This window comes from Blautia sp. MSK.18.38, assembly GCF_024460535.1.
GTDB lineage: Bacteria > Bacillota > Clostridia > Lachnospirales > Lachnospiraceae > Blautia_A > Blautia_A fusiformis.
In genome coordinates this window covers 1-57,671 of the sequence record NZ_JANFYP010000013.1, presented here as the reverse complement: position 1 = coordinate 57,671, position 57,671 = coordinate 1, and the positions used below count along the sequence as shown (strand labels likewise).

At 44.8% G+C, this 57,671-nt stretch carries 55 protein-coding genes and 1 tRNA gene (1 of these 56 running past the window's edge); 42 read left to right on the top strand and 14 right to left on the bottom strand.

Annotated features, from left to right (window positions below; genetic code table 11):
* Positions 1–904: the final stretch of a 1,4-alpha-glucan branching protein GlgB gene (gene glgB / locus NE638_RS09720; RefSeq protein ID WP_110104071.1), read on the top strand. Its footprint begins 983 nt before the window's first position; 904 of the gene's 1,887 nt are visible here — the last part of the coding sequence; its start codon lies off the left edge, out of view; the stop codon is at positions 902–904.
* 149 nt (positions 905–1,053) lie between these two features.
* Here the strand turns inward: glgB and NE638_RS09715 are convergent, their stop codons facing one another.
* Positions 1,054–2,748: a CapA family protein gene (locus NE638_RS09715; RefSeq protein WP_244094825.1), complete on the bottom strand. Its 1,695-nt coding sequence runs from the start codon at positions 2,746–2,748 to the stop codon at positions 1,054–1,056.
* An 815-nt stretch (positions 2,749–3,563) separates the two neighbouring features.
* On the opposite strand from NE638_RS09715, the gene NE638_RS09710 reads away from it, so the two are divergent.
* The 3 genes from NE638_RS09710 (at position 3,564) to NE638_RS09700 (ending at position 4,579) form a co-directional block, all read left to right on the top strand.
* Positions 3,564–3,812 carry a hypothetical protein gene (locus NE638_RS09710; protein WP_118368547.1) on the top strand — a complete coding sequence of 83 codons (249 nt, stop codon included), beginning with the start codon at positions 3,564–3,566 and terminating at the stop codon, positions 3,810–3,812.
* 66 nt (positions 3,813–3,878) lie between these two features.
* Positions 3,879–4,292, top strand: coding sequence for an acyl-CoA thioesterase (locus NE638_RS09705; RefSeq protein WP_244094824.1), 414 nt, complete (start codon positions 3,879–3,881; stop codon positions 4,290–4,292).
* Positions 4,293–4,297: 5 nt separating this feature from the next.
* Entirely contained in the window at positions 4,298–4,579 is a 282-nt protein-coding gene (locus tag NE638_RS09700) for a hypothetical protein (RefSeq protein WP_021651190.1), read from the top strand.
* 10 nt (positions 4,580–4,589) lie between these two features.
* Here NE638_RS09700 and NE638_RS09695 read toward each other — a convergent pair whose 3' ends face one another.
* On the bottom strand, positions 4,590–6,362 hold the full coding sequence (locus tag NE638_RS09695; protein ID WP_244094823.1) for a DUF885 domain-containing protein: 1,773 nt from the start codon (positions 6,360–6,362) through the stop codon (positions 4,590–4,592).
* Between the two features lie 168 nt (positions 6,363–6,530).
* Here NE638_RS09695 and trxB point away from each other — a divergent pair, with 168 nt between their 5' ends.
* From trxB to NE638_RS09630, 13 genes are all read left to right on the top strand, one after another.
* On the top strand, positions 6,531–7,469 hold the full coding sequence (gene trxB, locus NE638_RS09690; RefSeq protein ID WP_021651187.1) for a thioredoxin-disulfide reductase: 939 nt from the start codon (positions 6,531–6,533) through the stop codon (positions 7,467–7,469).
* A complete protein-coding gene (locus NE638_RS09685) occupies positions 7,456–8,493 on the top strand; it encodes a LacI family DNA-binding transcriptional regulator (protein ID WP_244094822.1) in 1,038 nt (345 codons plus the stop codon). Before trxB ends, NE638_RS09685 begins: the two co-directional genes overlap by 14 nt.
* Positions 8,494–8,913: 420 nt before the next feature.
* On the top strand, positions 8,914–9,945 hold the full coding sequence (locus tag NE638_RS09680; RefSeq protein ID WP_118368543.1) for a PTS mannose/fructose/sorbose transporter subunit IIAB: 1,032 nt from the start codon (positions 8,914–8,916) through the stop codon (positions 9,943–9,945).
* Between the two features lie 50 nt (positions 9,946–9,995).
* Positions 9,996–10,811: a PTS mannose/fructose/sorbose/N-acetylgalactosamine transporter subunit IIC gene (locus NE638_RS09675; protein ID WP_173746106.1), complete on the top strand. Its 816-nt coding sequence runs from the start codon at positions 9,996–9,998 to the stop codon at positions 10,809–10,811.
* Complete coding sequence (locus tag NE638_RS09670) at positions 10,808–11,638, top strand: PTS system mannose/fructose/sorbose family transporter subunit IID (RefSeq protein WP_173746105.1); 831 nt, start codon at positions 10,808–10,810, stop codon at positions 11,636–11,638. Before NE638_RS09675 ends, NE638_RS09670 begins: the two co-directional genes overlap by 4 nt.
* 199 nt (positions 11,639–11,837) lie before the next feature.
* Positions 11,838–13,517 (top strand): glycoside hydrolase family 13 protein, encoded by a 1,680-nt coding sequence (locus NE638_RS09665; protein WP_173746104.1) that lies wholly within the window; start codon positions 11,838–11,840, stop codon positions 13,515–13,517.
* Between the two features lie 160 nt (positions 13,518–13,677).
* The gene (locus tag NE638_RS09660; RefSeq protein ID WP_173746103.1) at positions 13,678–14,520 is read left to right on the top strand and encodes a Cof-type HAD-IIB family hydrolase; all 843 of its coding nucleotides are present in this window, start codon (positions 13,678–13,680) and stop codon (positions 14,518–14,520) included.
* 177 nt (positions 14,521–14,697) lie between these two features.
* Positions 14,698–15,555 (top strand): YitT family protein, encoded by an 858-nt coding sequence (locus tag NE638_RS09655; RefSeq protein ID WP_173746102.1) that lies wholly within the window; start codon positions 14,698–14,700, stop codon positions 15,553–15,555.
* A gap of 534 nt (positions 15,556–16,089) precedes the next feature.
* Positions 16,090–16,779, top strand: coding sequence for a C40 family peptidase (locus NE638_RS09650; RefSeq protein WP_173746101.1), 690 nt, complete (start codon positions 16,090–16,092; stop codon positions 16,777–16,779).
* Positions 16,780–16,985: 206 nt separating this feature from the next.
* Positions 16,986–18,299, top strand: a complete 1,314-nt coding sequence (locus NE638_RS09645) for a M28 family metallopeptidase (RefSeq protein ID WP_173746100.1) — start codon at positions 16,986–16,988, stop codon at positions 18,297–18,299.
* Positions 18,300–18,719: 420 nt separating this feature from the next.
* The gene (locus tag NE638_RS09640; protein ID WP_015525379.1) at positions 18,720–19,481 is read left to right on the top strand and encodes a DeoR/GlpR family DNA-binding transcription regulator; all 762 of its coding nucleotides are present in this window, start codon (positions 18,720–18,722) and stop codon (positions 19,479–19,481) included.
* A 28-nt stretch (positions 19,482–19,509) separates the two neighbouring features.
* On the top strand, positions 19,510–20,256 hold the full coding sequence (locus NE638_RS09635; RefSeq protein WP_173746099.1) for a copper homeostasis protein CutC: 747 nt from the start codon (positions 19,510–19,512) through the stop codon (positions 20,254–20,256).
* Entirely contained in the window at positions 20,256–22,739 is a 2,484-nt protein-coding gene (locus tag NE638_RS09630) for a transglutaminase domain-containing protein (RefSeq protein ID WP_173746098.1), read from the top strand. The genes NE638_RS09635 and NE638_RS09630 overlap by 1 nt, the downstream gene beginning before the upstream one ends.
* 183 nt (positions 22,740–22,922) lie before the next feature.
* On the opposite strand, the gene NE638_RS09625 is transcribed toward NE638_RS09630, so the two are convergent.
* On the bottom strand, positions 22,923–23,939 hold the full coding sequence (locus tag NE638_RS09625) for a LacI family DNA-binding transcriptional regulator (RefSeq protein ID WP_173746097.1): 1,017 nt from the start codon (positions 23,937–23,939) through the stop codon (positions 22,923–22,925).
* A 3-nt stretch (positions 23,940–23,942) separates the two neighbouring features.
* Positions 23,943–25,007 (bottom strand): LacI family DNA-binding transcriptional regulator, encoded by a 1,065-nt coding sequence (locus tag NE638_RS09620; RefSeq protein ID WP_173746096.1) that lies wholly within the window; start codon positions 25,005–25,007, stop codon positions 23,943–23,945.
* A gap of 243 nt (positions 25,008–25,250) precedes the next feature.
* Here NE638_RS09620 and NE638_RS09615 point away from each other — a divergent pair, with 243 nt between their 5' ends.
* The 6 genes from NE638_RS09615 (at position 25,251) to nagB (ending at position 32,099) form a co-directional block, all read left to right on the top strand.
* A complete protein-coding gene (locus tag NE638_RS09615) occupies positions 25,251–26,615 on the top strand; it encodes an alpha-L-fucosidase (protein ID WP_227945571.1) in 1,365 nt (454 codons plus the stop codon).
* Positions 26,616–26,679: 64 nt separating this feature from the next.
* Positions 26,680–28,035, top strand: coding sequence for an ABC transporter substrate-binding protein (locus NE638_RS09610; protein WP_059086268.1), 1,356 nt, complete (start codon positions 26,680–26,682; stop codon positions 28,033–28,035).
* A gap of 90 nt (positions 28,036–28,125) precedes the next feature.
* Positions 28,126–29,046, top strand: coding sequence for a carbohydrate ABC transporter permease (locus NE638_RS09605; protein WP_173746095.1), 921 nt, complete (start codon positions 28,126–28,128; stop codon positions 29,044–29,046).
* A 20-nt stretch (positions 29,047–29,066) separates the two neighbouring features.
* Positions 29,067–29,912 (top strand): carbohydrate ABC transporter permease, encoded by an 846-nt coding sequence (locus NE638_RS09600; protein ID WP_021653145.1) that lies wholly within the window; start codon positions 29,067–29,069, stop codon positions 29,910–29,912.
* Between the two features lie 30 nt (positions 29,913–29,942).
* Complete coding sequence (locus NE638_RS09595) at positions 29,943–31,253, top strand: alpha-L-fucosidase (protein WP_021653144.1); 1,311 nt, start codon at positions 29,943–29,945, stop codon at positions 31,251–31,253.
* Positions 31,254–31,355: 102 nt separating this feature from the next.
* Positions 31,356–32,099, top strand: coding sequence for a glucosamine-6-phosphate deaminase (nagB, locus tag NE638_RS09590; protein ID WP_015525385.1), 744 nt, complete (start codon positions 31,356–31,358; stop codon positions 32,097–32,099).
* 237 nt (positions 32,100–32,336) lie between these two features.
* On the opposite strand, the gene NE638_RS09585 is transcribed toward nagB, so the two are convergent.
* The 10 genes from NE638_RS09585 to NE638_RS09540 all read right to left on the bottom strand — a co-directional run bounded on the left by NE638_RS09585 (position 32,337) and on the right by NE638_RS09540 (position 43,046).
* Positions 32,337–33,668: an MATE family efflux transporter gene (locus NE638_RS09585; protein WP_173746094.1), complete on the bottom strand. Its 1,332-nt coding sequence runs from the start codon at positions 33,666–33,668 to the stop codon at positions 32,337–32,339.
* Positions 33,669–34,498: 830 nt separating this feature from the next.
* Positions 34,499–35,122: a V-type ATP synthase subunit D gene (locus NE638_RS09580; protein ID WP_059086266.1), complete on the bottom strand. Its 624-nt coding sequence runs from the start codon at positions 35,120–35,122 to the stop codon at positions 34,499–34,501.
* Positions 35,123–35,134: 12 nt separating this feature from the next.
* Positions 35,135–36,517 (bottom strand): V-type ATP synthase subunit B, encoded by a 1,383-nt coding sequence (locus NE638_RS09575; RefSeq protein ID WP_015525388.1) that lies wholly within the window; start codon positions 36,515–36,517, stop codon positions 35,135–35,137.
* Positions 36,518–36,532: 15 nt separating this feature from the next.
* Complete coding sequence (locus NE638_RS09570) at positions 36,533–38,302, bottom strand: V-type ATP synthase subunit A (protein ID WP_015525389.1); 1,770 nt, start codon at positions 38,300–38,302, stop codon at positions 36,533–36,535.
* Positions 38,295–38,882, bottom strand: coding sequence for a V-type ATP synthase subunit E (locus NE638_RS09565; RefSeq protein WP_173746093.1), 588 nt, complete (start codon positions 38,880–38,882; stop codon positions 38,295–38,297). The genes NE638_RS09570 and NE638_RS09565 overlap by 8 nt, the downstream gene beginning before the upstream one ends.
* 12 nt (positions 38,883–38,894) lie before the next feature.
* Positions 38,895–39,203, bottom strand: a complete 309-nt coding sequence (locus NE638_RS09560) for a V-type ATP synthase subunit F (RefSeq protein ID WP_021653137.1) — start codon at positions 39,201–39,203, stop codon at positions 38,895–38,897.
* A 1-nt stretch (position 39,204) separates the two neighbouring features.
* Positions 39,205–39,636 (bottom strand): ATP synthase subunit C, encoded by a 432-nt coding sequence (locus tag NE638_RS09555; RefSeq protein ID WP_015525392.1) that lies wholly within the window; start codon positions 39,634–39,636, stop codon positions 39,205–39,207.
* Positions 39,637–39,703: 67 nt separating this feature from the next.
* Entirely contained in the window at positions 39,704–41,644 is a 1,941-nt protein-coding gene (locus NE638_RS09550) for a V-type ATP synthase subunit I (RefSeq protein WP_044962505.1), read from the bottom strand.
* An 18-nt stretch (positions 41,645–41,662) separates the two neighbouring features.
* Positions 41,663–42,706: a V0D/AC39 family V-type ATPase subunit gene (locus tag NE638_RS09545; protein WP_021653135.1), complete on the bottom strand. Its 1,044-nt coding sequence runs from the start codon at positions 42,704–42,706 to the stop codon at positions 41,663–41,665.
* Positions 42,707–42,725: 19 nt separating this feature from the next.
* The gene (locus NE638_RS09540; protein ID WP_021653134.1) at positions 42,726–43,046 is read right to left on the bottom strand and encodes a hypothetical protein; all 321 of its coding nucleotides are present in this window, start codon (positions 43,044–43,046) and stop codon (positions 42,726–42,728) included.
* A 695-nt stretch (positions 43,047–43,741) separates the two neighbouring features.
* On the opposite strand from NE638_RS09540, the gene trmB reads away from it, so the two are divergent.
* The 19 genes from trmB to NE638_RS09445 all read left to right on the top strand — a co-directional run bounded on the left by trmB (position 43,742) and on the right by NE638_RS09445 (position 57,555).
* A complete protein-coding gene (trmB, locus tag NE638_RS09535; protein WP_173746092.1) occupies positions 43,742–44,398 on the top strand; it encodes a tRNA (guanosine(46)-N7)-methyltransferase TrmB in 657 nt (218 codons plus the stop codon).
* Positions 44,399–44,620: 222 nt separating this feature from the next.
* A complete protein-coding gene (locus NE638_RS09530) occupies positions 44,621–44,794 on the top strand; it encodes a hypothetical protein (RefSeq protein ID WP_173746091.1) in 174 nt (57 codons plus the stop codon).
* A gap of 94 nt (positions 44,795–44,888) precedes the next feature.
* Positions 44,889–44,961, top strand: a tRNA-Lys gene (locus NE638_RS09525).
* Positions 44,962–45,771: 810 nt separating this feature from the next.
* Positions 45,772–47,313 carry an alanine/glycine:cation symporter family protein gene (locus NE638_RS09520; RefSeq protein ID WP_173746090.1) on the top strand — a complete coding sequence of 514 codons (1,542 nt, stop codon included), beginning with the start codon at positions 45,772–45,774 and terminating at the stop codon, positions 47,311–47,313.
* A 120-nt stretch (positions 47,314–47,433) separates the two neighbouring features.
* On the top strand, positions 47,434–49,011 hold the full coding sequence (gene guaA / locus NE638_RS09515) for a glutamine-hydrolyzing GMP synthase (RefSeq protein WP_021652384.1): 1,578 nt from the start codon (positions 47,434–47,436) through the stop codon (positions 49,009–49,011).
* 390 nt (positions 49,012–49,401) lie between these two features.
* Positions 49,402–49,629: a DNA-binding protein gene (locus NE638_RS09510; RefSeq protein ID WP_118064625.1), complete on the top strand. Its 228-nt coding sequence runs from the start codon at positions 49,402–49,404 to the stop codon at positions 49,627–49,629.
* Entirely contained in the window at positions 49,622–49,840 is a 219-nt protein-coding gene (locus NE638_RS09505) for a hypothetical protein (protein ID WP_055227196.1), read from the top strand. The genes NE638_RS09510 and NE638_RS09505 overlap by 8 nt, the downstream gene beginning before the upstream one ends.
* Positions 49,837–50,034, top strand: coding sequence for a helix-turn-helix domain-containing protein (locus NE638_RS09500; RefSeq protein ID WP_009244013.1), 198 nt, complete (start codon positions 49,837–49,839; stop codon positions 50,032–50,034). The genes NE638_RS09505 and NE638_RS09500 overlap by 4 nt, the downstream gene beginning before the upstream one ends.
* Before the next feature lie 2 nt (positions 50,035–50,036).
* Positions 50,037–51,116, top strand: coding sequence for a site-specific integrase (locus tag NE638_RS09495; RefSeq protein WP_173746089.1), 1,080 nt, complete (start codon positions 50,037–50,039; stop codon positions 51,114–51,116).
* 3 nt (positions 51,117–51,119) lie between these two features.
* Positions 51,120–51,512 carry a plasmid mobilization protein gene (locus NE638_RS09490; protein ID WP_173746088.1) on the top strand — a complete coding sequence of 131 codons (393 nt, stop codon included), beginning with the start codon at positions 51,120–51,122 and terminating at the stop codon, positions 51,510–51,512.
* A complete protein-coding gene (locus tag NE638_RS09485) occupies positions 51,484–52,290 on the top strand; it encodes a ParA family protein (protein WP_173746087.1) in 807 nt (268 codons plus the stop codon). The genes NE638_RS09490 and NE638_RS09485 overlap by 29 nt, the downstream gene beginning before the upstream one ends.
* Entirely contained in the window at positions 52,280–53,146 is an 867-nt protein-coding gene (locus NE638_RS09480; protein WP_173746086.1) for a ParB/RepB/Spo0J family partition protein, read from the top strand. The genes NE638_RS09485 and NE638_RS09480 overlap by 11 nt, the downstream gene beginning before the upstream one ends.
* 24 nt (positions 53,147–53,170) lie before the next feature.
* A complete protein-coding gene (locus NE638_RS09475; protein WP_173746085.1) occupies positions 53,171–54,265 on the top strand; it encodes a DUF6017 domain-containing protein in 1,095 nt (364 codons plus the stop codon).
* Positions 54,266–54,371: 106 nt separating this feature from the next.
* On the top strand, positions 54,372–54,677 hold the full coding sequence (locus tag NE638_RS09470; protein ID WP_173746084.1) for a hypothetical protein: 306 nt from the start codon (positions 54,372–54,374) through the stop codon (positions 54,675–54,677).
* A 46-nt stretch (positions 54,678–54,723) separates the two neighbouring features.
* Complete coding sequence (locus NE638_RS09465) at positions 54,724–55,284, top strand: hypothetical protein (RefSeq protein WP_244094821.1); 561 nt, start codon at positions 54,724–54,726, stop codon at positions 55,282–55,284.
* A 25-nt stretch (positions 55,285–55,309) separates the two neighbouring features.
* Complete coding sequence (locus tag NE638_RS09460; protein WP_256137153.1) at positions 55,310–55,606, top strand: hypothetical protein; 297 nt, start codon at positions 55,310–55,312, stop codon at positions 55,604–55,606.
* A gap of 54 nt (positions 55,607–55,660) precedes the next feature.
* Positions 55,661–55,849, top strand: coding sequence for a hypothetical protein (locus NE638_RS09455; protein ID WP_005342828.1), 189 nt, complete (start codon positions 55,661–55,663; stop codon positions 55,847–55,849).
* 149 nt (positions 55,850–55,998) lie between these two features.
* A complete protein-coding gene (locus NE638_RS09450; protein WP_173746083.1) occupies positions 55,999–57,009 on the top strand; it encodes a helix-turn-helix domain-containing protein in 1,011 nt (336 codons plus the stop codon).
* 162 nt (positions 57,010–57,171) lie between these two features.
* A complete protein-coding gene (locus tag NE638_RS09445) occupies positions 57,172–57,555 on the top strand; it encodes a hypothetical protein (protein WP_173746082.1) in 384 nt (127 codons plus the stop codon).
* Positions 57,556–57,671 lie beyond the last annotated feature (116 nt).

The following is a 57,671-nucleotide window of genomic DNA, read 5'->3' as shown; positions in this document are numbered from 1 at the left end:
AGACGGTGAGTGGATCGCCAATAAATACGGCGGAAACAAGAATCTGGAGGCTATTGAATTTTTTAAGCATCTGAATACCGTTGTTCTCGGAAGAAATCATGGAACTGTCATGATCGCAGAGGAATCTACCGCATGGCCGATGGTAACAGGTAAGGCAGAAGACGACGGGCTTGGATTCTCTCTGAAGTGGAATATGGGCTGGATGAACGACTTCCTGGAATACATGAAGCTGGATCCATATTTCCGTAAATTTAATCATAATAAGATGACATTTTCTATGACTTATGCATACAGTGAGAAATATGTTCTGGTTCTGTCTCATGATGAGGTAGTACATCTGAAGTGTTCTATGCTGGAGAAGATGCCAGGAGAGCTGGATGATAAATTCAAGAACCTGAAGGCCGGATATACTTTTATGTTCGGGCATCCGGGTAAGAAGCTTCTGTTTATGGGACAGGATTTCGGACAGCTGCGTGAGTGGAGTGAGGCCAGAGAGCTTGACTGGTATCTTCTTGGCGAAGAAAATCATCAGAAGCTGCAGCAGTATGTCAGTGATCTTCTGCATATCTACCGCAAATATCCGGCACTTTACGGTGCAGATAATGATCCATCTGCATTTGAGTGGATCAATGCCAACGATGGCGACAGAAGTATCTTCAGCTTTGTGAGAAAATCTCCTACAAGACGTAATAATATCCTGATAGTATGCAACTTTACACCGGTAGCACGTCCGGATTACCGTGTAGGCGTTCCGAAGAAAAAACAGTACAAGCTGATCATGGATGAGCAGGGGCTTCTTCCGAAGGGCAAGGTATTTAAAGCCGAAAAGAAAAATTGTGACAACCGGGAATTTTCTTTTGCATATCCGTTGGAAGCTTATGGAGTTGGTATATTTACATACTGATATTCTGTATAGCGAAATCTTTGAAAGAAAATATAAAAGATAAAATAAAAATACCGGAGATCTGTGTACCTTTGAAGTGTTGGCTTCAGAGGTGCCGGATCTCCGGTATTTTATGGATCTGGGTATAAACTGGTTACGAAAAGTTATCGCTATTCTTCGCTATCATCGTAGGAACCATCATCGTAGGAACCATCATCGTAGGAACCATCATCGTAGGAACCGTCGTCGTAGGAACCGTCGTCGTAGGAACCATCATCGTAGGAACCGTCGTCGTAGGAACCATCGTCAGAGTAACTGTCGTCGTAGGAACCGTCATCCGAGGAGTCGTCTGTGCTGCCTGAGTTATTATCAGCAGAGTTAAAGTCTTCGGAAGTGATGTCAATGCCTTTATCTGCGTAATATTTTTCTGCTGTGATGGAGTCGGTATCTTCTACGACATTTCCGGATGCATCGATCATGTTCAGGTCTGTGTCAATGGTCACATCCAGGAGGTTGGTTCCTGTGGATGGAGTGACATTCATGGACATGATCTCGTTGAACTTCTTTTTCAGGTTGTCAAGAGTGAATACACCGGAGCCAATGTATGACTGTACACCGTTCTGAGATGCAAGTTCTTCTGTGTAATCGGAAAGCATATATGGTCCGAATTCACCGGCATCGCTGTTGTAATGCATGACCAGAGGTTCCACTGTAGGGGTCAGGATCTCAATTGAGGTCTTGCCGTCCTGTACGGTTTTCTGAATGGTGAATTTTGCCATTCCGCCGAGAAGTTCTTCCAGCTTCTGCTGGGTGGATACGAAATTTCCCAGAGAGTAGAAGACTACAGTTTCATTGCCTTTGTCATCAGTAAGGCGGCCATATGGCTGGAGTACATGTGGATGTCCGCCGATGATGACATTTACGCCCTGCTCCATAAGGTAGGCTGCCCACTGTTTTTCGTATTCGTTTGGCATGGTTTCGTCTTCGGTACCCCAGTGTGCTACAAAGATGATGCAGTCGGCCTGCTGTTTTGCTTTCTGGATCATGGCTGTGATCTTGTCTTTGCGGATCATGTCGATCATGTAGTCTTTTCCTTCAATGCCGCCTACGTTTGTGCCGTAGGTGTAATCCAGAAATGCGATCTTGATACCGTTTACTTCACGGATCTTGACGGTGTCGGCATCTTCCTGGGAGTCGTGGATCCCCAGAAGTGTGACATCCGGATATTTGGTTTTCCAGAAGTTCAGTGTGTCTGTGAGGAAGCCTTCTCCGAAGTCATCGATGTGGTTGTTGGCGGATTCTACTACGTTGAATCCTGCTTTTATAATGGCGTCTCCTACTTCTGTGGGTGTTGCAAAGGATGGGTAGGAGCTTACGCTGTCATGGTCGGTTGTGAAGACGGTTTCCTGATCGATCATTTTGATGTCTGCGTCCTTGATGGCGTCCTGGATGTGGGTGTAGATCTTGTCGTAGTTCCAGTTGCTGTCAGAGGATGCGCCTGCGTCGATGAGACTCTGGTGATAGAGGTTGTCGCCTACTGCGATGACGGAGGCAGTGGTAGTTTCGGCAGTGGTGTCGGCTGCTTCCTGCTCGGCCTTGGCTTTGACTGCCGCGGCTTTTTTCTGGGCGTCTATGGCTGGTTTGCGGATGAGGCGGTAGTCCAGCTGATTGAAGAAGAGGACCAGGATCGCAAGGACGATGACGGATGCCATAAGACTTACGCGGGCATTGCTGCGTTCGCGGAAGTTCAGGGGGATGTTGTCCTTGGGATTGCGCCGGGGTTCTCTGAGGGGATCCGGGGCGGAGCTTTTTTTGAAGACTCCTTTGAGGGAGTCGGGGATTTTGATGTTGGGTGGAAATTTCATTTATGTTTTACCTTGTCTTTCTTTGGATTTTGAATGCGATTGATTGGTGATTGTTCGCTTTGTTATTTTTGATTTTTGTTGTGTGGTTGTATTATAGCAGATTTTTATTTTGGTGGGAAGAGGGTGGTGGGGGTGAACGTACGCCCGAGTCGGGGATGCTGTCTGGTCTGCGGCTTCGTCGGGGGCTGGATTCTAAGACGCCGAAATTCTGCTAAAACCGCTTCAAAATTTCTCGAACTCGCGTCTGACGCCGCTCAGACAGCGAGAATTTTTGAAGCAACGCAGATTTTCGCCGTCTAAGAATCAGCTCCCCTCCTGCAGAGGCAGACCAGACAGCATCCCCGGCACGGACTGTGAGGTTCAGGGCGGTAGGGCTAGGGTGGCTGGGTGGTAGGTTTGTTTGGAGTGGTAGGTTGAGTGGTTTTCCGGTAGGGGATGGGGCATCAGCGCTGCGCTGGATGCCTGGGGCGAAAGGCTGAGTTTCCTTGTGGTCTGACGGAGGGGATGGCCGAGGCGCTTTGCTGTCGGCCTGGTAGTGTGGAGGTGCTTTGCTGTCGGCCTGGTGGTGTGGAGGTGTTGTGTTGTTGGTTTGAGTGTGTCGGAATTTTTGGATGAAATTTCAGTGCTTTTTATTATAGTGTGTGGTATGGGTGGTTTATCTTATAAGATCTTTTTGTCTGTATGGACATTTCTGAAGCTTTAGATTCTGAAGCGTTTTCCATTTTTTGTTACTGTGTATTTTGTGAAATGCTGGTTTATGGTGTTTTCATGTTTTGTTTGTGTGGTATAATTTGTATATACCAGTAGGAGTGTTAATGACCAATAATACTATATTTGATGATGTTTTTCGGACGATGATGGAGAAGATGACTTATCTGATCGTCCCGCTTATCAATGAGGTGTTTCATACTTCGTATCCGGAGAATGTAAAGATTGTGCATCTTCGGAATGAGCATCAGCTGGAGGATGGGGAATTGATCGCGGATGGTCGAATGGATGAGATTGGGAAAATCATAGACAGTGCGGAGGCTTGCAGGGAGTTGTATAAAGAGTATGGTTTGTGAGAAATAAAGAGGATGTTTTGTTACTGGTGACAAATGTCAGATTTTTACAGAAGAGAGGATATAAACATGGGTGTTTACAGGCGTAAGGCACAGTATCATGAGACGGATCAGATGGGGATCATCCATCATTCCAATTATGTGAAATGGATGGAAGAAGCCCGGATCGATTTCATGAAGGAGTTGGGCTTTGGTTATGGTGAGGTGGAGAAGCGGGGGATTGTTTCTCCGGTTGCAGGGATTTCGGTTTCTTATAAGAAGCCGGTGCTTTTTGATGATGTAGTTGGGATTTCGGTTTCGGTGAAGAAGTACAGTGGTGTGGTTCTGGAGCTGGCTTATGAGTTTTTTAATGTGACCAGAAGTGAGGTTTGTACAGAGGCTTCCTCGAAGCATTGTTTTACCAGGAATGGGGAGCTGGTTTCTCTGAAAAAAGAGATTCCGGAACTGGATGTGCTGTTCAGAAGCTGTGTGAAGGGGGATTGAGTCTGATGGAAGTTGTGGAGATGCTTGATAATCTGAAGGAAAAGGCCCGCAGGGACCCGGCGCTTCGGGAGATGTTGCTTGCTACCCGCAGGGAGAAAGCGCCGCTGGCTGCTTTCTGTAAGAAGTGCCGGGAGCTTGGGGTTCCGGTTTATGAGATGGATCTGATTGCAGCTGGTGAGGAATTTTATGCAGCGATGAAGAGGAGTACCAATGGCGGCGGAGAGAATTCTCCGATGCTTGAGGGTGAGGATGATTTTTATGAACTGTTTTTTGCTGGGTTGGAGTGAAAAAACAGTTTCAAAATTCCGCATCAATATACTTCTCCAGCACCGGGAACTGTACACCACCGATCTTCAGTACCTGGCTGTGGAAAGCTTTCAGATCAAAGTCCTGGCCAAGGCGGTTCTGTTCGGAAGTGCGTAAGTCCAGAAGGCTTAAGTAGCCCCAGTAGTATTTCAGATAATTTCCCGGGGTTTCCAGGATATACTGGTAGATCTCGGAGACAACGGCGCTGTCTTCGATACCAAAGGCTTTCAGAAAGCTGGCGGCTTCGGCCTGAGTCCAGCCGTTGTAATGGATCTCAATGTCCAGAAGGGAGTACATGCATAAATTGATGCTTCGGTTCAGCCAGGAGATCCTAGCAAGCTCTGTGGCAGAAGGATCCTGAATATAATCGGCGGCGTACTGGTAGGCATAGGGTTCGATGTAGGTGGCCCATCCTTCTGCAAAGCCGGAGGTGCAGAGAAGATTTCGGATGTTGGAGGTTTTTTGGCGTTGGAAGGTGACAGTCTGGTAAAGATGCCCCGGGAATCCTTCATGTGCCAGTGTGGTAAAAAGCTCCAGGCCCTGGTAGCCGGCAGCCGGATTTATGTAGATCACATTGGGGGTTCCGGTATCCATAGGTGGGGTGAGATAAAAGGCGGGGCTTAGATATTCTTTCATGGAATCGTGGACTGTGCGGAGCTCAAAGGTGACATCTGTGAGAGGTGGGAAGTCTGTTTGGATCTTTTGCTGCAAGGCATTCAGCATCTGGGCAGGCTTTATTTCTCTGAAAGTGATTCCCCGGCTGAGAGTAGTCAGAAGCTCCGGGTTTTGTCGAAGTATGGTTCCTGCGATGCCGATCTCGTCGGAAAGCTGTCCGGAGAGTCGTTTTTCCATTTGCTTTACAGGAACGTAAGAGCCGGTCTGACTCTGAAGAAGATAGAGATAGTAGGCTTTTCCTCCTTTGAAATAAGTCAGGCCACGAGTGTTTTTTCCTGTGCCACGCAAAGCTTCCAGACCGGTCATAAGTTCCTGATAGGCTGGGATGACTTCTGTTTTCATAAGATTTTGGTGGGTCAGGACCAGAGCGTTCTGCTCTGAGGAAGGAAGTTTTCCATATTCGGATAGCTTTTTCTGGAAAATTTCCAGCATATAATTGTTGTCGGGATTCTGGATAAAAGCACTGCATTGTGCAAGGACCCGGTCCAGGGTAGTATCGCTCATAAAGAAGCCAGCTTCGGATTTCTTTTTTTCAAATTCCAGGATGCTCCGAAAGTATGGGCGGATGGTGGTGAGAAGAGTGAGATAGTCGGTGATATCACGATCTTCATAAAAGGCATATTCCGCCAGAAGAACCGGAAGCTGAGCCTGAATACCAAGACTTGGGCCAAGAGGCTCCTGAAGCAGATAATTGTCGCCCAGTGATTTTTCCGTGTGGTAATAGAGGAGCATGGAGTCCAGCGTCAGCTGATTTTCCGTGGAAAGGCGGCTGTAGCGGAAGGATTTCAGCTTTTTTTCGTACTGGCTGCAGATCTGGTATGTATTTTTCATATCTGTGGGGACAGTGCCAAGAGAAGCTTTTTTTCGCCGGATACCCTGTTTTTCCGGATGTGCCAGGGTATAATGGAGGGTAAGGGTGCTGCCGGAAACTTCATTTTGAAAAACTTTTCCGGAAAAGGCTTCGAATTTTCCGTTTTCTGTGATCCCGTGAGTGGAAAAATAACCGGCAGTAAGGCCGGTGAGAAGTGCCAGGATAAGAAGCAGAGTGATGATAATAGGAGATTTATTTTTCCTGATTTTAAGAGACATAAGACAGTCTTTCATTACTGTTTACAGACATATACCATGTGGAGAGTGCTGATGGTCTCGAAGCAAACAGTAACGTCCTTTCAGAGTGGCGCTTTGTTCTATCATATTGGAAAATTACGGAATCTATGATATTATGTGAGCGGAAATATACAAAAATGGAGAAATAACATGAGTGATATTTATGATCTTGCAATTTTAGGCGGAGGTCCGGCAGGGATCACGGCAGCGATCTATGCGTCCAGGGCCAGGTTAAATACCATATGGATCGATAAAAACTTTGCACCGGGAGGCCAGGTCACAGCTACCTATGCGGTGGATAATTATCCGGGAATGCCGGGGATATCGGGCATGGATCTCGGAGAAGCCTTTGGGGCACATGCCCGGAAGCTGGGACTGGAGCCGCAGCGTGAGAAGATTCTTTCCCTGGAAAATATTTCCGGAGAGATCAAGACGATTCGTACAAAAAAGCATGAATATCAGGCGAAAGCCCTGATCCTTGCATTTGGGGCAGAGCACCGGAAGCTGGATATCCCGGGAGAGGATGATCTGAGCGGCCTTGGTGTTTCCTACTGCGCTACCTGTGACGGAGCTTTTTATAAGGATCGGACCGCAGTGGTAGTGGGGGGAGGAAACGTGGCAGCAGAGGATGCAGTTTTTCTTTCCGGCCTCTGTGAAAGGGTATATCTTGTTCATCGCCGTGATGCGCTTCGAGCAGATCAGACACTTCAGGAGAAAATTTTTGCCTGTGAGAATATAGAAATGGTGTGGGACAGTGTTCCCCTTGAGATCCTGGGACAGGACGAAGTGACCGGTCTTAAGATCCGTAATATAAAAACAAATGAAGAGAGGGAGCTGACCGCAGATGGTGTTTTCATTGCTGTGGGGATCGTTCCTAATACGACACTTGTAAAGGATCAGCTCAAGCTGGATGAAAATGGATATATCTGTGCAGGAGAAGAGGGGGTTACCAGCGCACCTGGGGTTTTTGCAGCGGGGGATATTCGTACCAAGGCACTTCGCCAGATAGTAACTGCTGTTTCAGACGGAGCCAATGCAGTGGCTTCCGCACAGAAATATCTCTGGAGGAAAGATAATGGCAACGATTAAGGAAATCGCACAAAGAGCAGGCGTGAGTACAACAACTGTTTCCAATGTCATACATGGAAAAACAAAAAAAGTATCTCCTGCCAATATTCAGAAGATCGAGAATCTTATCCGGGAAATGGGATATGTCCAGAAAATGGGACTGAGAGTTCTGAATAAAGAAAAATCCCAGCTGATCGCAGTTGTGATCAATTATCATAAAGACTTCAGGGATTCTATCATCGGAGATCCTTTTTATGGAAAGATCATCGGTTTTATCGAGAAATACGTGCAGGAGCTGGGATATTATCTGATGCTGTATTCCGCAAAGGATACAGATAAGATATTCCAGATGGTCATGGGCTGGGATGTAGATGGCGTTATTGCCATCTCCTTCAGCAAAAGCAACTGTGAAAAGATCTATCAGCTGATCAACAAACCGATCGTTTCCATTGATGCATACGGTGAGCTTGATGCAGGCCAGGAAAAACATGTCCTGAATATCGGACTGGACGACGAAAGCGGCGGCTATCTTATGACAAAATATCTTCTGGAATGCGGCTATGAGCATATCCAGGTTTGTGCAGGCCGTGATAATGGTGTGGACCATCTTCGTTACATGGGCGCTCAGCGGGCGGCGAAGGATTTTGCAAAGAAAAAGCAGAAGGTGCAGTTTACTGCTCTTGGAATGAACTACGCCAAACGAAAAGAAAGCTATGCGTGTCTGCTCCAGCGGAAAAAACCAAAGGCCGCACTGTTTTTCCTGTCGGACCTCTATGCATTGGAGGCTATCAGCTTTTTCAGCAGTCGTGGAGTAAAGATTCCGGAGGAGATCGGAATTGCAGGATACGATAACATCAGCTATGCGGAATTTTCCGTGCCTCGTCTGACTACTATCAGCCAGAATGTGGAGCAGAAGGCGTCTCTTGCAGTGGAAATTCTGATGGAACGGATCAATGGAGTGGAAAAAGAGCGTGAAAATGAGATCATGCTTCCGGTCACGCTGATCCCCAGGAGATCTGTACAGCCGCAGCATGAGGAAAAGTAAGTCTGCAGAGAATGTACCTGATCTGATCAGGGGGTAGATACGAGAAGTCACTGCAGAACTGTGAAAAATAGAAAATCGGGACTTTCAATATAGTAAGAGTACAGAGAATCTGATATATAAAGATATCAAAAGCCGAAATATACGGGAACTGTCAGTGTCTGACAGTCAGAGTATTTTCGGCTTTTTGTAAATTTACCTGAAATCGTAAAAGAGTTATCCTGTGTAGGTTCGTGCTGAAGATGTGGATAATAAGCATTTGCTGTTCTATGTGAAACCTGCACAAAACCATGATTTTGAACTTGTTACAATGATAGGTTATGTACATAACCTATTTACACAGTCTAACTTTGATGCTATAGTGTGAACATAAAGGTTAGGTACATAACCAAAGGGAAAGAGTACAGAAGGAGTGAATACCAGATGAAACAGATTCTGATCGCCACACATGGAAAAATGGCCTCCGGCATTCGTTATACAGCAGAGCTGATCGTTGGAAAAATGGATGAGATCACAACCATCGACGCATATGTGACACCGGAAGACAATGTGGAGAAAAAGTTTGAAGAATATTTCGCACAGCATGAAAACGACAGGATTTTCGTTTTCACAGATCTGATGGGAGGAAGCGTAAATCAGAAGCTTCTGAGATACAGCCAGAAAGAAAATGTCATACTGATCACAGGAACCAACCTTCCGGTCCTGATGCAGGTTATGATGGCAGATGACGATGTGACAGAGGAGGAGATCCAGGAGTTCATCGATGATGCCAGAGAAGAGCTTCAGATGGTAGACCTTGGCGGTGGAAAGAAATCCACATCTGAAAAAAATGCTGAAGAAGATACTGCACAGGGTATCGAAAATACTGCGCAGATTTCAGAAGATGCTGCATCGTATGCAAAAAAATCCGCACCGAAAAAAGCTCTGGCTCCCCAGTCCTATGACAATTCCACAGCAAAGATCACCGCACTTCGTGTAGATGACCGTCTGATCCACGGACAGGTTGCCATGACCTGGACCAAACAGCTGGCTGTACAGGGAATCGTGGTAGCTAACGACGAGGCAGCTAACGATAACACCCAGAAGATGGCATTGAAAATGGCCGTACCGGGCGGAATCAAATCGCTGATCAAACCGGTGGATGAAGCCATTCGTATCTTAAACAATCCGAAGGCATCCAGGATGCGTATCCTGGTTCTGACAAGAACGGTAAAGGATGCTCTGAAGATAAGACAAAGTGTTGGTGAGATCGGATTCCTCAATGTAGGAAATACGGGACGTTTTGATGGGATCGATGTTTCCGAGAAGCTTGTCCTGACCCCGACTATCATGCTGACAAAAGCAGAACAGCAGGCACTGAAAGAGCTGGTGGCTCTTGATCCGAAGGCCTGTATGCAGCAGGTACCCAATGATGAGCAGAAGCTTGTGAAGGATGTACTGGACAAGCTTGACTGACATCCACTGAATAAATAAAACGTAGCACAAAAAAGGGAGGAAAGAAAAAAATGTTAAACGCATTTCTTGTAGCACTTGCTGTATTTATCTGTGTCGGCGGTGCAGAGCTGGTCGGATTTACTATGCTGAACCGTCCGATCGTCATCGGGCCACTGGTAGGTCTGTTCCTTGGAGATCTTCACACAGGAGTTATCATCGGAGCTTCATTGGAAGCTGTATTCATGGGAGTTGTAAATATTGGCGGAGCTTCTGCAGCAGAACCCGGAATTGCCACAGCCGTAGGAACTGCTTTTGCCATCATGCTGGGCAAAGGTTCTGAGGTAGCCCTGACACTGGCACTTCCAATTGGTATCCTTGGTCTTCAGATCAAGACCGTTCTCTACATCTTTATTGTAGGTATGTTTGCAAAAACTTTCGACCGTCTGGCAGCAGAGGGCAAGGAGAAACAGATTATCGCCCTTCATTACGGACTCTGGGCTGTAAACTGGTTTTTGTATTCCCTGTTCGCATTCTTCGGAATCCTGTTCGGATCTGACGCAGTCAGCGCACTTCTGGATGCGATCCCGGATGTTGTTATGAACGGCCTGACCGTCTGCGGTGGACTTCTTCCGGCAGTAGGTATGGCGATGCTGATGAAAATGCTCTGGGACAACAAGATCTGCATGTTCTACTTCCTGGGATTTGTCCTTGCAGCATACTTAAACCTTCCGCTGATCGCCCTTGCCGTGATCGGTGTGATCATTGCCATTTCCATTGGTATGAACGATTACAAGCTGAATCAGCTTGCAGCACAGAGAGTAGCAGTTTCACCGGCCGGTAGCGCTGACGAATATCTTGACGAAGAAGAGGAGGAATTTTTCTTATGAGTAATTTAACGAAATCCATTCCTGCAGATGAAAGAAAAATGCTGAGAAAAGCGTTCTGGCGTTCCTTTACTCTGTATGCGGCAGTAAGCCCGGCAAAACAGGGAGCTTCCGGCTTCTGCTATTCCCTGATGCCTTTTATCAATAAATTTTACAAAAACGATGAGGAAGGCAAAAAAGCTGCCCTCACAAGAAGTATGTCTTACTTCAATACAACCATCACCTTATCTACATTCATCATGGGTCTTGTGGCATCCATGGAGAAGAAAAACAGCGAGCAGAAGGATTTTGATGCAAGCTCCATCAATGCGGTGAAATCTTCCCTGATGGGACCTCTGGCCGGTATCGGTGATTCCATTTTCTGGGGCGTTCTCCGCGTAATCGCAGCCGGAATCGCAGTAGGACTTGGTGCATCCGGAAACGTTCTGGCACCGATCGTGTTCCTGCTTCTTTTCAACATTCCGTCTATTCTTGTGAAATATTACGGAACATTCCTGGGCTACAAGCTTGGTTCCGAATACATCCAGAGGGTTTATGCAAGCGGTCTTATGAACATCCTGACAAAGGCTGCCAGCATTGTAGGTCTGATCATGGTCGGCGGTATGACTGCCAGCATGGTAACCTTTAACTCCACTTATGAACTCACCATGAAGGGTGAATCTGTTCTGAATCTACAGAACATGTTGGACCAGATCTTTATCGGCATTGTTCCCCTTGGACTGACTCTTCTGTGCTACTATCTGCTGAAAAAGAAAAATGTCAGCATCACAGTTCTGATCATCGGTGTTATCATCCTGAGCATCCTTCTCTCTCTTCTCGGAATTGCATAAGCCTTAAGGATAAGGAATAAAGATCAGAATTATGAAAAGGCGGGCCGTATAGGGTCCGCCTATAAAAAAGCCTAAAAAAAGTTATATCGAAATAACTGACCGCAAAAAGGGCAGTTGAAGAACACCTGACCGGATATAAATAAGCAGCAAATACGGATTATAAATATCTGCTCAATGCAAAATAAAGGAGACATAAGAAATGAAAGATTGGTGGAAGAATTCCGTTGTATATCAGATTTATCCAAGAAGCTTTAAGGACTCCAACGGAGACGGCTTCGGCGATCTCCAGGGCATTATTGAAAAACTCCCCTACCTTCAGAACCTTGGGATCGATGTGATCTGGCTCAGCCCTGTTTTTGATTCCCCACAGGACGACAACGGTTACGATATCAGTGATTACCGAAAGATCTATGCAGGTTTCGGAAGCAACGAGGACATGGATGAGCTGATCAAAAAAGCTCACGAACATGGCATCAAGATCGTTCTGGACCTGGTTGTCAACCACACTTCCGATGAGCATGCATGGTTCGTGGAAAGCCGGAAGTCAAAAGACAACAAATACAGTGATTATTACATCTGGAAAGACCCGAAAGCAGATGGCAGTGAGCCAAACAACTGGGGTTCCAGCTTCTGCGGAAGTGCCTGGGAATACGACGAAGAGCGTGGCCAGTATTACCTTCATTTCTACAGCAGAAAGCAGCCGGATCTCAACTGGGAAAATGAAACTGTCCGTAAGGAAATCTATGATCTGATGAAGTTCTGGATGGATAAAGGTGCTGATGGATGGCGCATGGATGTGATCGCGTCTATCTCCAAGGATCAGTCCTTCCCGGATTACCCGAAGACTGATGACCGCAAGTATTATACAGGAAAATATCACAGCAACGGACCAAGACTTCATGAGTTTATCCATGAGATGAACCGGGAGGTGCTTTCAAAATATGACTGTATGACGGTAGGTGAGGCGCCGGGCTCCACACCGGAGGTTGCAAGACTGTTTACAGATCCGGAGCGTGAGGAGCTGAATATGATCTTCACATTTGAGCATATGAACATCGACCGTATTCCAGGCTCTGTAAACCGCAAGTGGGCACTGAAGCCTTTTGATCTCCGTGATCTGAAACGTGTTATGTCTGAGTGGCAGAACAAGCTTTACAATAAAGGCTGGAATGCTCTGTACTTCGAAAATCATGACCAGCCACGTGTGATCTCCAGATGGGGAAATGACACTACTTACCGCGAGGAATGTGCAAAGGCTTATGCTACCGTTCTCCATGGTATGCAGGGAACTCCTTATGTATATCAGGGAGAGGAGATCGGTATGACAAACGTGCAGTTCCCGCTGGATGAGTACGAGGACATCGAGGTTCGTAATGCATATCAGGACCTTGTCGTTAAGAACAAAACTATCTCTGAGGATGATTTCCGCAAGGCAGTATGGAACAAGAGTCGTGACAATGCCAGGGTTCCGATGCAGTGGGATGACAGCGAAAATGCAGGATTTACAACCGGCAAGCCATGGTTCCGCCTTTCTGACCGTTACCAGGAGATCAATGTAAAAAAAGCTCTGGAAAAAAATGATTCTGTGTTTTATTATTATAAAGATCTGATCCGCCTGCGTCATGGGGAAGAACTTCTTACAGAAGGTGACTATCAGCTCCTTCTTCCGGAAGACGAGAAGATCTTTGCATATTTAAGAACTTCCGACAAAGAGCAGTGGATCGTGGTGGCAAACCTTTCTGAGGATACGGTAAGTACAGAAGGTCTTGCGAAATATGTGTCCGATAAAGAGGATATTAAGATTGCAAACTATAAGGACAGAACAGGGATCAAAGCGGACTTAAGACCGTACGAGGCGTTTATGATGAGGATCCGGTAATTCCTGAGCTGTTGTATATGTAGTAGTAAAGTGGAAGAAAAGTCTTCGCTTTACAGAGAGCAGGTATGAGTATTTGTGCGTATCTGTACTGCCAAAGGATATCCGGGTGCAGTGCAGATGCGCTTTTTGCCTGTGAGGAGAAGACAAACAGGAGGAATTTATGGAAAAATATATCATTGCAGTGGATATGGACGGAACTCTTCTGAACAGTGAGAATAAGATTTCTGAAAGGAACAGAAATGTTCTGCAGCGTCTGATTGATGACGGACATTATGTGGTGCCGGCAACCGGAAGGACCAGAGAGCTGATCCCTCGGGAGTTTTCTGTGCTCCGGGGTGTGAAATGGGGAATCGTGGAAAACGGCTGTGTTGTCTGGGATTACGATAAAAATGAGATGATCTGGCGAAAAACCATGCCCAAAGGAATGGTAAGCAAAATCCTGAAGGATGTGGAAAACAGCGGCGCAAAAGGCTGGATCGCAGAGGCTTATGCAAACGGAATTGCCTATTCTGATGCGGATGCCAGAGATTATGTGGCATCTGTAGTGGATAAAGATCTGCTGGAAAAAACTTTTGTAGATTATTTCCTCAGCAGACATGTATATGTTAAGGATTTTTATCATCAGGAAGATATTCTGGATCAGGCAGAGAAGATCAATATTTATTTTGATGATATGGAGACCAGCAGGGCGCTTCGTGAGAAATGGAAGGATCTGGATGATGTGGCAGTGACTACTTCCATCAGCGGTAATGCGGAGTTTAATGCAGCAGGCGTGGACAAGGGTGTGGGTCTTGCCATGCTTCGCACAAAGCTTGGTATTGACCGGATGCATGTGATCGCTTTCGGAGATAATGAGAATGATCTGGAAATGCTGGAGGGTGCAGGTATCGGTGTTGCTATGGGCAATTCCAAACAGTATGTAAAGGATGCAGCGAATGAGGTGACCGGAGATAACGATCATGATGGTGTGGCGGAATTTCTGGAGAGGTTTTTCGGGCTGTAAGCTGTGGTTGATCGTGATCGTTGATATAAGGGACAGGGAAATGTATTTTTCTCTGTCTTTTTTATTTGCATTTTTGGTGATATAAGGTATGATAAACGAAGAGGATGCGGGGATTGCTGGTTTTGACCGGTAGTTACCGGTGAAAATTATTTGAGGAGATCAGGAGGATATTTTTTAATGAAAAATCTGATACCAAAGCGTGTGATGGAGTATATCATTATCACATTTGCTGTTGTTCTGATGGATGTGGGGATTTATGTATTTAAGTTTCCGAATAATTTTTCCTTTGGTGGTGTTTCGGGTATGGCGGTTGTGTTTTCGCATTTTATTCCGATGACGTCTGCGCAGATCAACCTGGTGATCAATCTGATTTTGCTGGTGATCGGGTTTATTGTTCTTGGCCGGGATTTTGGAGTGAAGACGGCTTATGTTACGGTTGTTTCTTCTTTGCTTCTGAATGTGTTTGAGAAGGTTTTTCCTATGGACAGGGCGCTGACGGGGAATATTATGCTGGAGCTTTGCTTTGCGATCATTTTGCCGGCGCTGGCTGCGGCGCTGCTGTTTTTTGAGAATGCTTCGGGTGGTGGCACGGATATTGTGGCGATGATCATTAAGAAGTATTCTACGATGAATATTTCAGGTGCATTGTTTGCGGTGGATTGTGTGATCGTTGTTGTTTCGTTTATGGTGTTTGATCTTACTACGGGGCTTTGTTCTGTACTGGGGCTTATGGCTAAGACGTTGCTGATCGATAAGTCTATTGAGAGGATGAAGCTGAATAAGTATTTTACGATCATTTCCAGTAAGCCGGATGAGATCTGTGAGTTTATTATGAATGGGCTGGATCGGAGTGCTACGGTTTATCATGGGGAGGGGGTTTATTCACATAAGAATAAGAAGATTATTCTGACGGTTGTTGATGTGAGACAGGCGGTGCTTCTGCAGAGGTTTATTGATGAGGTGGATCCGCAGGCGTTTTTGATGGTTACTAAGAGTAGTGAGGTTGTTGGGAAGGGGTTTATGAGTTATATTTGATGCGATCGTATGGGATTGTATGCTGATCGTAGGTGATTGTGTATGATTGTAAGCTGATGGAAATTAGGAGAGCGTTCTTTGCGGGCTGGATGGGCTGCGGGGCGCTCTTTTTTGTGGTGGATGGCGGATGGTGGATGGCGGATGCCGTCTCCCCGGCTGTTCGGTTCCGGGCGGGAGGTAGTGGTGGGGGTGTGGGGCGACTGGCGGAAGTGGGGATTGATGAGGGCTGGAGGATTGAGTGGATTCCCGGGAGTTGGATGAGCCATCAGCGCTGCGCTGGATGGCTGGGAGGAAGGGATGAGTTTCTTGTGGAAGCCATCGTCGCTGTGTTGGATGGCTGATTGGTGTGTGAAGGTTTTGTGAAAGGGGTTTGACAGGTGGGGGTTTTTATGGTAGGATACACACTTGCGTAACAAATTTAATAAAAATGTAACAAAATGGCGAATGAGGAGCGTGGCGAAGTGGATTGTGAATGTCTGTCTGAATGGATAGATTGTGTTGCTGCGTGGTTTTCTGAGAGGAGTTTTATTGTTTATGTTTTATAAGAAATTTGCTGCTGTTGTTCTGAGTGCTGTTCTTGTGGGTGTGGTTCCTTCTGTTGTTTTTGCAGATGTGGATGGTGTCAGTGCTGTGTCTGATGGAGATGTGGAGGAGCTTTCTATTGAGGATGATTTTTCGGATGGTGCGGATTCTATTTCTGCTTTTGCCAGTGCTCTGGCGGATAAGACGGTTTCTGAGGTTCAGGGGTATCAGGAGGCGAAGGCTGAGGCTGAGATGATCGCACAGGAGAGGCTTGAGGCTGAAGCGGCTGCTGAGGCTGCGCGTAAGGCGGAAGAGGAGCGGAAGGCTGCTGAGGAGGCGCGTCTGGAGAAGCGGCGGGGGATTGTGGATTTTGCGCTGCAGTTTGTGGGGAATCCTTATGTTTATGGTGGTACGAGTCTGACTAACGGGGCGGATTGTTCGGGGTTTGTGATGTCTGTGTTTGCGGAGTTTGGGTATGAGCTTCCTCGTGTTGCTGCAGCTCAGTGTTCGGCTTCTGAGAAGAAGAGTGTTGCGGATATTGAGGCTGGTGATCTGGTTTTTTATGGTGAGGGTTGTATTGATCATGTGGCTCTTTATATTGGTGATGGCAAGATCGTTCACGCCAGTACAGCGGCTACAGGGATCAAGGTTTCTGACTATGATTACCGTGCTCCGGCTGCGGTTGGTTCGTTTGTGGAGTAGGATAAAGATACGGTTGATTTATAGATGTGAAATATAAACTGTCTGCGGAGATTTTTTGGCCGGGTAGGCTGAAAAATAGCTGCAGGCAGTTTTTTTGCAGAAAAATAGTGTATAATTTAACCGAATCAAGTAAGTCTCCTGCGGGTTGCGAAAAGCAATAAGCAGTGGGTGGGGACTTGGAAAAAATTTAGAAAGGTTGTGGGGTTATGAATACGAAGGAAATCAGCGGCAGGCGGCAGATGGAGTTTCTGGCCGGGTTTGATTTTGTCAGAGAAGCGGGTACTGCGGGGGAAGTGAAGGCGGCGAAGATGATCCGGGATACTTTGGACAGCTTCGGAGTGAAGAATCGGATGGAGGAGTTTGATTTTTGGGGTTTTCGGATCAAAAGAGCGGTGCTTAAGGTTGTGGAGCCTTATCAGAAGGAGTATGTGGTGACCGGGTATGGAAGATGTGGAAATACTGGGGCAGAAGGTCTGAAAGCGGATTTTTTGTATGTGGAGAATGGAGATGCTGTCAGTCTTTCACGGGCGAAGGGTAAGATCGTTATGGTGAATGGCCGGGTGAGTGGTGATGTGTATCAGAGACTGGTGAGCGCCGGAGCTGTTGGTTTTATCAGTGTGGAGGGTTCTCCGCTGGATGAAGGGGTGGACAGGGTTCTCTGTCAGCGCAGCCTGCCGATGATCTTTCCGGGGGATGCAGCAGAAGAGACAGAAGGATTGTCGGAGTCTGCAGAGGATATTCACAAGATGCAGGAAAAATATAGTGGCAGGATTCCGGGGGCGAATCTTCATTATAAGGATGCAGTGGAGCTGGTGACGGAGGGTGCGTCTGAGGTGTGCCTGGTTGTGGAACAGGATGTGACGGCGTGCAGATCCCGTAATGTAGTGGCGAGGATCGAAGGTACGGATAAGAAAGATGAGATCTTGACGATTACGGCGCATTATGATTCGGTGCCGGAGGGACCGGGGGCCTATGATAATATGGCTGGGGCAGCGATCATCATGGAGCTTTGCAGATATTTTCAGCAGTATAGACCGCGCAGGACTATGGAATTTGTGTGGTTTGGTGCTGAGGAGAAGGGTTTGCTGGGCAGCCGGGATTATATCAGAGTTCATGAGAGTGAGCTTGGAGCGCATCGTTTTAATATGAATGTAGATCTGGCCGGGCAGCTGATCGGAGGAAATGTTCTGGGAGTGACGGGAGAGGCTTCTGTTTGTGATAAGCTTCTTGAGATCGCTGACGGAGCAGGGATCGGAGCGTCTGTGAAGAATCAGATCTGGGGAAGTGATTCCAATTCTTTTGCATGGAAGGGAATTCCGGCCATGACTCTGAACCGGGATGGTTTTGGCATGCATACTCGTTATGATACGATTGATCTGCTGTCTGCCTGGTCGCTGGAGAGAAGTGCGATCCTTCTGGGATGTATTGCAGATGAACTGGGGAATGCGGAGGTTTTCCCGTTTGAGAGAAAGATGCCGGAGAAATTTATCGGAGAGCTGGATGAATATATGTGCAGATAGTAAGAATCTGATTTTATCTGCTCATAACTGGATATTTGTTATGGAACTGTGGGGACTTGTCTGTTTCGGGAAGAGTACAGACAAGTCCTCATAAGTTATTCAATATTTTCAATGGTTATTGACCTTTATAATTCCGCAAGGGAACATGTGGCTTTGAGTCAGGGGGATATTTGCAGCTTTGTAAGGGATTCCCGGAACAGGGGGCAAGCGGAGGTTTGCAATTGAACCAGTGGAATTACTTGATTTGATCAAAATACGATAAAACAATAAAAAATAATACAAAATAATTGACAGTAAGATATCGAACTGTTATACTGAAATCACAGGCTTTCCAGGGATCAATGCGCCGGATATTGTTTTGCGGAGTATTGATTTCTGGAACTTTTATCACAGAAAAATCAGGAATGAGGAGATAGGACCATGTTTACAGAAGAACGACAGAATGCAATAGAGAAATGTCTCCGCGAAAAAGGAAAAGTCAGGGTCAAAGAATTAAGCGAGATGTTTCAGGTTACGGAGGACTGTATCCGCAAGGATCTCAAGATCCTTGAAAATGCAGGCAGATTAAAGAGGACTTACGGCGGAGCGATCCTGTCACAGGAGTATCCTCTGGAGAGAAACGTAGTAGACAGGCGTATGTACAATCTTGATAAGAAGAAAGTGATTGCTGCGAAAGCCTTCAAGCTGATCAAAAATAACGAAACGATCTTTCTGGATGTTTCCACTACAAATATAGAGCTGGCAAGGCTTATCGCTTCGTCGGGTATGCATGTTGTGGTTGTCAGCAATATGATCGATATCCTGCAGATCCTTGCTGCGAATCCGTCCATCACGGCCATAGGCACAGGGGGAACTATGTACCGTTCGGTGAATGGATTTATGGGAGCTGCGGCCATTGAGGTGATCAAGCAGTACAGCTTTGACCGGGCATTTTTGGGAAGCTGTGGCGTGGATATGACAGATTTTGCAGTTACTACATCCGGAGTGGAGGATGGATTGACCAAGAAGGCGGCAGTGCAGAGCAGCAGACATAAATATGTGGTTATGGAGAGAGAGAAGTTTTATTTTAACGAATCTTATAAATATACACATTTTGATGATATCAGCGGGATCATTACCGATGAATTTCCGGATGATACCATTGTGAACATACTGAGGAATACCGGAGTGAAATTACTCTGAGCAGACAGTAATAAAGGGGGATTTTTACATGAAAGACTATATTCTGGAAACCTGTGTGGATTCTGTGGAATCCGCCATGGCAGCAGCCGAGGGTGGTGCGGACAGATTGGAGCTTTGCAGCAATCTGATCATCGGGGGGACAACTCCCGGCCCATGGCTTTTTGAGGAAATAAGGAAGCGTTCAGATATCCGGATCCATGCGCTGATCCGTCCGCGGTTTGGAGATTTCTGCTATACAGATGCGGAATTTTCCATGATAAGGAATGCCGTAAAGGATTTCCGCAAAATGGGAGCGGAGGGTGTCGTGGTAGGTATCCTGAAACCGGATGGCACCTTGAATATGGAACAGATGAAAGAGCTGATGGATGCGGCGGGAGATATGTCTGTTACGCTGCACAGGGCTTTTGATGTGTGCGCAGATCCGATCGAGGCTATGGAACAGGCAATCTCGCTGGGAATCGATACGATCCTTACATCCGGACAGAAGAATACCTGCCTTCAGGGTGCGGAGCTTCTGAAGGAACTGGAAACCAGGAGTCAGGGACGTATCACCATCCAGGCGGGGAGTGGCGTCGGTGCGGAAGTGATCCGCCATCTTTATCCCCTTACCGGGATTAAGGCTTATCATATGAGCGGCAAGGTTGTAACGGACAGTGCGATGCAGTTTCGCAAGGAAGGTGTCAATATGGGACTTCCGACATTCAGTGAATATGAGATATGGCGTACAGATATTGAAAATGTTCGTGCTGCAAAGAAAGTTCTGGAGGAATTATAATGGCTGAGGGGAAGATTTTTCTGAAAGAAAACCGTGATCGGATTGAAAAAAAATATCGGGAGCAGATGATGGGGTTACCGCAGGTTTTTGCGGAGATTGATAAAAAGCTTGCGGAATGCACAGACGAAGTGGCTCTGGCGTGCAAATATTTATATGCGTTCATGCCATACAGTGATATCGGAAATTACGCGTTTGAAGTATTTCTGGATTATGCGGAGAATGGCGTATATTTATGGAAGGAAAACTCCGGGGTGGCAGAGCTGCCGGAGGAAATCTTTTTGAATTATGTGCTGTTTCATAGAGTAAATGAGGAGGAGATCGCACCCTGCCGTACATTTTTCCGCAGGGAGATCGGAGAGAGAACTGGGGGAATGAGCTTCCGGGAAACTGCCCTGGAGGTGAACTACTGGTGTGCACAGGAGGCTACCTATCATTGTACAGATGATCGTACCCTGTCTGCACTTGCCGTATACCGCAGAGGAAACGGAAGATGCGGAGAGGAATCTGTATTTACCGTTAATGCACTGAGAAGTGTTGGTGTACCTGCCCGTCAGGTATATGCACCAAAGTGGTCTCATTGTGATGACAATCATGCCTGGGTGGAAATCTGGTGTGATGGAAGCTGGTATTTTCTGGGAGCCTGTGAGCCGGAGGAGATCCTGAATAAGGGATGGTTTACCAACGCTTCTTCAAGGGCCATGATGGTCCATTCAAGAGTTTTTGATACTATGATCCCGGAGGGAGAAGTGATCGGCAAAGATGGTATGGTGACTATGCTCAACGAGCTGAAACGATATGCACGGACAAAAGAAATCACTGTGTCCGTAAAGGATTCACATGGAAAACCGGCAGAAGGTGCAGAAGTTTCTTTTGAGGTGCTGAATTATTCGGAATATGCCCCGATCGCAGAACTGAAAACCGACAGTCTGGGAAAAGTCTGCCTGACAACAGGGCTTGGAAGTATCCATATTTCTGCAAGGATGTATGCAGATGGAGAATGGCTGCATGCAGAAAACAGCATGGATACAAAAACAGAGGATTGTTGTGAAATCTGTCTGATGCCCGTAGGAAAGGAAAAGGGTATTTTTTATGAGGAGTGGACGGAGATCGATATGATTGCACCTCATGATGCACCTGTAAATAAAGATATGCCAACACTGGAGCAGAAGGAAAGGGGCAGCAGACGTCTGGCAGAGGCAAACGCTTACAGGGAACAGAAGGTAAGAAACCTGAGCAATCCGGAGTGCCGGAAATTCCTGGAAAAAGAAACCGGAGATTCTTCAATGAGAAAAAAACTCCTTGAAGTCCTCACAGAGAAAGACAGAACAGACTGTATCAGCCAGGTTCTGGAGGAGCACCTGAAATCTGCATTACCGTATGAAAAAAACATGGATGCAGATATTTTTGTACCATATGTACTGAACCCGAGAGTTGACGATGAAGTTTTGCAGAAATACAGAAAAGCGATTCTTGAGCAGCTGTCGGAAGAAGAAAAAAATATGCTGCAAAAGGAACCGGCGAAGATCTGGAAGTGGATTGAGGATAAGATCGTTTCCAGCCCGGAGAAAGAACGCAGCAGTGTGATCACCACGCCGTCCGGATGTCTGAAAACGGGAACAGGAAGTCTTCTGTCAAAGAAGATCCTTTTTGTGGCAATGGCGAGAACACTGGGAATTCCGGCACGCCTGAACCCTCATGACCGTTCCATGGAGTATATGAAAAATGGAAAATTCATCCCGGTATCTGCGGAAACGGAGAAAAAGGCATCGATCCTTCTGAAGGCAAGTGCGGATACACATTGGAAATATTTCCAGAACTGGAGCATCGCAAAACTGGAAGCCGGAAAATATATCACACGGAAGCTGGAAGCCGAAAATTTCAGAGATCAGGTGATGAAGCTGCCGCTGGAAGCGGGAAATTATAGGATCCTTACCTCAAACAGACTGCCAAATGGAAATATATTTGCAGCGGAGTATTATTTTGAGGTTCAGATCGGAGAAATGAAGAGGGTGGAGCTGGCATTTCGGAATGCAAACCTGGAAGACATGCTGGAGAATATCTCCATACCGGAATTTACTCTCAGAAAAGAAGATGGAAGCACCGTGAAGGCGTCAGAACTGACGGCAGATGGGAAGCATATCCTGGCGTTTCTGGAAGAGGAGAAAGAACCGACGGAGCATATCTTAAATGAGATGATGGAGCAGGAAGAAGCTTTTTCCCGATATGCGAAGAGGATCATTTTTGTAGTAAAAAGCAAAAAAGCGCTGGAGACCCCTACCCTTTCAAGAGCACTGGGCAAGCTTGGAAATGTTCAGATCTTATACGATGATTTTTCAGAGATCATCAATACACTGGGAAGAAGAATGTACGTAGATCCGGATAAGCTTCCGCTGATCATTGTGACAAGCGGAAGTCTGAATGGGATCTATGCAACCAGCGGATACAATGTGGGAACCGGAGATATGCTGTTGAGATTGATGTGACAGATATATCGGATATATACAGAAGGGACACAGGCTGTATCATCGACTGTGTCGGTGACGGTCTGTGTCCCTGTAAAAGCTGTGAAATTATTGCAGTGGTTCAGATGCTCAGAATATGAAGGCAGATCGGAATGAGAATGCCTGTTGTGCTTCCGAAATTGCCGTAATAAAAGTTGCTTTGCATTACTTACCATCAGAAAAGAGATCACGCACAGAATCCCGGTAAATGCATTCTGGTTTCAGGCGGATCGTCCTTGGAAAATCGCTGTAGTCTCCGTTCATTCTGCGAAGCAGCAGATCACAGGCCTGTTCTGCCAGACCGGCCAGCGGTTGACGGACAGCGGTCAGCTGAGGAGAAAGCAGCATGGACAGTTCAAAATCATCAAAGGAGACAACAGACAGGTCTTCGGGGATCCGGATGCCAAGGCTGTAGATCGCTTCATAAATACCGAGGCATAGTGTATAGTTCGCAGAAAATACGGCAGTCGGACGTTCCGGAAGATTCCATAATTTCTGCATTGCCTGATATCCAAAGTCGTTTGCGTAATTTTCAGCGATGATATAATCGGGATTAATAGGAATATCGTAGTCTTCCAGTGCCCGGAGATAGCCTTTTTTTCGTTCACATGCAGTATAGGATGCAGGGGAACCGTTGACAAGGGCGATCTTCTGATGCCCCATTTTTATCAGATGCTCCACGATCTCATAGGCTCCGGAGGTACAGCTGGTCTGTACACAGTCTGTACGGTGGAAATGGCTGTGTTCTTCCAGCTCCACAACAGGGATCTTGGTATGCTCCACGGCGGAACAGATGTCCTTGCTCAGACAGAACGAAGAAATGATAAGACCGTCGATCCCGGAGCGGAGCATGTGAGGGACGAATTTATTGACATGATCCTTATATTTGTCGCCGCTCATAAATGTGAGAGAATAACCGTGAGCGCGCATGGTGTTTTCTATTTTGCTCAGAAGAAAAGCATTATGCGGATTATTGGGAGGACCGGATACCAGACCGATACGGTAAGTCTTGGAGGAACGAAGTCCCCGGGCCGTATTTCGTGGAACGTAATTCAGTTTCCGGATCGCTTCGTCGATCTGCTTTTTGTTTTGCGGCCGTACAGTTCCGCCGTTGATATATTTTGAAATGGTGGCCAGTGCCAGACCGGTTTCTCTGGCAATGTCCTTGATGGTTGCACTCATAAATCAATCCTTTCCGGATGCTGTACTGTTGTGTTCGGACAGGTCTTTTACGGAGCGCCGCGGGTGGAATACAACATCCAGCATGTCTATTTTTGGAAAATCCGTATAGTCTCCATGGATTCTTTTTAAAAGTAATTCCACAGCATGTTTCCCCATGCTTGTCAGATCCTGTGAGACGCAGGTCATAGTCGCGCTCATGGTCTTGAAAAGCGGATCATCATCAAAGCACACAAAGGAAATATCCTGAGGAACGGAAATCCGTGCCTGGCTGGCAGCGCTTAAACCACCCATTGCGGAGAGATAGCAGTCAAAAAAAACAGCAGTAGGGGGATCGGAAGAATCAATAAGCTTCTGGAAATGCAGGCTGCTCTGGGTGATTGTTTCTGCAGTGGAAGCAAAAGAAACAGGGGGAAAAGAATCCTGCTGTTTCAGAAGGTCAATGCCATTTTTCTGATATACATCCACAAAGCCCTGGATCCGCTGCTCGATGGTGTAGGAGTCCAGATACTGTTCCATGATCCAGACCTTTGTGTGGCCTTTTTCCAAAAGGTGCTCTGCCAGCAGTGCACCGCCTCTGTAATTATCAGAAATAACACAGTCTACAGGAAAATGTCTCATGGAAGCAGGAATCTGATCGAGCATTACAACCGGTATGTCGGCATTCTGTAAAAGCTGGTACAGGTCATCATGCCAGCAGGATGGGAGCATGATAACTCCGTCAAAGTGCTGGGAGATAATATCCTGTATCGTATCGATCTCCTTCTGATGTTCAAAAAAGAAAGAACAGACAATAACTGTATAGCCATGATCCGTGAAATGCTTGATAATGGAGTTGACAAGCTCGCCCCAGAAATAATTACCAAGATCTGAGATCAGGATACCGATGGTATGTGTGTTTTTGGCACGAAGAAGCTGGGCATTCCGGTTTGGGGTATATCCAAGCTCCTGAATTGCCTTTTCTATAAGGATACGATTTTCTTCCCGTATTTTTTTGTGGTTTATATATTTGGAGATCGTTGCGGTGGACAGGCCTGTCGCACGGGCGATATCATTGATCGTAACGTTCATGTAAAGCCTCCGGTTCTGATGCATTTACAGATAATATAGTATTTTCATATTATATCATGAAAAAGAAAATGCCTCAATACACATGGCATTTTTTACACATAAAGTATCAGAAAAAACGAGCATATTGTACAGAAAATTGATAAAAATGAAACGTTTAACAAAACCTGATACGAAAAAGTACACAAAAACAAGACGAAATAATTGTAAAAAATAGGAAAAATGATTTTTGCCCTATGATTTTACTTGAAAAGCTGCTTCGGATGCGGTAAGATAGTCTTAACAAAAAACGAAACGTTTTATGTAACAAGAAAATCAGCTATACGAAACAAGGAGAAGGTTATGGCAGACACAAAGCAGCAGTGGTATAAAGATGCCAAATACGGATTATTCATCCATTGGGGACTTTATTCCATCCTTGCAGGAGAATGGAAAGATCCGAAGACCGGCGAGGTCACCAAGACAGACCGTATCGCAGAGTGGATCGAGAACAATCTCAACATTGACAAGGAAGATTACAGAAAGCTGAAAGATGAGTTCCATCCGGACAAATTTGACGCGGACATGTTTGTGAAAAGAGCGAAAGAGCAGTGGGGTGTTAAATATATCGTTCTTACTTCCAAGCATCACGAGGGATTCGCAATGTACGATTCCAAGGTCAGTGATTTTAATGTAGTGAAGGCTGCAGGAAGAGATATCTTAAGAGAGCTTTCCGATGCTTGTAAGAAATATGACATGACAATGGGTATCTATTATTCACAGGCTCAGGATTGGGATGATGACAATGCCTATAAGAAGGATTATGAAGACAAGAACGAATGGAAGCCGGAATTCCGTACATACTTCGATGAGAAATGCAAGCCGCAGTTAAAAGAGCTTCTTGAGAATTACGATAATATTTCCCTGATCTGGTTTGATACTCCGATGGGAATGACCGCAGACGAAGCTCAGGAATTAAGAGACTGGGTTAAGGGTATTAAGCCTGACTGCATCATCAGTGGACGTATCGGACACCAGAAGGGCGATTATATGACCACCGGTGATAACTTTATTCCACGTCTTCCATACGACGGTGACTGGGAAGTACCGGCAACTGTAAATGATACATGGGGTTATAATAAATACGATACAAACTGGAAGAATCCGGATGATATCCTGAACCTTCTTCTCAAGATCGTCGGCAGAGGCGGAAATTACCTGCTGAACGTAGGACCAATGGCAGACGGAACTGTTCCGGAAGCTTGTGTCGAGGTTATGAATGAGGTTGGTAAATACGTGACTGAGAATGCGGAAGCAATTTACGGAACCAAGAATGTTGGTATCTATCCGTATGAGATCCCGAGCATTGAATTTACAAAGAGACCACATAAGCTTTACGTACACGTCCTTGCACCGAGATATCGAGTTGAACTGCTGAACATCGGTAATCAGTTAAAGGGTGCATATGTGGTAAGCACAGGAGAAAAGCTTCCGTGCCGCGCATTAAAGTGCTGCGAAGGAAACTCGATGATAGAGGTAGAGCTTCCGGAGAAGCTTCAGGGGGCAAAGAACTACTGTGTATGCCTGGAGCTTGAGGAAGAAGAGCCGATCTTTGAGGCGATCATCGATTGATCAATTTATGAACATCAAGGGGAAAACTATATAATAAAAAATCATATTAAGGGAGGATTTATTCATGAAGAAACGAATGAAAAAAGTTGCAACACTGTGTCTCGCCGGTGTAACAGCAATGTCAACAGTAGGCGTAACAGGAAGCGCCGTATTTGCAAAGGGTGACACAAACTACGATGTAGACAATATGGATTTTGAAAACGTTGAGCTTCGTGTAGCATTCAGATTTAACAACGGATCTGATACAGACGGACAGGCTAAATGGTATTACAAAGCACTTGAAGAGTTCAATAAAGAGAACGAAGGAAAGATCCATGTAACAGATGAGAGTATTTCTACAGAGTCTGATTACGAAGAGAAGCTTACAACAGATTTCGCTTCCGGTAATGTACCGAACGCATTCCTTCAGTATGGCGGAAGCCGTACAAGAGAGTATGTAGATGCAGGATATATACTGGATCTGACACCATACTTTGAACAGTATCCGGAATGGAAAGAGGGAGTTCAGGATTTTGCATGGGAGACAACACAGTTTGACGGCATTGAAGGAACCTATGGTATTCCGTGGTCCGCTTATCAGCTCTGTCTCTACTACAACAAAGATTACCTTGATCAGGTTGGCGTAGATGTTCCGGAGTCCTGGGATGATCTTGTTGATGCCTGCGCAAAATTAAAAGATGCAGGAATCCAGCCATTCAACTACTCTGACAAAGATAACTATCACTTCGAGCATCTGATGAGTGCTCTTGCTCTGAAAGCTTACGGAACAAGCATCGCAGATGATCTTGCAAGCGACAAAGAGGCTTACAACGGCGAGAAGATGGTTGCAATCTATCAGAAGATGAAAGATATGATTGATGCAGGATACTGGGGAGACGGAATCCTCAGCACAGACTTCAACACAGAGAGAAATATGTTCGAGGCAGGAAAAGCTGCATTCACAGTTGACGGAACATGGAACTGCGGTAACTTCCAGAATGACTCCGATACAACTCTCTTCGATGCTCAGAAGATCGGTGTTACAAGAATTCCTTATATCGACGAAGCAAACAAGACTGTAGAGATGGGCGGCGGTTCTGATACATACTACATCACTACATTAAACAAGAGCGATGAGGAAATCGCAGCAACTGTTAAATTCATCAAATACCTTACAAGTGTAGATTCCATCAACGAAATGTGCAAATCCAGCCCGACAACATATGCTGAGAAGGTTACGATTGATACAGGTAACTATCTGCTTGACGATGTAAATGCGATCATGGCTGAGAATACAGAGTCTAAACTTGAGATTCCTACATATGACAGCAACACAGCAGCTATGGATACAATCCGTAATTCTCTTCAGGCATTAGCGACAGGCGCAAGTGCACAGGAAGTTGGAGACGATATCGTTGACAAAATGTCTGCTTACGAATAAAGAGAATTTTGACTGAACGCATGATGTGTGGATAAGAGAAACAGGGGGAAGCATCATCTGCTTCCCCTTGTTTATTACGGAGGTATACATATGGCAGGTAAATCTGTACCAAAGGTAAAACAGAAGCTGGATAAAAAAGATCTTACGCTTTCTTTAGCGTTCCTTCTTCCGGCAATTTTAATAACTGTTATTTTTGTCATCTACCCTGTTTTTGATACCGTAGGCTTATCATTCCGTAAATGGAACGGTATGTTTGGTGCGGCAAAGCAATGTGTAGGACTTGAGAACTATCAGAAGATTTTTTCAGATAAGCTGTTCTGGAATGCAATGCTCAACAGTGTGTACTTTATGATCGGTGGTTTCGTTATCCTGATGCCGCTTTCATTTGGTCTCGCAATGCTGGTAACTGCAAAGATCAAGGGAACCGGATTCTTCAGAACCTGCTACTTCCTTCCGAATATGTTAGGAACAACAGCAGTAGCCCTGATGTGGACATTTATGTTAAATCCGAACTTTGGTATCTTTAATACCATTGAAAATATTTTCGGCCTTCATGGTACGATCCCTGATGTGCTGACGATAAAGACTGTAAACGTCTGGATCGTTGTTCTGGTAAACGAATGGATGTATGCCGGATATAACATGCTGATCTTTGCAGCTGGTCTGGTGGCGATCCCTGATGAGTTAAATGAGGCTGCAGCGCTGGATGGTGCTACAGGATGGCAGAGGATCCGCTATATCATCCTTCCTCTGATGAAAAACTCCTTCAAGGTATTCTCTATTTTGTGTATTACAGGATGTCTGAAAGTATTCGATATCATCTGGGCAATGACAAGAGGAGGCCCGAACGATATCAGCTCCACACCTTCAATCATGCTTTATACACAGGGATTCTCCTATAAGCTGTTCGGACGAAGCAGTGCATACGGCGTTATTCTGTTAGTGCTGGGTGTTGTGCTGAGTCTTGTGACCAATCATTTGTTCCGTGAAGATAAAGATCTTGCAATGTAGGCGGAAGGAGAAGAGACGATATGGAAAAAACAGCTAATAAACAGAAAATGCATGGAGGAAAGATAGCGCTGTACATTATCGCGATCCTGTGGACAGTTGTTACACTGTTTCCGGTAGTAGTGACCGTAATGGCTTCCTTCAAAACAAACTCAGAGATTTACCTGAACCTGTTAAGCTTCCCTAAGAAGATTATGTTCCAGAACTATATCAGCGCAAACAAAACAGCGGATGCATTGAATACCATCAAGAACTCCCTGGTTGTAGCGACTCTGACAACTGTATTTAATACTGTAGTCGGAATGATGGCAGCATACATCTTATCAAGAAAAGATTACAAATTCCTGAAATGGGTATATGTATTCTTCATGATCGGAGTAATGGTTCCGGTTCACTGTACACTGATCCCGATCAACAACATTGCAACAGCATTAAATGCAAAGAACAACCTGTTCTTCCTGATCCTGATCTATGTTGCGTTTGGTATGTCCCAGGCGATATTCCTTTATACAGGATTCATGGATGGAATCTCCAGGAACCTGGATGAGGCGGCGATCATTGATGGATGTAACAACTGGCAGCTGCTGTGGAAGATCCTTTTCCCTGTTTGCAAGCCGATCATCGCAACAGAGGCGATCTTCGTATTCATCTATGGATACAGTGAACTTGTATTCTCCATGATCCTGATGACAGATACCAAATATTTCACAGTTTCACGTGCGATGCTGAACTTCTCTTCTGCACATACACAGGAGATCGGAAGTCAGTTTGCATATGTAGTAATGTCCGTAATTCCGATGCTTATCATTTACATCGTGTTCCATAAACAGATTGAAAAAGGTATGCTTTCCGGAGCTATCAAAGGCTGATGCTTTTAATCTAAACAGGAGGAAAAAATCATGTATCAGTTTGACAGAAAAGAATATGAAAAACGTATGGAGTGGTACCAGGATGCCCGTTTTGGAATGTTTATCCACTGGGGATTATATTCTATCCCTGCAAGAGGCGAGTGGGTACGAAGCGTAGAGGAAATACCTGAGGAAGAATATCTTCCGTTTATGAAAGAATTTGATGCAAGAGACTACAACCCGAAGCAGTGGGCAAAAGAGGCCAAGGCTGCAGGTATGAAATATGTAGTCCTGACAGCAAAACATCACGACGGATTCTGCCTCTTTGACAGCAAATACACAGACTACAAGGTAACAAACACACCGGCAGGAAGAGACCTGATCAAGGAGTATGTAGAGGCACTTCGTGAGGAAGGCCTTAAGGTTGGAATCTATTTCACACTACTTGACTGGCATCATCCGGATTATCCGCATTACGGAGACCGTATCCATCCGATGAGAAACCACAAAGAGTGCGGAAATGAGAACCGTGATTTCTCACGTTATACAGAATATCTGTATAATCAGGTAGAAGAGATCTGTACAAACTACGGACAGATCGATATCATCTGGTTTGATTTCTCCTACGACGATATGAGAGGGGAAAAATGGGGCGCAACCAAGCTGATCAACATGGTGCGCAGCTTACAGCCGCAGGTTATCATCGATAACCGTCTGGAAGCCAGCGGAGAGGGAAGAGGATCCCTGTATGAGTGTGATCCGACACCGTACCATGGCGATTTTGTAAGCCCTGAGCAGATCATCCCGCCGGAAGGAATCTGCGATAAGGAAGGCAATCCGATGGTCTGGGAAGCATGCTTCACCATGAACAACAACTGGGGATACTGTGCAAATGACCATTATTACAAACCGGCTTCCATGCTGATCAAGAAGCTGGTAGAGTGCGTTTCCAAGGGTGGAAATATGATCCTGAACGTAGGACCGGATGCCAAAGGTAAATTCCCGAAGGAATCTTCTGCGATCCTGGCTGAGATCGGTCGCTGGATGGATAAGAATCATGACAGTATCTACGGCTGTGTACCGGCTGAAAACATTCCGAAGCCGGATTACGGACGTATCACCAGAAACGGAAACAAATACTATGTGCATATTTATGAGAATACACTGGGACCACTTCCGCTTCTGGGATTCGATAAGGATAAGATTGTGAAGGTGCGTGCGCTGGATGACGGACATGAGGTGCCGATCTCCAACGCATGGATGCACAGCGATTACCCGGATATCGCATTCGTTGATCTGGGACCTGACCCGGTACTTCCTGACCCGGTAGACTATGTTCTTGAAGTAGAGATGGCTGAGTAAAAAAACGAATCAATAATAAAAAAGAACAACAGGAAAAGCAGGAGATATGTGAATCTCAGTTATCCGGTTGTTCTTTTTTACCATAAGGAGAAGGAAAAGATTATGATTATTTATACAGGAAAAGATTACTATGACGTAAGCAGAAAAGCGGCAAACATCATGTCTGCACAGATCATCATGAAGCCAAATGCTGTTCTCGGACTTGCTACAGGCTCCACACCGGTGGGAATGTACAAGCAGCTGATCGAGTGGTACAAAAAAGGAGATCTGGACTTTTCGCAGATCACATCCGTAAATCTTGATGAATACAAAGGACTTTCCGGAGATAACGATCAGAGCTATCGTTATTTTATGAACACAAATCTGTTTGACCATGTAAATATCGATAAGGCAAGAACCTATGTGCCAAACGGACTGGAAGAGGACAGTGAGAAAGCCTGCGCGGATTACAATGAGATCATCCGCAGCGTGGGTGGTATCGATATGCAGCTGCTTGGAATCGGCGGAAATGGCCACATCGGCTTCAACGAGCCGGGTGCAGCATTTGAGAAGGAGACTCACTGCGTAGACCTTACGGAGAGCACCATCAAGGCAAATGCACGATTCTTTGAGACTATGGATGATGTGCCGAAGCAGGCATATACCATGGGTATCAAAAACATCATGACTGCAAAGAAAATCCTTCTGGTCGCTACCGGAGAGGCAAAGGCAGATGCTCTTTACAAATCTCTCTACGGACCGATTACGCCCAACGTGCCGGCATCTATCCTGCAGCTTCACCCGGATGTGACGGTAGTGGCCGATGAAGGCGCTTTAAAGCTGATCCGTGAGAAGGGACTTCTGTAAGAGATACAGAGGAAATTTCCGCGAATTAAATGAACGCAGATCACGGATATCCGTTTGAGTCAAGAGGATATCAGCGATCACTCATGGGATTTTCCCGGTTTGGTTAATAAAGAAAGCTTCGATCTAACTCTCATCGATGAGCGATGTGCTCAGAGAGTGGATCGAAGCTTTTTGTGCTTTCGGGACGTAAACCTGCAGGTGGCTGCAAACAGACCGGTGGGCCGGACATTTGCATTCTCAGGCTTTTTTCAACGTTTTGTGATAAATCATGACAGAAACGATGGCTGTAAACACCTCTGTGATCCAGAATGCGTTCCACACGCCATCAGGACCCATAAAATGGGACAGAAGATATGCGGTGGGCATGATAACGACCACATAGCGGAAAAGGGAAATTACAAGGGACTGCGTGCCTTTTCCAAGGCCTTCCATGGCACCGGAAGTGGTAACGGATACAGCAGAAACAAGAAAGCCGGCGCTGATGATCTTCAGTGCTCTGGAGCCAGCGGCAATGGTTTCCGGGGTAGTTGTGAAAAGTCCCATAAGCTGTCCGGATGCCAGGAGGCAGATAACGGTTCCAAAGAGCATGATCACACAGCTGGACTCCAGGGTGAGCCGGAAGATTTTTTTCACACGCTTCATCTCACGGGCACCGAAGTTGTAGCCGATCAGCGGGCGCATTCCCTGGATGATTCCGTTGGCCGGGAGATACAGGAAGGTCTGCAGTTTGTAATAAATGCCAAGGATCACCACATAGCTGTCCGAGTAAGCGGCCAGCACGGAGTTCAGAAAAGAGATCAGAAACGAGGGCAGTGCCAGGTTTAGGATCGCGGGAACACCGATGGCATACAGGCTCAGATCCGTTTCTTTGCTTGTTTTCAGGGCTTTGGGCGTTACACGTACAGGAATAGGCTTCAGGATATAAAAGACCATATAGACCGCAATGGTGAGCACCTGGCCGATGCCAGTAGCCAGAGCTGCGCCCCGGATACCCAGCTTCGGGAAAAAGCCGATTCCCCAGATTAGGAACGGGTCCAGGATGATGTTGCTGATACATCCCACAAGTAGGGCGAGCATGGATACTTTCATCCGTCCTACAGCCTGGAAAAGTTTTTCGAAGAAAAGGCTGATGGCAATTATTGTGGAAAACAGGAAAACGATGGTAGAATACTCCAGCCCCATCCGGATCACGGTTTCATCCTGGGTGTACATCTGAAGGAATACGGGCATAACAGCGATGCTGATCACGGTCATCAGGATCCCGTGGATCACAGACAGAAAAAATCCGTGGGTTGCGGCAGTGTCTGCCATTTTTTTGTCGCCTGCGCCAAGGTGATAGGAAACTCTGGCGTTGATTCCGATTCCGAAGCCAATGGCAACGGCGTTGATCATGTTCTGGATCGGATAGACAAGGGACAGGGCGGTCATGGCCTGCTCGCTGATCTGTGCCACGAAGAAGCTGTCCACAATGTTGTATAGTGAGTTTACAAGCATGGAAAAGACCATAGGCAGAGCCATGGATGCCAGCAGCGGGCCGACAGGCTTTTCCTTCATAAATGTGCTGTTCATGAAAAATCCCCCTTTATATCAGAATCGTAAGAATATCAGGTGCGGAAAACAGAGCGTGTTTTTTGTGCATAATAAAAGCCACACAATCTGTCTTTTCGAATCGGACAGATTGTGTGGCGAAAAAAGTTCAAAACTGAAAAATCCACACGTTGTTTTAGTGTTTTCACATTAACAAAAAACAGTGCTGATGTCAAGACCGCACGCATGAGAAATACCATAAAAAGCTGCAAAAAGAAAGGCTTGATATAAAATCGGAGAGGATTGGCAACATTAGACAGGTGCGTGCGGATAAGGGCAATATCAGCCCTGAAAAGGTCGTTCTGGCAATATGCACAAAACTTGTCGAACCATGGTGGATAAGTGAAAAACTTTCCAAAAAGTTTTCCACATGACAAAAATCCGCAAATCCGCCAATAATCAAGTTATGCACAAATTTATCCACATTATCCACAAGGATAACCATGTGGATGACCTGATTTACATAAATAAATTTAAACATATGTTTTGTGTAAAATGATAAAATTGTAAAAAATGGGAAAAAAGTTTTTAAAACTATTGACATTTTTAAATTCTAAATATCATAAAATTTATTGCAAAAAAGACATAATATAAAAGAATAAAAACAAATAATCAGATAATAGTAAATGAATTCTTGAAAAACTAATCTATTTAAAAAGGGGACTATCGGATGTATGGAAATGAGGATAAAAAAGAACAGTGCCCAGTTAAAACGATCACTGCAAGGTGTTGAAAAGTCAATTTCAGGTGTGGATAAATGTGGATAACCAAAAAATCCTCCGCAGAACCGGAAAGATCTGCGGAGGATTTTTTTAACTATTTTGTTTCATACGTTTGATCACCTTCAGACGTGTAAACTCTTCACGCTCTTTTTCTTCCAGAGCATTGGTGATATCTCGGGTGAGAGTTTCATATCTGGGGATGGTGATGTTTTTCAGCGCATTGGCACGCTTCTGGGTTTTTTTGATGTTGGTGGCAAGACGGATGGCGGCGTTTTCGATCATGGAGAGCTGGATGGACAGCTCCTTTACACGCTCGAAGGCTGCCTTGGCCTCGTCTAGGGACAGCTTGGTGCTGTAGTAGGCGTAGGTCGGCGTGTTGCCTGCTTTTTTGTCATATTCCACAAGAGGGATCTCGGTTCCCATGACACTCCTGGTTTTGATCCGGATGGAATCTTCCACAGGAACGGTATGAGAAATCTGGTCTACGAAAGCGATTCCGATTTCCATATTTGCCTTCTGAAGAGCCGCATAAGCGGTACGGAAGGTCTCATCGATCTGTGACTGGATATCCTTTGCCTGATCGATCAGCTCCATCATTTCACGGATCAGGATATTACGCTTTTTGTCCATAAGCTCATAGCCCTGTTTGGAAAGAGCCAGAGAGTTTTTTGCAAGTATGAGATTTCCCTTGGTGGGAAAGGTATTCGGATCCATAAAATCACCTCACTAACGGACGGTTTCTCTGTAATACTGATCCAGAACTTTGGTATCGATACGGTCGAGCTCTTCTCTTGGAAGAAGGCCAAGAAGCTCCCAGCCCTTATCCAGAGTTTCGATGATGCTTCGATTCTCTGTTTCTGACTGTCCTACAAATTCTGCCTCGAAGGCTTTTCCGAATACAAGGTACTGCTTATCCAGCGGAGAAAGCTCATCCTCACCGATAACGGATGCCAGAGCTCTTGCATCGCCTACCTTTGCGTAGCAGGAGAAGAGCTGGTTGGCAACATCCTGATGATCGGCACGTGTGAAGCCTTCACCGATACCGTCCTTCATCAGACGGGACAGAGATGGCAGAACATTGATCGGCGGATAGATCGCCTGACCGTGAAGCTGGCGGTCCAGTACGATCTGGCCTTCTGTGATATATCCGGTAAGGTCGGGGATCGGGTGTGTGATGTCGTCGTTTGGCATGGTCAGGATTGGGATCTGGGTTACAGAACCGGTGCCGCCACGGACGATTCCCGCACGCTCGTAAAGGGTTGCAAGCTCACTGTACAGATATCCGGGATAACCCTTTCGGGAAGGGATTTCACCCTTGGAGGAGGAAACCTCTCGCATGGCCTCACAGAAGGAGGTGATATCAGTCAGGATTACCAGGATATGCATGCCTTTTTCAAAAGCAAGATACTCAGCGGCAGTGAGGGCAATCTTCGGTGTCAGAAGACGCTCTACAACCGGATCGTTTGCAAGGTTCAAAAACATCACAACGTGGTCGGACGCACCGCTTTCTTCGAAGGTCCTGCGGAAGAATTCCGCTACGTCGTATTTCACACCCATTGCCGCAAAAACAATGGCGAATTTTTCATCGGAGTCTGCTCCCAGGGAAGCCTGCTGAACAATCTGTGCAGCCAGCTTATCATGTGGAAGACCGTTACCGGAAAAGATCGGCAGCTTCTGGCCGCGGATCAGTGTGGTCAGTCCGTCAATAGCGGAGATACCGGTGTTGATATAGTTTCGTGGATATTCACGTGTTACCGGATTCAGCGGAAGCCCGTTAATGTTCAGGCTGACCTCCGGTGTGATCTCGCCAAGCCCGTCAATGGGCTGGCCGATACCGTTAAAGGTACGTCCCAGGATCTCAGGAGAAAGCCCGATTTCCATAGGATGTCCGGTAAGACGTGTGTGTGTATTGCCGAGGGACATATTGTCAGTTCCCTCAAAAACCTGGATAACGGCCTTGTCCTCATAGATTTCCACGATACGGCCGATCTTTTGAGTGCCGTCCTCCATGTGGAATTCCACGATCTCCTCGTAAGATGCGTTTTTTACACCCTCAAGGACAACAAGAGGGCCGTTTATTTCACTCAGGCCAAGATATTCGATTGCCATAAACTGATCCCTCCTTTAACCGTTTCTTTCCAGTACATTGTCGTAGAAGCGGTCGATATCTTTATGATATTCATCAAAACGCTCCGGCTCTTTATTTGGAACCTCGTATTTGATGGCGATGATACGTTCAAAGATCTTATCCTCCTTCAGCACGGAAACCGGCATGCCACGGTTTACAAGGGCACGGCACTTTTCGTAGAGATAGAGGATGGTTTCCATCATCAGGAACTGCTTTTCCATAGGAACACTGGTGTCCTCCTGGTGAAAAGCGTTCTGCTGCAGGAAGCCCAGACGGATAACCCTGGCGATCTCCAGCGTCAGCTTCTGATCATCCGGAAGAACATCGCTTCCGATCAGCTTGACGATCTCCATAAGAGAGCTTTCCTGGTTGAGGATAGCCATGATCTGGTTTCTGTCATAAACGAATTTCGGGGAGACATGCTCTCTGTACCAGGGAGTCAGGTCCTCCAGATATTCGCTGTAGCTGGTCAGCCACTGGATGGCAGGGAAGTGACGGGCATAGGCAAGAGCCTTGTCCAGTCCCCAGAAACAGCGGACAAAACGTTTGGTATTCTGTGTGACCGGCTCGGAGAAATCACCACCCTGAGGGGAAACTGCACCGATAATGGATACGGAACCCTCTGTTCCGTTCAGGTTCTGCATCATTCCCGCGCGCTCATAGAAGGCGGAAAGCTTACTTGCCAGATATGCAGGGAAGCCTTCCTCTGCAGGCATCTCCTCCAGACGTCCGGAAAGCTCACGGAGAGCCTCGGCCCATCGGGATGTGGAGTCTGCCATGATCGCTACATCATAACCCATATCACGGTAATATTCCGCAAGTGTAACACCTGTGTAGATGGAAGCCTCACGGGCTGCAACCGGCATGTTGGAGGTGTTGGCGATCAGTGTGGTACGGTCCATCATCAGGTTTCCGGATTTCGGGTCGATCAGCTTGCTGAAGTCCTCAAGAACCTGTGTCATCTCGTTTCCACGCTCGCCACAGCCGATGTAGATGATGATATCTGCGTCAGACCACTTGGCGATCTGGTGCTGTGTCATGGTTTTTCCTGTTCCGAATCCGCCGGGAACTGCGGCAGTGCCTCCCTTGGCAATAGGGAAAAGGGTATCCAGGATTCGCTGACCGGTAAGGAGCGGAACGCTGGCCGGGAAACGCTTGTAGGTCGGCCGTGGAACACGGATTGGCCATTTCTGGGCAAGTGCCAGTTCTTTTTCAGTTCCGTCATCAAGGCGGATGGTAACAATGGGCTCCAGAACGGTATAGGCACCGTCAGGAGCTGCATGGATAACGGTTCCGTGTGTGATCGTGGGCGGAACCATGGATTTGTGAAGGATGGAGGCGGTTTCCTGTGTCTCGGCAATAACCGTGCCTGCGCCGATGACGTCACCTTCCTTTACGGTAATGTGGGTTTCCCATTTTTTTTCTGTGTCAAGAGAGTCAACGCTGACACCACGGGAAATATATTTTCCAGAGGCCTGGGCAATCTCTGCCAGAGGTCTCTGGATACCATCAAAAATATTGTGGATGATTCCCGGACCAAGGAGAACGGAAATAGCGTCTCCTGTTCCGATAACAGTTTCTCCGGGTTTCAGCCCTGTAGTTTCCTCAAAAACCTGTATGGTCGTCATATGTTTCTTAAGACCGATGACTTCTCCAACCAGTTTTTCAGGGCCTACATAGACCATCTCGGAGATCTTGAAGCCGGTGTCGCCCTTGAGGTAGATAACAGGACCGTTAACACCGTAGATAATACCTGTTTTACTCATGTGCTGGACCTCCGTCAAATTTGAATTCTCTGTAAGCTGCCTGATAGCCTTCCTCAAAGGAATTGTCGATGAGGATATTTTTTTCAGGGATTATCGCCTTGATCCCGCCGATAAAGGATTCATCGGAAACCTTCAGCGGGAAACCGGTCTTTACAGTGAGAGACTTCAGACGGGGTTCATCTTCTTTTGAAAGATAGATCTGGATCTCATCGTGTTCCGCGAAGCAGACAGCTTCCTCGATCTTTGTACAAAGATATTCTTCATAGCGGGGAGATTCCATGAATTTCAGGATCTGTACCCGGACATCTGCAAAAAGTTTTTCTTTTAAGCGGCTCTGTCTGGCAGTCCAGTTTCGCCGGATGTGAAGCTGCTCTGCGGAAAGTGCCTTGTTGATCTCACGCTTTGCGTTTGCGATCTCGGCTTTGCGGGAACTGGCAGCATTTCCCAGAGACATTTTTTTATGTTCCTCCAATGCGGCATCCAGGGCTTCCTTGTGTTCCTGGACATCTTTTTCCGCCTGACGGCGTGCTTCGTCCACGGAGGTGTCATAGAAGTGTTTAAGCTTCTCTTCAATTGTCATAATATCACCTGCCTATAATTTTAATCCGATGGCCTCATTTACATAAGATGTAATGAAATCAGGTCTGCGGCCGGTACCATGTCTGTCAGGAATTTCAATGATGAGAGGTGTTTTGTGATGAAGTTTGACATCATCAATGATCTCAGGAAACTCCCGGCCGAATTTTTCGGTCAGGAGTATGATTCCGATCTCTTTGTCTGCGATGGTGCGCTCCAGAGCTTCTTTCAGCTCGTCGTGCTCATGAACGATCACACCCTCTACACCGGCCAGTCTCATTCCTGTCAGAGTATCAATATTGTCACTGATCAGATACATTTTCATATCAAAGTTTACCCAGGATCATGAAGGAGATGATCAGTCCATAAAGAGCAACACCTTCGGCAAGACCTACGAAGATAAGAGATTTACCAAGGATGCTCTGATCCTCACTGATTGCTCCAAGTGCTGCGCTTGCCGCACTGGCAACGGCAATACCACCACCGATACAGGAAAGTCCGGTAACAAGTGCTGCTGCGATATAACCCATACCTGTTGCAAGGCCTGCGTCAGCGCCTGTAGCAGCCTGTACGGAAGCTCCGCCTGCAAATGTTACTGCAATGGCAACAAGCATGATCCCGAAGAAGAAAAAGGCGTTGACACCAAGAGCTGTTTTGTAGCGGCCGCGGCTTTTTTCGCCGAGAAGATAATAACCAAATGGAAGAATGATGCTGAGTACAAGTGCAACTGCGATTGTGATCTGTGTAATGACTGTCATGATGATGACCTCCTTAATATTCGTTTAATTGAATGCCCGGATCAGAATGCGTTCCGACTTTGGCATTTTATTTGTTTTTTGAGCAGAACGGCTCGAATTTCCGTCCGCTGCCCTTGTAAAAACGGCTGAACATTTCGTAATATTCCAGACGGAGTACCTGGATACCTACGATCAGGCCCTCCATAGCGCATACGAACAGGTTTCCGAGAATGATGACGATCCAGTTCGGACTGCCGTTTTCTGCGCCTGCAAGCATAAGTACAACCTCCATCATAGCTGCGTGGCTGACTGCAAAAGCACCGATACGCACGAAGGAGAGTGTATTGGAAAAGTAGCTCAGGATAACCTCGAACAGTTCAAAGATACCCTGTACGATAAACATGCCTTTTTCTTTTGGCATAACCTCGGCCTTTTTTTCTACCAGGTTTGTAAGAGGCTCCTTGAAGAAAATAAGAAGCAGCGGTAAACCAAACATAATGGCAAGGACTGCACCACCCGGAACTGCATGTCCGGATACAAAGAGTCCGATGCAGAGAACTGCGGAGCCATAAAATACAAGTCCTGCCACAGCGTTGGTGTCAAACCAGGTTTTTTCAACATCATGCGTCTTAAAGGAATTGATGATGTTGAAAACCATACATAGGAGGATGATTCCCATGCCGAAGCCGATGGCAACGATAAATACGGTATTCAGTTTTCCGATAAAAGGTATGGTCGTCATACTGTCCACAGGCCGCAGCCACAGAGCAGGTATGACATCCTCAAATCCAAAGATACTTCCGAACATCAGACCGAAAAATGTGGAAAAGACTCCGGCGCAGCTGATGATTCCGGCAAGATCGATATGCTTCAGCTTGTACAGGAGCAATCCTCCGATAAAGAGCAGGAGTCCCTGTCCTGCATCACCGAACATGGCTCCGAAAATAAAGGAGTAGGTGATGGCAACAAACCAGGTGGGGTCCATCTCGCCATAGGCGGGAAGTCCGTACATTTTTACATACATTTCAAAGGGCTTGAAAAGCTTCGGGTTTTTCAGCTTGGTCGGCGGCTGATGGTTCTGGTCGTGTTCCGGCGTATTGGTATCTTCTCCGTCTACCAGGCAGAAGATTTTTTCGTCGGATGAGATATCGGCTTGAAAAGCTCTGGTGTCGGCTTCTGTCATCCATCCGCAGAGAATATAGAAATTCTCATGCTTTCCGGTGCAGGCAGCCGCTTTCCGGACATCGAAATTTCTGGAAAACTGAAGAAGTGTGTTTCTGGCGGTAACGATGGTTTCTGCCTGATCCGCAAGAAATCTCTGGTATTTCTGTTTCTGTGCTTCCAGATGCTTCAGGGCATCCTCGTATTGTTTGCTTACGCTTGAAAATGCCTGCTGGGCAGTTCCGGTATAATTATCCGGCACAAAGATCTTTTCAAAGTGCATAGAAGAGTAGGCGGCATCAATTTTGTGCGCATCATGCTTCGGTACGAAGTAAACGCCCCAGACGTATTGGTCATCTTCATCGCATTTAAGGAAGATCGTGTTCAGATTGTCGTAAATATATTTCTTGAATTTCTCATAATACTGTTTCTCGATACGTCCGAAATGAAAATGGATATACTTCAGATGAAGTATGGATGAAATATCATAATCAATATTTCGGAAGGGACGTATGATCCGCAGTGACTCTTCCAGAGAGGAACATTTTTCTTCCAGTTCGGACTGTTCCTTCTGGAGCTGATCCGCCTGGGAGCGGATCTCCTTTACTGTGGAAAGTGCTGTTTCAATACCCGGGCTTCTGTTGGAAGTGGACGGAGGAGTTTTCAGCTCCTCATAAATGGTATTGATGGAATTTAAGGCATCTCTGTAGGGGTTGACATCCAGGAAAGGCGTCAGACTTTCTACTGTGGTCAGCTCTGAGAGAGCGTTTTCCAGATGGATCTCGTACTTGCACAGGTAGGTGTTTACAACCCGGTCGATATCTGCCTTGGGACCGGTGATGCTTAGAAAATTCATTTTTTCAATCACGTTGCTACCTCCTGGTTATTAACCGTTGCGTATATAACGCAGGGATTGTTCTGGGTCCACGCCATAGCGCACGCATTCAAGGGCAATGGTCAGACGGTTGACTTCATGTTCTTTGTGATATAAATAGGAATAGATGACTGCTACGGAATAGGGATCCTTGCGTGCTTCCTGTTCCAGTATGCTGCGAAGAATATAGTTATAAAATTCTTCCAGACTGGCGACGGTCAGCTGTTCGTATTTCTTACCATAATAAGTTCCATTGAAGATACGACGGAACTCTTCTGGTGTAGGGGCCTCCACAAGGGTGGTGATCTCCTCTTTGCGGAGCTTGTAGTTCATGGGGACCAGCAATGCGTAAATAGCAGCCGGTTCCATCTGAAAGCAGCGTTTGGAGCGCTGGATGAACTGCAGGTTCAGCATATCGAATTTTTCACCGTAAGCCTTGGTGATCTGTTTCAGATCGTTACCTTTGAAAAGCTTCTTCCGCACATTCCAGATCTGTGAAAAATACGAAAGGTCAAGTGCCATGCCGAAGTCAAAAAGCGTGGCATTTCCACGTTCGTTGACCTGAGACAGCGGAATAAAAAAATCATTTCCCTTCAGTGCCGCAATGAATTCATCCATATTGGTGCAGGCGGTAAGCCTGTCAATGTCCAGCTTGGAATGATGTCTGAAAAAATCGCGGTAGGGAGAAATATCTACGGGATCGGTGTCCCGGTGGTCAAAGAGATTCGTCATGATTTCTTTCAGGACGCGGATCTCATAACGCTTCGAGTAAAGTGACAGGAACGTTCGCTGTTCCTGATTTGCAAAGTGGTAAAGCCTTGAAAAATTCAGGAAGATGGATTTCTTCAGGAGTTTTTCTATCTGTCCGCGGTGAAGATCATTTTCATCGAGACCGGACCAGATATTCTGATATTCCGGAGTCCGTTTCAGGTAGGCTGTTACCTGGGGGACATTGGGAAGCTGAACGATTTCTTCCAGCTGCTCATCTGTCACAAGCCTGCTCTGCATGGCGCGGATCTTGGTGGAGAGTCCGCTGTATGAGAGGACAGAGCCCATTGAATCACTTCCTTTCCCTTCAGGTTTCGGTAATGCCTGTTATTTTCTGAAACAGCTCACTGCAAAGACTTTCGTGATGGGCTTCGTAATAGGCATCCAGCCTGGATAGCTGGTCTTCGGTTTCTGCACGAAGCTCATTGATCCGGGCGTCTTTCTCGCGGGCCAGATCTTCACGGATCTTTCGGATCTCGTCGCTGGTTTCTTTTTCAAGTGAAGCGTCGAATTCCTTCGTCTGTTTTTCTGCTTCTTCCGAGAGAGCCTGTTTCTGTCGCGCAGCGTCCTGCATGATGGCATTGGCTGTAGCTTCGATTTCCGAAAGCTTATTTAGGATTTGTTCCATAGCGCCCTCCTTGTTTGTTTATTGTTTATAATTGATTTTTATATGATACACCTTTTTTATGGTAAAAACAACTAAAATTTTGTTAATTTTTCTGCAAACTTTTGAGGGAAATGTGGGTAAAAAGATATTTTTTGGGGTTTTTGTGGGAAAAGAGGAAAACCGCAAAGGGGCCATAAAGCCATGGCCCCTCTGCACACCCCTCGGGCTTTTTTTTAGGAGTTCTTGGTTGTGGTGGTGTGAGGTTGTTGACTTGTGTATGTATGCTGCTGTGTTGGATGTGTGAGGTTGAGCCGATGTGTGTGGATGCGGATGGTGCTGGATGTGGACGGCGAGGCGCGTTGCTGTCGCCTGTTTGAGGGGATGTGTATATGGATGCGGATGGTGTTGGGGGTGGACGGCGAGGCGCGTTGCTGTTGCTTGGTTGAGGATTTTTTTTATTTTTTGCTTGCGGCGGGGTGGGGGTTACATGTATAGTTGAATATTGGGATGCATTGTACAGGGTGTTTTATCGGATATTCTGGAAGAGGAATGATGATTTTTTTGGATTTGTGCAGGTATTCTGGTTTGTGTGGCTGGTGGCGGATGTATTATAGTGGTTTCATTGGTTTGGGGAATTGTTATAGACTGCTTTTGCTGGCTGCGAGAGGTAGTTATTTGATTTGTATATTATAGGAAGATTAATTTGGAGGTTATTTATGAGATTACGTAATATTCCCGGGGCGAAGGATGCGATTTTGGAGTGTGACTGGGTGATTGATGAACCGGAGAAGTTTAAAGGGGAATGGTCGAGTGTTTTTGGGGAGAAGAGACCGCTTTTTCTTGAGGTTGGTATGGGAAAAGGGCGTTTCCTGATGGATATGGCGCGGCTGCATCCTGAGAGGAATTATGTTGGGATCGAGATGTATGACAGTGTGCTGCTTCGGGCACTTCAGAAGAGGGAGGAGCTTGAGGAGGCCGGGGAGAAGTTTTCAAATCTGGTGTTCATCCGTGTGGATGCAAGGCTTTTGCCGGAGATTTTTGAGAAGGATGAGGTTGATGGGATTTATCTGAATTTTTCCGATCCGTGGCCGAAGGCCCGTCATGCCAAGAGAAGACTGACTTCCAGGGAGTTTTTGAAGAGGTATGAGCAGGTCCTGAAAAAAGAGGGTACTGTGGAATTTAAGACAGATAACCGTGGATTGTTTGAATTTTCCCTGGAAGAGGTGAAGGAGTCTGACTGGAACCTGGAGGTTTGTACGTTTGATCTTCATCATGATGAGGAGCTGGTGAAGGGAAATGTGATGACGGAGTATGAGGAGAAGTTTTCTTCCATGGGCAATCCGATCTGTAAGATGGTGATCAGACAAAAATAGAAGAGGTAAGGTTAAGTGGTTTTCAGAAGGTATCTGATATCAAAGCTTATCTGGCGCATAGATATTCTGCATTAATATAGAAGGTTGTTTTATCGGGCTGATCTGTAAACAGATCGGCCTGTTTTCATATAATAAATAAGAGGGAGCGTCAGGCAGGAATATATGAATGAATCTGCAGGAGAAGCTGCCTGATCTGTATAAAGAAAGAGGGGAAGATAAGGTTTGAAAAAAAGAAAATCTAACTCATTCCGTCGAAATCTCAACAGTGTAAAACGCGGCGTCAAAAGACAGGCATTTCAGATCAGAAATTCGCTGTCAGAAATAGAAAAATCACTGAACAAAATTGCATCAAATGAAGATATAAAAAATAAAAAAGAAAAAAATAAAAAAAATTAAAAAAAGGTGTTGACTTTCTTCAAATCATAACGTATAATACAACATGTCTTGAGGAACGAACGAAACAAAAAACGAAAGACAAATAATTAAATAAGCGTCTTTAGCTCAGTTGGTAGAGCACCTGACTCTTAATCAGGGTGTCCAGGGTTCGAACCCCTGAAGACGCACTAAAGGCACTGTTTTTGCAGATATAGAGCTGCGGGGACGGTGTTTTTTTGTTGTGTTTATGTGGGTTTTAAGAGGGGATAAGGATATCTGGGCGTGAAGTAATGCGGAGTAAATGGACCGAGATGAAAATGTCGATCATCAGATAGAATCAGAATGTCTAATATAGACACCATGATTATAGGTATAGATCCTTTTGAATAAAGAAAGGATGGTATACTATGGGAGTTTGTAAGAAGATAAAAAGGAGGGCCGGGTCTTGGAAGGGACCCGGCAGAGTATGAAAAGAAAAATAAGTAATGATCTATAAGATGAAAAAGCTTTGTGCTTTATTTGATTAATAATATACCGTCAAAATGTGATGGAACTGTGAGAAGCGTTTTAAAAATTTGTGAGGAAAGTCTAAATATCTTATAAAGTCTGATAAACTGCGAAAAAGTTATTCGGTGTAGAGCCGCGTAGCGAAGCGGATTGCGAATATCCGCTTGACTCGGATCAAGTAAGTCCCCTGCGGGGCGAAAAGCAATAGCAGTCGGTGGGGCTTGTAAGAATAGAAAATTCTGAAATTTGTACAAAAATAGTGAAAATAAATAAGACTTTTTTAAGCCGATACGGTATAATAAACCATAGCATAAAAATCCGGAGGGGAAATGAACGAGGATGGATGTGGTACACATGTTATATGAACAGGTGCGGAAATTTTTCGGAGGGGTATAAATGAATATATCTATATTTTATGTCCAGCGGAAAATGTGATATCCGGAAAGATGGTTCAATTCTGAGGTATTCAGATGAAAAGGGAGGAGATGGCTATGGAGAAAGTGTTTGAGGCGATCAATGGAGTGTTCAGCTTTATCGGTCCACTGTCTGATTTTCTGTGGGAGTTCCCCACGAATTTTGACTGGTACAGCAGTATCCCGATTCTGGGAAATATATCCTTTGCGATCATATTACTTCTTGGGTCCGGGATTTTTTTCAGTTTCAGGATCGGTTTTATGCAGGTGACTTACTTTAAAAAAGGAATCAGGACCATGACGGAGAAACGTGTTGTGGAAACAGGAATTTCGCCGCTTGCATCGTTTTTTCTGAGTTCAGCTATGCGTGTAGGACCGGGAAATATCCTGGGCGTAACAGGTGCTATTGCAGTGGGTGGACCGGGGGCCCTGTTCTGGATGTGGATATCTGCGTTTTTCGGGATGGCAGTTGCATACATGGAGGGTGTCCTTGCTCAGATTTTCAAGGAGAAGAAGGACGATGAGTTCGTAGGAGGTCTTCCTTTTTATGGGAGAAAGCTTCTTGGAAATAAGGTATGGATCGGCGTTTTTCTTTCGGTATTGTATATTCTGTATGCGCTTTGCTGTTTGCCGGCACAGGGCTTTAACGTTGTTTCATCAGTAGGACGCATGGCAGAGATCGTAACCGGAAAAACCATCCCAAGCGGATCAGCCTTCTATTATATAGTAGGTACGCTGATCGTAATCCTCACAGCAGTTATCGCATTTGGCGGAATCAAAAAAGTATCCAAATGGACAGATATGATGGTGCCGGTGATGGCGGTGCTCTATATGGTAGTAGTGTTACTTCTTATCATATTGAATTTTACCCGTATTCCGTATTTCTTCGGAAGCGTGTTTGCAGGAGCCTTTAAGCCGGATGCATTTTTTGGAGGTGTTTTTGGAACGGTTCTTGCACAGGGCGTAAAACGAGGCCTGATGTCCAATGAGGCTGGTCAGGGAACGATCACCATGTCAGCGGCAGCAGCTGACGCAAAGCATCCATGTGAGCAGGGTGTGATCGCTTCTCTGGGAGTTTTTCTTGATACCATTGTGATCTGCACACTTACCGGATTTGTGGTAGTTATGGCACATTGCTGGACGGGAGCAGATGCGGAAAGCTGGCAGGCTCTTGATAAACTTCCAAAATATACGGAGTCCATTGCTGTGCTGACTCCGGGAACTGCAATGAACGGGATCGTTACATTTCTTGTAACCTTATGTTTCTGCCTGTTTGCATTTACCTGTCTGCTTGGAATGATCAGCTTTTCCGAGATCGCGGCAAACCGTATCCGCAAGGATAAGATATGTATTAATTTTGTACGCTGTATCGGTCTTTTTGTTGCCGCATTTGGTATCCTCTGTAATATCGCAGGACTGGAGCTTGGAAATCTCTGGGCATTTTCTGATCTTGGAAATATTCTGATCGTATTTTTCAACGTACCGATCGTTTATGTCGGTGCGAAATATGTTTTCCGGGCGACTAGACATTATAAGAAGAATGACGGTACTCCGTTTACATCGGAGGTAATTGGAAGAAATGACTGCGCTTACTGGGATGAGCAGGCAAAAAAGCAGTAAAAAATTTTTCCGGAAAATAAAAATTCCGGCGGGAGATAAAATTAGCATTGTAAAAGTGCATGTACTCATTTATAATGAGTAACAGATTCTAAAGATGTTATAAATAACAGGAGGAAAGCCTTGAAAAGAGAATTAGTTATTGTCATTGATTTTGGCGGTCAGTACAATCAGCTGGTTGCAAGACGTGTCAGAGAATGCAATGTATATTGCGAAATTTATTCTTACAAGACAGATCTTGAGAAGATTAAAGCGATGAATCCTAAGGGAATCATCCTTACCGGCGGACCAAACAGCTGCTATGAGGCAGATTCACCGACTTACCAGAAGGAATTATTTGAGCTTGGTATTCCGGTACTTGGACTTTGCTATGGAGCACAGCTTATGATGCATGTCCTTGGCGGAAAAGTTGAGAAGGCAGATGTCAGCGAATACGGTAAGACAGAGCTTCTCATCGATAAGAAAGATTCCAGGATCTTCAAAAATGTATCCGACAAAACAATCTGCTGGATGAGCCATACAGACTATATTTCCCAGACTGCACCGGGATTTGAGATCGCTGCACATACTGCAGACTGTCCGGTAGCAACTGCACAGAATGAAGAGAAGAAACTGTATGCGATCCAGTTCCATCCGGAAGTACTGCACACAGTAGAAGGAAAGACAATGCTGTCCAACTTCGTACTTGGTGTCTGCGAATGTGCCGGAGACTGGAAGATGGATGCCTTTGTTGAACATACGATCAAAGAGATCCGCGAGAAAGTCGGTGATGGAAAAGTTCTCCTTGCCCTGTCAGGTGGTGTAGATTCCTCCGTGGCAGCAGGACTTCTTTCCAGAGCGATCGGCAAGCAGCTTACCTGCGTATTTGTAGATCATGGCCTTCTTCGTAAGGATGAAGGTGATGAGGTTGAAGGTGTATTCGGACCGAATGGTCAGTTTGACCTGAACTTTATCCGCGTGAACGCACAGCAGAGATATTACGACAAGCTCGCCGGTGTTACAGAGCCTGAAGCGAAGCGTAAGATCATCGGTGAGGAATTTATCCGTATCTTCGAGGAGGAAGCCAAGAAGATCGGTGCTGTAGATTTCCTTGCACAGGGAACCATTTATCCGGACGTTGTAGAGAGCGGTCTCGGTGGAGAATCCGCAGTGATCAAATCCCATCACAACGTAGGAGGTCTTCCGGATTTCGTTGATTTCAAAGAAATCATTGAGCCGCTTCGTGATCTGTTCAAAGATGAGGTCCGTAAAGCTGGCCTTGAACTTGGAATTCCGGAAAGACTGGTATTCCGTCAGCCATTCCCGGGCCCGGGACTTGGAATCCGTATCATCGGTGAAGTCACCGAGGAAAAAGTACGCATCGTACAGGATGCAGACTACATCTACCGTGAAGAAGTCGACAATGCAGCCGCCGACTACAAAAAAGAACACGGAGAAGATCCGTCCTGGATGCCGAACCAGTACTTTGCAGCCCTTACAAATATGCGAAGCGTAGGTGTAATGGGAGACTTTAGAACATACGATTATGCAGTGGCGCTCCGCGCCGTTAAGACTATTGACTTCATGACTGCGGAGTCTGCTGAGATTCCTTATGCAGTACTTAATAAGGTGATGAACCGTATTATTAATGAAGTTAAGGGCGTAAACCGCGTATTCTATGATCTTACTAGTAAGCCGCCTGGAACGATTGAGTTTGAGTAGCGGACTAAATTGCGAAAAAGCCTATAAATAAAGGCTTTGCGGGCTGTCTGGATGTTCCAGTGGAGTGCAAATGGAGTTAAAAAATATTTTTTTTCGTTGTTTTCATTCCGGAATTATTTGAGATTTTCGCAAAAAGTAGCTATGCTCAGAAAATATAATTAGTGTGAATATGAAGAACAGTTTGTTTTGATGGAAATATTTTCCGTCAGGGCAGACTGTTTTTTTATACCCTTTTTTCAATGATATTAACTCCATGGTTCAGCGATAACAGATATGGAAACTGTGAAATTAAAATAATTTGCAAAATTTCGGAAAATGATGTCCGATTTTGTATCTGCCAGTACAGAGTATATGAAGAGATAAATATTCAAGACACAGGAGGTACTGATTATGCAGAACAAATTATTTTTAAAGGCAGCCGATATATGTGAACTTCTGGAGGTAAAACAGACATCGGCTTATGAGATCATTGGAAATCTGAACAAGGAGCTGGAAGACCAGGGATATCTGACGCTTAGAGGAAAAGTTCCGACAAAGTATTTTGTGAAGCGTTTCTATGGAGTGGAAGATACTTGTGAGATTCCTCAGGAAGAAGGAAAGGAATGGTTTCATGCGTAAAAGAAAAATGTATTTATCAGTGGAAGACATTGCCGAACTCTTTGAGTTATCAGTTTCTTTTGCTTACCGGGTGGTGGAAAGAATGAACGCCGATCTGGCAAGTAAGAACTATTATGTGATTCTCGGTCGGGTACCAACCCGTTATGTAGAGGACAAGATCTATGGTCTGGAACACGTTGAGCAGTATTTGAAGGAGGATAAAGCGATATGAGTATAGTGCAGGAAAAAATGTATATGGATGTGGATGATGTGTGTGCAATTCTTGGTGTTTCTAAAGCGTATGCTTACAATTTGATGCGAGAGTACAACAAGGAGTTGAAAGCAAAAGGCTATATTGTAGTAGCTGGAAAAATCTCTACCAAATTTTTGGCAGAAAAGATTTATGGAATGAAGGTTGAGGATTAGCAATGGGTGTTTACAAAGAAGGAAAGAACTGGAAAGTTCAGGTCTATTATAAAGACTGGCAGGGCAACCAAAAGAGAAAACAAAAGCGAGGATTCCGAACCAAAGGTGAAGCAAAAGAGTGGGAGCGAGACTTCCTTCAGCAACAGAGCCAAGGTGTGGATATAGAATTTGGGAACTTCCTGGAAATCTACTATAAGGATATGGATGTCAGACTTCGGGAACACACCATGTATACAAAGCGTTACATCATTGACTTGAAGATCAGACCGTATTTTGAGAAAAAGATTCTTAGTGAGATTACGGTGGCAGATGTACGTGCATGGCAAAATGAGTTGTTGATGTATAAGGATAAGAATGGAAAAGGCTATTCGCAGACGTATTTGAAAACAATCAACTGTCAGCTGACTGCAATCTTCAACTATGCTATCCGATATTATAACCTGCAGGATAATCCCTGCAGGAAGGCAGGAGCGATAGGCAAGAGCAAAGGAGAACCGAAGGACTTTTGGATGCAGGAAGAGTTCAATGATTTTCTGGAGACAGTAAGTGATAAACCGGAGACAAGAATGGCGTTTCTTCTGTTGTACTGGACCGGAATGCGCATCGGTGAATTGCTTGCCCTTACTTATGACGACATCAATCTTGAGGAGAAGACCATCTCCATTACGAAATCTTATCAGCGATTAAAAGGAAAAGATGTGATAACACAGCCGAAAACACCGAAAAGTATCAGGATTATAACCATGCCAGATTTCCTGACGGATGAGTTCCGAGAGTATTGCAGCCATCTGTACGGAATTATGAAAAATGAGCGTTTGTTTCACTTTACAAAATCCCATATGGAGCATTGTATGGCGGCTGGAATTGAAAAATCAGGTGTAAAAAGGATTCGTTTGCATGATCTCCGCCATTCTCATGCCAGTATGCTGGTGGATATGGGAGTGGCTCCATTGGAGATTGCAGAACGCCTTGGACATGAAAAGGTGGAAACCACGTTGAATACCTATTCGCATCTGTATCCGTCTACGCAGAGTAAATTAGCAGGTTTGCTGGATAAGAAGCATGAGGAAGAGGAGGAATAAGCGATGGCTGGTGACAGACATGGAAAACACAACACAACGACCATTTCTTTTCGGGTGAATTCTTATGAAAAAGCAACGATTGAAGAACGTGTGAAAGTGAGTGGAATGAAAAAGCAGGATTATATTGTCCGGTCATGTATCTACAATCATGTATGTGTTGTTGGTAAGAAAGAAACGGTTGAGATTATCCGGTCAGAAATGAAGGAAATGAATTTGGTTTTGGAGGATGTGGCAAAAGATTTGAAGTCTGAAAAACCAGTTATTTCAGAACCGGCTCTTGATAGTATGACAGAACGGTATCTTGCATTTTTGGAAGCAGCATTATGGATGCTGAAGGGTTCAAGTTATTTATGGGAGGATAAAAAGGATGGAAGAGAAAGTAATGAAGGATTGTAAAGTGCTGGCATTGTGTTCACAAAAAGGCGGGGTTGGAAAGACAACAAGTTGCGTGAATCTGGCAGTCGGACTGGCAAAAGCAGAGAAGAAAGTCCTTGTGATTGACAATGATCCGCAGGGAAGTATGACAGCAAGCCTTGGGTATCATAACCCAGATGAATTACCGATCACACTGGCTACAATTCTGACAAAGATTGTAGAAGATGAACCATTTGAAAAAACACTGGGAATTTTGCATCACCAGGAAGGAATTGATCTGATTCCGGCAAACATCGAACTCTCTGGAATGGAAGTTTCACTTGTAAATATTATGAGCAGAGAACTTGTCTTAAAACAATATATAGAAAGAATGAGAGACGAATACGACTATATATTGATTGACTGTATGCCATCACTTGGAATGCTGACGATCAATGCACTTGCCAGTGTCGATGCAGTGATCATACCTGTGCAGGCGGCTTATCTTCCTGTAAAGGGTCTGGAACAGCTGATACGGACGATAGGAAAGGTGCGAAGACAGCTTAACAAACAACTGAAAATTGGCGGCATATTGATCACAATGGTGGATAACCGAACGAACTATGCAAGAGATATATCTGATCTGATTTTTGATACATATGGAAACCAGATTAAGATTTTTCCACAGAGTATTCCGTTTTCAGTACGAGCAGCTGAGATCAGTGCAGAAGGGATCAGCATATTTGAGCATGATCCAAAAGGAAAAGTAGCGGCTGCATATTGGCAGATGACACAGGAGGTGCTTTTGGATGAAAGGTAGAAGTGCATCGAAGATAAAACTGACATCTTATGATGAATTACTTGGCGGAGGAGAAGAAACGAATGATATCCAGCAGGTTTCACTTGAGCATTTACATTCTTTCGAGAACCATCCATTTCAAGTAAATGATGATGAGGCAATGGCGGAACTGGTGGAAAGTGTGAAAGAAGAGGGAATCCTTACAGCATTACTGGTCAGACCGCTGGGTGATGGTGAATATGAAATCATCGCCGGTCACAGAAGGAGACATGCGGCACAACTTGCTGGTCTTAAAGAGGTTCCAGTTATTATCAGAAATATGGATCAAGATACAGCTGTTCGTGCGATGGTAGACAGCAATCTGCAGAGACCTAATATACTCCCAAGTGAAAAGGCATTTGCTTACCGTATGAAGATGGAAGCAATGAATCATCAGGGAACATCAGGCGGTATCAGTGCGAAAGACATTGGAAAGAACGCAAATGACAGTGCAAGGCAGGTGTATCGCTATATCCGGCTTACTTATCTGATGAATGACCTATTAAACGCAGTAGATCGTGATGTGATCGGATTGCAGGTAGGTGTAGAGCTTTCCTATCTTACGGTTCCAGAACAGGAGATGGTGGAAGAAGTGCATAAGAGTACCGGAAAATATCCAAGCCTGGAACAGGCAAAAAAAATAAGGCAACATCGAGAAGAAAAAACGCTGACAAAAGAGATTGTGCGGCTCCTGATTATAGGAGAGCGTAAAAAGAAAACAACGGTAACATTAAAACAGGATGAAATTAAGAAGTATTTTCCTCCAGAATATGATGAACAGAAGATACGGACTGTTATATGTCAGCTTTTGGAGGAATGGAGCAATCAGAATCATTGATAAGTACGAAGGGAGGGATGTGTCATGAGTATAAGAGCAACATTCCATTATTTTCAAGGAATGGAATGCGATATGTACAGTTTTTATCGTATTCCCAAACTGCTGTTTACAAGTGAATATTTTAAAAATCTCTCCTGTGAAGCAAAGGTGCTGTACGGACTGATGTTAGATCGGATGTCGCTGTCCATCAAGAACCGGTGGTTTGATGAAGAGGACAGGGCATATATTTTCTTTTCGGTGGAAGAGATTATGGAAATGCTTAACTGTGGCAGGAATAAGGCTGTGAATTGTCTGAAAGAGCTGGATCAGGAAAAAGGGATTGGATTGATTGAGAAGAGGCGAATCGGACTCGGAAAAACAAATGTTATTTACGTGAAAAATTTCAGCCTGACAGAATATCCAGATGAGCCAGCAATCTTTGATTCGGAAGAAACACCGGAAAATGTAGCAGAGAGAAAAGAAAATACAGAGACAGAAATAGAAGAATATGCGAAAAAAGAGCCGGAAAAGCCCGTAAATACACAGAAGTTTGAAAAACAAACTTCAGGAAGTTTGAAAAATAAACTTCAAGAAGTTTCAAAAACAAACTTCAAGGAGTTTGAAAAACAAACTTCAAGAAGTTTAGAAAACAAACTTCAAGAAGTTTCAAAAACAAACTGTAATAATACTGAATATAATTATACTGAATTTAACGAGAATGAATCTTATCAATATCTATCTGAACAAGAGAGAGGGAAAGATAGGATACAGGAGAGAAATGAGTATCGACAGTTAATCCATGACAATATCGAATATGCGATTCTTTGTCAGAGCTATGGAACTGGACAAGTAGAAGAGCTGGTAGAGCTGATGCTGGATGCAATATGTTCGACAAAGCCATATCAACAGATCAATGGGGAAGCTGTGCCTACACAAGTGGTCAAGAGCCGTTTGCTCAAAGTCGGGTATGAACACATCCAGTATGTGTTTTTCAGTCTTGACAGGAGTACAAGCAAAGTGAAGAATATCCGGCAGTATATGTTGACGGTGTTGTATAATGCTCCAGCAACGATCAATCAGTTTTATGATGCTGAAGTTCGACATGACATGTACTGGGGCAAGGATATTCCTGACGGGTAAGAACTTTGTGCCCACTGGGCACGAAGTTTAAAAAGAGATAGTCATATCCGGTAGATATGGTAAAATAACCTTGTGCCCACTGGGCACAAAGTGAGGAGAAAGAAGTATGTTGAGATTTTTGATAAAACTGCCATTTCGAATTATTGCAGCTCCTGTTTGGCTGGTACTTGCAGCGGTGAATATTGTGCTGGTGTTCCTGGTTGGATTATCCGTTGGATTCTGCTATCTGATAGCCGGCATATCTGTTGTGACAGAAGTCTTGAGCATTGGGTTTGGAATCAGTACGGACTGGACAATGAAATCAGCGATTATTACGACAGTAGTGTTTGTTCTACTCCCACATATAGGTATGGGGATCGTTGCAGTGATTGAAGTTGTGAAATGTGGATTACAGGATTTTATCCTGGGATGATGGTGGAAAACTTTTGAGTATGCTATACATAGAAAGGCAAAAATAGATGATGGAAGAATTATATAAAGTGATGGACGATTTACTGGATGTAGAATTTCAGATGAAATCAGGGATAGATCTACTGAAAGAGCTGGAAGAGTTTTATATGCTGGAAAAAGAAACCGAAGAATCGGATACTAGAAAAGTAGTTGTGCTGATGAAAGGATATCTGCAGTCAATGAAGTCAAATATTCGAGAAATTATCCGTTATATTGATGACACGACACTTGAAAAATCAAATGATAAAAAGAAAGAAAAGCAGGAATCTACGAGTACCATACAAGAGGAAGTGCAGGAATTTGTGAATCTGACAATTACAGAGCATATGGGAAAGGCATATTCAGAATGGAAGTTAAATCAGGATAAAGAGCCGGTAAGTGAGATTGATAAGAAATACCAGGAATTACTGGAAACGTTATCCCCAGAACAGGAAGAAGTGATTACGGAATACTGTAACGTAATTTTCAGTAGTGGAGCAGATACAGAAGAGTTTTTCTACCGACTGGGATTAAAAGATGGACTGAATCTAAAAAATACGGTAAAATCTGTATTAGAAATGATATCGTGAAATCGGAATTTGATGAGGTGATTGGGTGAAAACTTATACAATTTGTGGAAGCATGAAATTTGCCGAAGATATGAAAAAAATTGCTTATGACCTTGAAATAAGCAAAGGATATAATATATTACAATGTGTTTATTGTGAAGATAATATTGTTCCAACTGAAGATGAACTTTTAAAACTTGCAGATGCTCATTACAGAAAAATAGATTTAAGTGATGGAATATATGTTGTAAATATGGATGGTTATATTGGAACATCTGTGAAAAAAGAAATTGAGTATGCTGAAAGGCATGGAAAAGAAGTGTTGTATCATTACAATCAGTAGATTTTAATTCATAAAACAGTTAGATAAATTCTTGTTTGCAGGAGATGCTTATTTATGAAAAAAGGGATAAACAAATCAATCTTATTTTACATTGCATCAGTTCTGTTTTTCATAGCGTCAGCTATTGGCTTTACGAGTGGAAATGAAAGTTCTATGGCTATAGTATGGTTATGTCTTGGTTCTTCATTTCTTTGCTTGGGTTCGACTCATAAGAAAAAGGAAAACAATACAGATGATAAATAATTTCCTGCTTGTATTGTTGGAAAATCGGAATTCATAGAGTTCTTTTGTGATTTGCAACTGCTGGTTGACAGATTTACAGCCTGAAATGGTGGAATGCAAACAGCAAAACTGTTATATTGAGCTCATAAAATCTGCAAAAGGAGAAAAAAATGATTTTAGCTGATAAGATTACAGAAGAAAGAAAAAAGAATGGATGGTCACAGGAAGAACTAGCCAATCAGTTGGGCGTATCCAGACAGGCAGTATCTAAGTGGGAAAGTGCAGGAGCTGTTCCAGATTTGCAAAGAATTTTACAGATGTCGGAGCTATTTTGTGTTAGTACAGATTACCTATTAAAAGATGAAATGAAAGCAGAAAATATCACCTATCACGAAAGTACTGAAAGCTATGCAGAACCGTTGAAAAAAGTAACTATGGAGAATGCAAATGAATTTCTTGACATGAAAAGAAATGGATCCAAAGTAGTGGCAAACGCAACAAGTATGTGTATCTCAAGTCCAATATTATTGATTGTTCTTGTGACAATGGCAGAAGATGGCGTATTTCATGTTTCGGAATCTCTGGCAACAGTATTTGGATGTGTTTTTTTGCTTGGAATGGTTGCGGCAGCCGTCTTTTTGTTTATTACATATGGAATGCGAGAATCACATATGGAACATTTTGAAAAAGAATGCTTTGAAACAGAGTATGGTGTATCTGGAATAGTACGAGAAAAAAAAGATTCCTATGAACCGATTTTTATCAGAGGAACAGCTGTTGGGGTAGTGCTTTGTATACTGGCAGTGATTCCGACAATTATTGCCGGAGCCATGGAAACATCTGACTATTGTTGCGGCCTTTCCGTTGGATTGCTGCTATTCATACTTGCAATAGGAGTGAATCTGTTGGTTCGTGTTGGGATGGTAAAAAGCAGTTACGATACCCTTCTTCAGGAAGGCGAATATACAAAAGAAGAAAAACTGTTTAAGAAAAAGACTGACACGTTTTCTGGTGTATATTGGTGCTTGACTACAGCGATTTACCTTGCATGGAGCTTCTGGACGATGAGCTGGGATATTACATGGATTGTATGGCCGGTTGCTGGTGTTTTGTTTGCAGCATTGCTTGGTGTGGTGAAAATGGTGTTAAAGAATGGCAGTGAAACTCAGCGCTATATTTAAGATGGAGTTAAGTTTTTTTCGCATATTATACGCATCCAGAAATTCAAGTTTACAGAACTGAATCAAAAGAGCTCGAAGGAGCTCTTTTTCCTTTTTTATAATAGTATCATTATGGTATAATAGAAACATTAAAATCGTGATTTGGCGAAGGAGTGTGAATGGATGAAAAAGAAAATAATTCTATCAATAGCGTTTCTGATCAGTTTATTACCAATGTTATTTAACCAATATGGCGGATTAAAAGGTGTACAGGAAATTACCGGCTTGATAAATCTGCTCAATCCTATTGGAATAGTGTCTGTCATTTTGTTTGTTTTAGGAGTATGGTTTCCCTTCAAGAAACGAGTTGTTAGTAAAAGTTTAGGCGCATTAAGCGTGATTGGGATTGTGGTCTCCGAAATATATAAATTCCTCACCTGGCATACATTGACTGTCACTGGTGAAGTTAGTTTACAGAATAGCATTCGATTAGCATTCCCCGAGTTTTATATAGGATTGACCATTTCTTTGGTAATGGTGATTGCTTATTTTGTGATTGACAAGTAAACTTGGCATAAGGACAACTCCCAGTTTGTATAACAGGAAAATTTAAATTTAACGCTTGAAAAAAGACCAGCTAGTTATAGTCAATACCTAAAAGACAAAAAATAGATATTTTTCTT

Coding starts and splice junctions, on each gene's coding strand:
- NE638_RS09520 (WP_173746090.1), top strand. CDS start 45,772: ATGGAGAAAGTGTTTGAGGCGATCAATGGAGTGTTCAGCTTTATCGGT.
- NE638_RS09705 (WP_244094824.1), top strand. CDS start 3,879: ATGGGTGTTTACAGGCGTAAGGCACAGTATCATGAGACGGATCAGATG.
- NE638_RS09465 (WP_244094821.1), top strand. CDS start 54,724: ATGATGGAAGAATTATATAAAGTGATGGACGATTTACTGGATGTAGAA.
- NE638_RS09660 (WP_173746103.1), top strand. CDS start 13,678: ATGGAAAAATATATCATTGCAGTGGATATGGACGGAACTCTTCTGAAC.
- NE638_RS09665 (WP_173746104.1), top strand. CDS start 11,838: ATGAAAGATTGGTGGAAGAATTCCGTTGTATATCAGATTTATCCAAGA.
- NE638_RS09575 (WP_015525388.1), bottom strand. CDS start 36,517: ATGGCAATCGAATATCTTGGCCTGAGTGAAATAAACGGCCCTCTTGTT.
- NE638_RS09505 (WP_055227196.1), top strand. CDS start 49,622: ATGCGTAAAAGAAAAATGTATTTATCAGTGGAAGACATTGCCGAACTC.
- NE638_RS09475 (WP_173746085.1), top strand. CDS start 53,171: ATGAGTATAAGAGCAACATTCCATTATTTTCAAGGAATGGAATGCGAT.
- NE638_RS09680 (WP_118368543.1), top strand. CDS start 8,914: ATGAAACAGATTCTGATCGCCACACATGGAAAAATGGCCTCCGGCATT.
- trmB (WP_173746092.1), top strand. CDS start 43,742: ATGAGATTACGTAATATTCCCGGGGCGAAGGATGCGATTTTGGAGTGT.
- NE638_RS09595 (WP_021653144.1), top strand. CDS start 29,943: ATGTATCAGTTTGACAGAAAAGAATATGAAAAACGTATGGAGTGGTAC.
- NE638_RS09650 (WP_173746101.1), top strand. CDS start 16,090: ATGTTTTATAAGAAATTTGCTGCTGTTGTTCTGAGTGCTGTTCTTGTG.
- NE638_RS09560 (WP_021653137.1), bottom strand. CDS start 39,203: ATGAAAATGTATCTGATCAGTGACAATATTGATACTCTGACAGGAATG.
- nagB (WP_015525385.1), top strand. CDS start 31,356: ATGATTATTTATACAGGAAAAGATTACTATGACGTAAGCAGAAAAGCG.
- NE638_RS09620 (WP_173746096.1), bottom strand. CDS start 25,007: ATGAACGTTACGATCAATGATATCGCCCGTGCGACAGGCCTGTCCACC.
- NE638_RS09450 (WP_173746083.1), top strand. CDS start 55,999: ATGATTTTAGCTGATAAGATTACAGAAGAAAGAAAAAAGAATGGATGG.
- NE638_RS09570 (WP_015525389.1), bottom strand. CDS start 38,302: ATGAGTAAAACAGGTATTATCTACGGTGTTAACGGTCCTGTTATCTAC.
- NE638_RS09445 (WP_173746082.1), top strand. CDS start 57,172: ATGAAAAAGAAAATAATTCTATCAATAGCGTTTCTGATCAGTTTATTA.
- NE638_RS09565 (WP_173746093.1), bottom strand. CDS start 38,882: ATGACAATTGAAGAGAAGCTTAAACACTTCTATGACACCTCCGTGGAC.
- NE638_RS09585 (WP_173746094.1), bottom strand. CDS start 33,668: ATGAACAGCACATTTATGAAGGAAAAGCCTGTCGGCCCGCTGCTGGCA.
- NE638_RS09510 (WP_118064625.1), top strand. CDS start 49,402: ATGCAGAACAAATTATTTTTAAAGGCAGCCGATATATGTGAACTTCTG.
- NE638_RS09495 (WP_173746089.1), top strand. CDS start 50,037: ATGGGTGTTTACAAAGAAGGAAAGAACTGGAAAGTTCAGGTCTATTAT.
- NE638_RS09710 (WP_118368547.1), top strand. CDS start 3,564: ATGACCAATAATACTATATTTGATGATGTTTTTCGGACGATGATGGAG.
- NE638_RS09555 (WP_015525392.1), bottom strand. CDS start 39,636: ATGACAGTCATTACACAGATCACAATCGCAGTTGCACTTGTACTCAGC.
- NE638_RS09500 (WP_009244013.1), top strand. CDS start 49,837: ATGAGTATAGTGCAGGAAAAAATGTATATGGATGTGGATGATGTGTGT.
- NE638_RS09485 (WP_173746087.1), top strand. CDS start 51,484: ATGGAAGAGAAAGTAATGAAGGATTGTAAAGTGCTGGCATTGTGTTCA.
- NE638_RS09670 (WP_173746105.1), top strand. CDS start 10,808: ATGAGTAATTTAACGAAATCCATTCCTGCAGATGAAAGAAAAATGCTG.
- NE638_RS09625 (WP_173746097.1), bottom strand. CDS start 23,939: ATGAGTGCAACCATCAAGGACATTGCCAGAGAAACCGGTCTGGCACTG.
- NE638_RS09605 (WP_173746095.1), top strand. CDS start 28,126: ATGGCAGGTAAATCTGTACCAAAGGTAAAACAGAAGCTGGATAAAAAA.
- NE638_RS09635 (WP_173746099.1), top strand. CDS start 19,510: ATGAAAGACTATATTCTGGAAACCTGTGTGGATTCTGTGGAATCCGCC.
- NE638_RS09455 (WP_005342828.1), top strand. CDS start 55,661: ATGAAAAAAGGGATAAACAAATCAATCTTATTTTACATTGCATCAGTT.
- NE638_RS09545 (WP_021653135.1), bottom strand. CDS start 42,706: ATGGGCTCTGTCCTCTCATACAGCGGACTCTCCACCAAGATCCGCGCC.
- NE638_RS09540 (WP_021653134.1), bottom strand. CDS start 43,046: ATGGAACAAATCCTAAATAAGCTTTCGGAAATCGAAGCTACAGCCAAT.
- NE638_RS09700 (WP_021651190.1), top strand. CDS start 4,298: ATGGAAGTTGTGGAGATGCTTGATAATCTGAAGGAAAAGGCCCGCAGG.
- NE638_RS09470 (WP_173746084.1), top strand. CDS start 54,372: ATGTTGAGATTTTTGATAAAACTGCCATTTCGAATTATTGCAGCTCCT.
- NE638_RS09630 (WP_173746098.1), top strand. CDS start 20,256: ATGGCTGAGGGGAAGATTTTTCTGAAAGAAAACCGTGATCGGATTGAA.
- NE638_RS09490 (WP_173746088.1), top strand. CDS start 51,120: ATGGCTGGTGACAGACATGGAAAACACAACACAACGACCATTTCTTTT.
- NE638_RS09580 (WP_059086266.1), bottom strand. CDS start 35,122: ATGGATCCGAATACCTTTCCCACCAAGGGAAATCTCATACTTGCAAAA.
- NE638_RS09600 (WP_021653145.1), top strand. CDS start 29,067: ATGGAAAAAACAGCTAATAAACAGAAAATGCATGGAGGAAAGATAGCG.
- NE638_RS09480 (WP_173746086.1), top strand. CDS start 52,280: ATGAAAGGTAGAAGTGCATCGAAGATAAAACTGACATCTTATGATGAA.
- NE638_RS09610 (WP_059086268.1), top strand. CDS start 26,680: ATGAAGAAACGAATGAAAAAAGTTGCAACACTGTGTCTCGCCGGTGTA.
- NE638_RS09655 (WP_173746102.1), top strand. CDS start 14,698: ATGAAAAATCTGATACCAAAGCGTGTGATGGAGTATATCATTATCACA.
- NE638_RS09645 (WP_173746100.1), top strand. CDS start 16,986: ATGAATACGAAGGAAATCAGCGGCAGGCGGCAGATGGAGTTTCTGGCC.
- NE638_RS09640 (WP_015525379.1), top strand. CDS start 18,720: ATGTTTACAGAAGAACGACAGAATGCAATAGAGAAATGTCTCCGCGAA.
- NE638_RS09685 (WP_244094822.1), top strand. CDS start 7,456: ATGGCAACGATTAAGGAAATCGCACAAAGAGCAGGCGTGAGTACAACA.
- NE638_RS09675 (WP_173746106.1), top strand. CDS start 9,996: ATGTTAAACGCATTTCTTGTAGCACTTGCTGTATTTATCTGTGTCGGC.
- NE638_RS09715 (WP_244094825.1), bottom strand. CDS start 2,748: ATGAAATTTCCACCCAACATCAAAATCCCCGACTCCCTCAAAGGAGTC.
- trxB (WP_021651187.1), top strand. CDS start 6,531: ATGAGTGATATTTATGATCTTGCAATTTTAGGCGGAGGTCCGGCAGGG.
- NE638_RS09695 (WP_244094823.1), bottom strand. CDS start 6,362: ATGTCTCTTAAAATCAGGAAAAATAAATCTCCTATTATCATCACTCTG.